50 protein-coding genes (1 of these 50 running past the window's edge) are annotated in these 57,671 nt (G+C 52.2%); 13 read left to right on the top strand and 37 right to left on the bottom strand.

All coding sequences use genetic code 11. The features are described from left to right. The 11 genes from AAFJ72_RS05190 to AAFJ72_RS05140 form a co-directional block, all read right to left on the bottom strand. Positions 1–250, bottom strand: the 5' portion of a protein-coding gene (locus AAFJ72_RS05190) for an MDR family MFS transporter (RefSeq protein ID WP_432776306.1). Its footprint begins 1,274 nt before the window's first position; the window shows 250 of its 1,524 coding nt (coding positions 1–250); it begins with the start codon at positions 248–250; the stop codon falls past the left edge of the window. A gap of 148 nt (positions 251–398) precedes the next feature. After that, positions 399–968, bottom strand: a complete 570-nt coding sequence (locus AAFJ72_RS05185; RefSeq protein ID WP_122904362.1) for an FAD-dependent oxidoreductase — start codon at positions 966–968, stop codon at positions 399–401. A gap of 156 nt (positions 969–1,124) precedes the next feature. Then, on the bottom strand, positions 1,125–1,439 hold the full coding sequence (cyoD, locus tag AAFJ72_RS05180) for a cytochrome o ubiquinol oxidase subunit IV (RefSeq protein WP_432776305.1): 315 nt from the start codon (positions 1,437–1,439) through the stop codon (positions 1,125–1,127). 1 nt (position 1,440) lies between these two features. Further along, positions 1,441–2,043: a cytochrome o ubiquinol oxidase subunit III gene (gene cyoC, locus AAFJ72_RS05175; protein WP_122904364.1), complete on the bottom strand. Its 603-nt coding sequence runs from the start codon at positions 2,041–2,043 to the stop codon at positions 1,441–1,443. 2 nt (positions 2,044–2,045) lie between these two features. Further along, on the bottom strand, positions 2,046–4,016 hold the full coding sequence (locus AAFJ72_RS05170) for a cbb3-type cytochrome c oxidase subunit I (protein ID WP_122904365.1): 1,971 nt from the start codon (positions 4,014–4,016) through the stop codon (positions 2,046–2,048). Positions 4,017–4,039: 23 nt separating this feature from the next. Next, positions 4,040–5,023, bottom strand: a complete 984-nt coding sequence (locus AAFJ72_RS05165; protein ID WP_432776304.1) for a ubiquinol oxidase subunit II — start codon at positions 5,021–5,023, stop codon at positions 4,040–4,042. A 502-nt stretch (positions 5,024–5,525) separates the two neighbouring features. Continuing rightward, entirely contained in the window at positions 5,526–5,738 is a 213-nt protein-coding gene (locus tag AAFJ72_RS05160; protein WP_122904367.1) for a hypothetical protein, read from the bottom strand. A 327-nt stretch (positions 5,739–6,065) separates the two neighbouring features. Further along, positions 6,066–7,151: an AbrB family transcriptional regulator gene (locus tag AAFJ72_RS05155; protein ID WP_122904368.1), complete on the bottom strand. Its 1,086-nt coding sequence runs from the start codon at positions 7,149–7,151 to the stop codon at positions 6,066–6,068. A 213-nt stretch (positions 7,152–7,364) separates the two neighbouring features. Next, positions 7,365–8,237 (bottom strand): LysR family transcriptional regulator, encoded by an 873-nt coding sequence (locus tag AAFJ72_RS05150; RefSeq protein ID WP_432776303.1) that lies wholly within the window; start codon positions 8,235–8,237, stop codon positions 7,365–7,367. 2 nt (positions 8,238–8,239) lie between these two features. After that, on the bottom strand, positions 8,240–8,941 hold the full coding sequence (locus AAFJ72_RS05145; RefSeq protein ID WP_122904370.1) for a TerC family protein: 702 nt from the start codon (positions 8,939–8,941) through the stop codon (positions 8,240–8,242). A gap of 176 nt (positions 8,942–9,117) precedes the next feature. Further along, complete coding sequence (locus tag AAFJ72_RS05140) at positions 9,118–9,444, bottom strand: hypothetical protein (RefSeq protein ID WP_432776302.1); 327 nt, start codon at positions 9,442–9,444, stop codon at positions 9,118–9,120. Positions 9,445–9,601: 157 nt separating this feature from the next. On the opposite strand from AAFJ72_RS05140, the gene AAFJ72_RS05135 reads away from it, so the two are divergent. Further along, the gene (locus AAFJ72_RS05135; protein ID WP_122904372.1) at positions 9,602–9,862 is read left to right on the top strand and encodes a hypothetical protein; all 261 of its coding nucleotides are present in this window, start codon (positions 9,602–9,604) and stop codon (positions 9,860–9,862) included. A 79-nt stretch (positions 9,863–9,941) separates the two neighbouring features. Here AAFJ72_RS05135 and AAFJ72_RS05130 read toward each other — a convergent pair whose 3' ends face one another. The 3 genes from AAFJ72_RS05130 to AAFJ72_RS05120 all read right to left on the bottom strand — a co-directional run bounded on the left by AAFJ72_RS05130 (position 9,942) and on the right by AAFJ72_RS05120 (position 14,594). Continuing rightward, positions 9,942–11,924 carry a methyl-accepting chemotaxis protein gene (locus AAFJ72_RS05130; protein WP_432776301.1) on the bottom strand — a complete coding sequence of 661 codons (1,983 nt, stop codon included), beginning with the start codon at positions 11,922–11,924 and terminating at the stop codon, positions 9,942–9,944. Between the two features lie 169 nt (positions 11,925–12,093). Continuing rightward, entirely contained in the window at positions 12,094–13,035 is a 942-nt protein-coding gene (locus AAFJ72_RS05125) for a 3-hydroxyacyl-CoA dehydrogenase family protein (RefSeq protein WP_432776300.1), read from the bottom strand. A 137-nt stretch (positions 13,036–13,172) separates the two neighbouring features. After that, positions 13,173–14,594, bottom strand: coding sequence for a SpoVR family protein (locus AAFJ72_RS05120; protein WP_432776299.1), 1,422 nt, complete (start codon positions 14,592–14,594; stop codon positions 13,173–13,175). A 218-nt stretch (positions 14,595–14,812) separates the two neighbouring features. Here AAFJ72_RS05120 and AAFJ72_RS05115 point away from each other — a divergent pair, with 218 nt between their 5' ends. The 3 genes from AAFJ72_RS05115 (at position 14,813) to helD (ending at position 18,651) form a co-directional block, all read left to right on the top strand. Then, positions 14,813–15,187 (top strand): DUF423 domain-containing protein, encoded by a 375-nt coding sequence (locus AAFJ72_RS05115; protein WP_122904378.1) that lies wholly within the window; start codon positions 14,813–14,815, stop codon positions 15,185–15,187. 172 nt (positions 15,188–15,359) lie between these two features. After that, positions 15,360–15,977 (top strand): DUF6143 family protein, encoded by a 618-nt coding sequence (locus tag AAFJ72_RS05110; RefSeq protein WP_432776298.1) that lies wholly within the window; start codon positions 15,360–15,362, stop codon positions 15,975–15,977. A 307-nt stretch (positions 15,978–16,284) separates the two neighbouring features. Further along, a complete protein-coding gene (gene helD / locus AAFJ72_RS05105; RefSeq protein ID WP_432776297.1) occupies positions 16,285–18,651 on the top strand; it encodes an RNA polymerase recycling motor HelD in 2,367 nt (788 codons plus the stop codon). Between the two features lie 30 nt (positions 18,652–18,681). Here helD and AAFJ72_RS05100 read toward each other — a convergent pair whose 3' ends face one another. From AAFJ72_RS05100 to AAFJ72_RS05075, 6 genes are all read right to left on the bottom strand, one after another. Further along, positions 18,682–19,038 carry a DoxX family protein gene (locus AAFJ72_RS05100; protein WP_122904381.1) on the bottom strand — a complete coding sequence of 119 codons (357 nt, stop codon included), beginning with the start codon at positions 19,036–19,038 and terminating at the stop codon, positions 18,682–18,684. A gap of 46 nt (positions 19,039–19,084) precedes the next feature. Beyond that, a complete protein-coding gene (locus AAFJ72_RS05095) occupies positions 19,085–20,260 on the bottom strand; it encodes a bis-aminopropyl spermidine synthase family protein (RefSeq protein ID WP_432776296.1) in 1,176 nt (391 codons plus the stop codon). A 369-nt stretch (positions 20,261–20,629) separates the two neighbouring features. Continuing rightward, positions 20,630–21,868 (bottom strand): MDR family MFS transporter, encoded by a 1,239-nt coding sequence (locus AAFJ72_RS05090; protein ID WP_432776295.1) that lies wholly within the window; start codon positions 21,866–21,868, stop codon positions 20,630–20,632. Positions 21,869–21,922: 54 nt separating this feature from the next. Beyond that, positions 21,923–22,843 carry an ArsR/SmtB family transcription factor gene (locus tag AAFJ72_RS05085; protein ID WP_432776294.1) on the bottom strand — a complete coding sequence of 307 codons (921 nt, stop codon included), beginning with the start codon at positions 22,841–22,843 and terminating at the stop codon, positions 21,923–21,925. A 171-nt stretch (positions 22,844–23,014) separates the two neighbouring features. Continuing rightward, positions 23,015–24,796 (bottom strand): M3 family oligoendopeptidase, encoded by a 1,782-nt coding sequence (locus AAFJ72_RS05080; RefSeq protein ID WP_432776292.1) that lies wholly within the window; start codon positions 24,794–24,796, stop codon positions 23,015–23,017. 86 nt (positions 24,797–24,882) lie between these two features. Then, a complete protein-coding gene (locus AAFJ72_RS05075; RefSeq protein WP_432776291.1) occupies positions 24,883–25,824 on the bottom strand; it encodes an MBL fold metallo-hydrolase in 942 nt (313 codons plus the stop codon). Positions 25,825–26,047: 223 nt separating this feature from the next. Here AAFJ72_RS05075 and AAFJ72_RS05070 point away from each other — a divergent pair, with 223 nt between their 5' ends. Continuing rightward, entirely contained in the window at positions 26,048–26,557 is a 510-nt protein-coding gene (locus AAFJ72_RS05070) for a Crp/Fnr family transcriptional regulator (RefSeq protein WP_122904387.1), read from the top strand. A 24-nt stretch (positions 26,558–26,581) separates the two neighbouring features. On the opposite strand, the gene hmpA is transcribed toward AAFJ72_RS05070, so the two are convergent. The 6 genes from hmpA to AAFJ72_RS05040 form a co-directional block, all read right to left on the bottom strand. After that, the gene (hmpA, locus tag AAFJ72_RS05065; RefSeq protein ID WP_122904388.1) at positions 26,582–27,799 is read right to left on the bottom strand and encodes an NO-inducible flavohemoprotein; all 1,218 of its coding nucleotides are present in this window, start codon (positions 27,797–27,799) and stop codon (positions 26,582–26,584) included. Positions 27,800–27,956: 157 nt separating this feature from the next. After that, positions 27,957–28,490 carry a molybdopterin-guanine dinucleotide biosynthesis protein B gene (gene mobB / locus AAFJ72_RS05060; RefSeq protein WP_432776290.1) on the bottom strand — a complete coding sequence of 178 codons (534 nt, stop codon included), beginning with the start codon at positions 28,488–28,490 and terminating at the stop codon, positions 27,957–27,959. 3 nt (positions 28,491–28,493) lie between these two features. After that, the gene (locus AAFJ72_RS05055; protein WP_432776289.1) at positions 28,494–29,753 is read right to left on the bottom strand and encodes a molybdopterin molybdotransferase MoeA; all 1,260 of its coding nucleotides are present in this window, start codon (positions 29,751–29,753) and stop codon (positions 28,494–28,496) included. 44 nt (positions 29,754–29,797) lie between these two features. Then, positions 29,798–32,146, bottom strand: a complete 2,349-nt coding sequence (locus AAFJ72_RS05050; protein WP_432776288.1) for an FdhF/YdeP family oxidoreductase — start codon at positions 32,144–32,146, stop codon at positions 29,798–29,800. A 194-nt stretch (positions 32,147–32,340) separates the two neighbouring features. After that, the gene (locus AAFJ72_RS05045; protein WP_122904392.1) at positions 32,341–32,706 is read right to left on the bottom strand and encodes a DUF2294 domain-containing protein; all 366 of its coding nucleotides are present in this window, start codon (positions 32,704–32,706) and stop codon (positions 32,341–32,343) included. A 52-nt stretch (positions 32,707–32,758) separates the two neighbouring features. Continuing rightward, positions 32,759–34,033, bottom strand: coding sequence for an L-lactate MFS transporter (locus tag AAFJ72_RS05040; protein ID WP_122904401.1), 1,275 nt, complete (start codon positions 34,031–34,033; stop codon positions 32,759–32,761). A 440-nt stretch (positions 34,034–34,473) separates the two neighbouring features. Between AAFJ72_RS05040 and fdhD the strand changes: the two genes are divergently transcribed. Then, entirely contained in the window at positions 34,474–35,271 is a 798-nt protein-coding gene (fdhD, locus tag AAFJ72_RS05035) for a formate dehydrogenase accessory sulfurtransferase FdhD (RefSeq protein WP_122904393.1), read from the top strand. A gap of 28 nt (positions 35,272–35,299) precedes the next feature. Here fdhD and mobA read toward each other — a convergent pair whose 3' ends face one another. Continuing rightward, positions 35,300–35,920, bottom strand: coding sequence for a molybdenum cofactor guanylyltransferase (gene mobA / locus AAFJ72_RS05030; RefSeq protein WP_122904394.1), 621 nt, complete (start codon positions 35,918–35,920; stop codon positions 35,300–35,302). Between the two features lie 111 nt (positions 35,921–36,031). Between mobA and AAFJ72_RS05025 the strand changes: the two genes are divergently transcribed. Then, on the top strand, positions 36,032–36,469 hold the full coding sequence (locus AAFJ72_RS05025) for a Dps family protein (protein ID WP_432777149.1): 438 nt from the start codon (positions 36,032–36,034) through the stop codon (positions 36,467–36,469). A gap of 102 nt (positions 36,470–36,571) precedes the next feature. On the opposite strand, the gene AAFJ72_RS05020 is transcribed toward AAFJ72_RS05025, so the two are convergent. Further along, entirely contained in the window at positions 36,572–37,036 is a 465-nt protein-coding gene (locus tag AAFJ72_RS05020) for a hypothetical protein (RefSeq protein WP_432776287.1), read from the bottom strand. 172 nt (positions 37,037–37,208) lie between these two features. Here AAFJ72_RS05020 and AAFJ72_RS05015 point away from each other — a divergent pair, with 172 nt between their 5' ends. The 3 genes from AAFJ72_RS05015 (at position 37,209) to AAFJ72_RS05005 (ending at position 42,439) form a co-directional block, all read left to right on the top strand. After that, on the top strand, positions 37,209–37,976 hold the full coding sequence (locus AAFJ72_RS05015; RefSeq protein WP_432776286.1) for a sulfite exporter TauE/SafE family protein: 768 nt from the start codon (positions 37,209–37,211) through the stop codon (positions 37,974–37,976). A 443-nt stretch (positions 37,977–38,419) separates the two neighbouring features. After that, positions 38,420–40,099 (top strand): methyl-accepting chemotaxis protein, encoded by a 1,680-nt coding sequence (locus tag AAFJ72_RS05010; RefSeq protein WP_432776285.1) that lies wholly within the window; start codon positions 38,420–38,422, stop codon positions 40,097–40,099. A gap of 1,215 nt (positions 40,100–41,314) precedes the next feature. Next, on the top strand, positions 41,315–42,439 hold the full coding sequence (locus AAFJ72_RS05005; RefSeq protein ID WP_432774378.1) for an IS4 family transposase: 1,125 nt from the start codon (positions 41,315–41,317) through the stop codon (positions 42,437–42,439). Positions 42,440–43,063: 624 nt separating this feature from the next. Here AAFJ72_RS05005 and AAFJ72_RS05000 read toward each other — a convergent pair. From AAFJ72_RS05000 to AAFJ72_RS04970, 7 genes are all read right to left on the bottom strand, one after another. Next, complete coding sequence (locus AAFJ72_RS05000) at positions 43,064–43,411, bottom strand: hypothetical protein (protein ID WP_432776284.1); 348 nt, start codon at positions 43,409–43,411, stop codon at positions 43,064–43,066. Positions 43,412–43,577: 166 nt separating this feature from the next. Beyond that, the gene (locus AAFJ72_RS04995) at positions 43,578–43,994 is read right to left on the bottom strand and encodes a hypothetical protein (protein ID WP_432776283.1); all 417 of its coding nucleotides are present in this window, start codon (positions 43,992–43,994) and stop codon (positions 43,578–43,580) included. A 45-nt stretch (positions 43,995–44,039) separates the two neighbouring features. Beyond that, a complete protein-coding gene (locus tag AAFJ72_RS04990) occupies positions 44,040–45,164 on the bottom strand; it encodes an IS4 family transposase (protein ID WP_432774378.1) in 1,125 nt (374 codons plus the stop codon). Between the two features lie 131 nt (positions 45,165–45,295). Next, positions 45,296–45,883, bottom strand: coding sequence for an RHS repeat-associated core domain-containing protein (locus AAFJ72_RS04985; RefSeq protein WP_432776282.1), 588 nt, complete (start codon positions 45,881–45,883; stop codon positions 45,296–45,298). 694 nt (positions 45,884–46,577) lie between these two features. Continuing rightward, positions 46,578–46,949, bottom strand: a complete 372-nt coding sequence (locus tag AAFJ72_RS04980) for a hypothetical protein (RefSeq protein ID WP_432776281.1) — start codon at positions 46,947–46,949, stop codon at positions 46,578–46,580. A 19-nt stretch (positions 46,950–46,968) separates the two neighbouring features. Then, on the bottom strand, positions 46,969–52,467 hold the full coding sequence (locus tag AAFJ72_RS04975; protein WP_432776280.1) for an RHS repeat domain-containing protein: 5,499 nt from the start codon (positions 52,465–52,467) through the stop codon (positions 46,969–46,971). A 13-nt stretch (positions 52,468–52,480) separates the two neighbouring features. Beyond that, positions 52,481–54,403 (bottom strand): hypothetical protein, encoded by a 1,923-nt coding sequence (locus AAFJ72_RS04970; RefSeq protein ID WP_432776279.1) that lies wholly within the window; start codon positions 54,401–54,403, stop codon positions 52,481–52,483. A 301-nt stretch (positions 54,404–54,704) separates the two neighbouring features. Between AAFJ72_RS04970 and AAFJ72_RS04965 the strand changes: the two genes are divergently transcribed. The 3 genes from AAFJ72_RS04965 to AAFJ72_RS04955 all read left to right on the top strand — a co-directional run bounded on the left by AAFJ72_RS04965 (position 54,705) and on the right by AAFJ72_RS04955 (position 56,202). Beyond that, positions 54,705–55,151, top strand: coding sequence for a helix-turn-helix domain-containing protein (locus tag AAFJ72_RS04965; RefSeq protein WP_122906902.1), 447 nt, complete (start codon positions 54,705–54,707; stop codon positions 55,149–55,151). Positions 55,152–55,220: 69 nt separating this feature from the next. Further along, the gene (locus AAFJ72_RS04960; RefSeq protein ID WP_122906903.1) at positions 55,221–55,745 is read left to right on the top strand and encodes an ImmA/IrrE family metallo-endopeptidase; all 525 of its coding nucleotides are present in this window, start codon (positions 55,221–55,223) and stop codon (positions 55,743–55,745) included. A 46-nt stretch (positions 55,746–55,791) separates the two neighbouring features. Next, positions 55,792–56,202 carry a hypothetical protein gene (locus AAFJ72_RS04955; RefSeq protein WP_122906904.1) on the top strand — a complete coding sequence of 137 codons (411 nt, stop codon included), beginning with the start codon at positions 55,792–55,794 and terminating at the stop codon, positions 56,200–56,202. On the opposite strand, the gene AAFJ72_RS04950 is transcribed toward AAFJ72_RS04955, so the two are convergent. Together AAFJ72_RS04950 and AAFJ72_RS04945 are read right to left on the bottom strand one after the other, a co-directional pair. Beyond that, positions 56,176–56,919: an alpha/beta fold hydrolase gene (locus tag AAFJ72_RS04950; RefSeq protein ID WP_432776278.1), complete on the bottom strand. Its 744-nt coding sequence runs from the start codon at positions 56,917–56,919 to the stop codon at positions 56,176–56,178. The genes AAFJ72_RS04955 and AAFJ72_RS04950 overlap by 27 nt on opposite strands. A 176-nt stretch (positions 56,920–57,095) precedes the next feature. Continuing rightward, positions 57,096–57,653 carry a CGNR zinc finger domain-containing protein gene (locus tag AAFJ72_RS04945; protein ID WP_432776277.1) on the bottom strand — a complete coding sequence of 186 codons (558 nt, stop codon included), beginning with the start codon at positions 57,651–57,653 and terminating at the stop codon, positions 57,096–57,098. Positions 57,654–57,671: the final 18 nt, after the last annotated feature.

The raw sequence follows: 57,671 nt of genomic DNA, 5'->3' as shown, positions 1-57,671 counted from the left end.
AAACGATCAGACCAAAAATGTAAAACCGCTTGCGCCCGTACATGTCGGACAGCTTGCCGAAAATCGGCATCCCGGCCATCGTCGCGACCATGTAGGCAGACGTCACCCAGACAAACTTGTCCATGCCGCCCAGCTCGCCCACAATCGTTCCCATCGCGGTCGCCACGATTGTGTTGTCCATGGACGCCATCAAAAGACCAAGCATGAGCGCTGCGACGACAAAGTTCACGTTGCTTTCCCTGGCAATCATTGCCGGTCCCCTCCCTTATCCGTCAAATCAAACGAACCTCGTTTATTATGTGCAATTTTGACCATATGTCTATGTAGTTCCTCCCCTCTCTTTTCCCTGCTCAAAAAAGCACCTTCTCCGGGAAAAGAGAAGGTGCAGCAACATCGACTCAGTTTGTTTTCAACACATCGTGATCGACATAACGCTCGCCATTCAGCTCACTGATGACGTTGATCGCGACTTTGGCCCCGTCACCAGCAGTAATGATCGTATGTACGCTCACGCCTGCACACGTGCCTGCCGCCCAAATGCCTTCTATGTTCGTTTTTCCTTGTGCGTCAACATCTACCACCGTCTTGATGCGCGGCTCCGTTCCGTCCTTCGTTTTGACGCCAATCTCTTCCGCAAGCGCCACTACCGCGCCTGTCGCCAGGATGACGTGCTTCGCTTCAAACGAGCCTTTTTCCGCTGTCTCGACAACCAGTCCCTGCTCGGTTTTTTTCACGTTGATTACCTGGTCTTCCACCAGCTCTGCCCCGAATTTGGCAGCCTGCTTTTTCCCTGTCTCGATCAGGTCAGGGCCTGAGATTTCCATGATGCCATAGTGGTTTTCCATCCACGCGCGTTTGGTCATGCTCTTGTCATTGTCAATCAGCAATGTCTTTTTCCCTGCCTTCGCGGCAAACAGTGCTGCACTTCCACCCGCTGGACCTGCTCCAACAATCACAATATCAAACAAAGAAATCTCCCCTTTCCAAAATACGTTACACAACTTTATTATATACTTTGTTTTAAAAAAGAAAAGGGTCTGACTGCAAGTAAACATATAAAAAAGCGCGAGACAAGCAACCAATTGCTTGACTCACGCCTTTTTGCTTTCTTCCATAGGCAGTGCCTAGTATTTGTTAAACATCATGATCCAGATGGAACCTGCGACGATCGTAAACACGATCACGAGGCCAAGGATCAATGTCTGTACGTTGTAGCGCGGTTTTTCCCCTTCACGAATGTGCATGAAGAAGAACAACTGAACAACGAATTGCAAGATGGCCATCACCAGAATCGTAATGACGAGAGCCGTTTTCTCCATCATCTGGTTCATAACCAGCACCAGCGGGATAATGGTCAGCACAATCGAGAGGATGAAGCCGATTACGTACGACTTCAGCGACCCGTGATTGTGATCGCCATGGTTTTGATGTTGTGTCATCTTACATCACCCCCATCAGATAGACGACTGTGAAGAGGAAGATCCACACAACGTCAAGGAAGTGCCAGTACAAGCTCAGATTGGTGATTTTGCGGCGAGTCACCGCAGTAATGCCGCGGCGCTTCAACTGCATCATCAGCCCGACCATCCAGAACAGACCGATGGATACGTGCAATCCGTGCGTACCAACCAGGGTGAAGAAGGATGACCAGTAGCCGCTGGTGGCCATGGTTGCTCCTTCATGCACCAAATGCGTAAACTCGTTTACCTCCAGCACGACGAAGGCAAGACCCAGCGCAGCCGTTACAGCGAGCCACGCGATCAGCTCATTAACTTTCCCCTTGTTCATCGCCAGCACAGCAAGTCCGCTGGTAAAGCTGCTGGTCAGCAGGATGAAGGTCGAAGCGATGATCCCGGGCATTTCAAACAATTCTTTTCCAGTCGGTCCGCCAGCAAAGCTGTTCATCATTACCGCATAAGTGGCAAACAGCGTACCGAACAAAATGCAGTCCGTCACAACGAAAATCCAGAAGCCAAGAACCTTTAGCTGCTCATGCTCTTCATGATGGTCGTGGCCATGACTATGGTCGTGATGATTAGCCATCCTTACAACACCCTCCCCAGTGAAGCCTCCGTGCGACGCACTTCATCCACCGGTACGTAATAATCCGTATCATATTGGAAGGAGCGTACCCACATGCACACGGCAACTCCGATGAATCCAATTACGGCCATCCATACCCATCCAAAGGTCAATCCAAATCCGATCAAGAACCAGAAGGTCGACATGACGATCGGGATACCCGAGTTCTTCGGCATATGAATCGGTTCCAAATGCACCGGCTCTGGTTTATACGTGCCATTAGCTTTTGCTTGTTTTGTTGCCCACCAGTCATCCGCTTCCTTCACTTGCGGAACGGTAGCAAAGTTGTAGAACGGCGCTGGAGATGGAATCGACCACTCCAGGGTACGTGCATCCCATGGGTCCCCTGTCGTATCCCGTTCTCCGTGCTTGATGCTGTAAGTGATTTGCCATACTTGGAAAATGAAGCCGATCCCCATCATGAACGCACCGACAGTCGATACGAGGTTGAGGTCTTCCCAACCGCGATCCCAGCCGTATGTGTAGTAACGGCGAGTCATCCCCATGAAACCAAGCGCGTATTGCGGCATAAAGCAAATATAGAAACCGATGTTCCAGAACCAGAAGCCCCAACGTCCCAGCTTCTCATCCAGCTTGAAGCCGAACAGTTTTGGCCACCAGTAGTAAATACCTGCGAGGTACCCGAACACAACCCCACCGATCAGTACCTGGTGGAAGTGGGCGATCAGGAAGTAGCTATTATGGTACTGATAGTCTGCCGGAGCTACCGCCAGCATAACCCCTGTCGCTCCCCCTACGAGGAAGCACGGAATGAAGGCAATCGTCCACAGCATCGGCTGTTTAAAGGATATCCGACCACGGAACATCGTAAACAGCCAGTTAAACACCTTCACACCGGTCGGGATCGCAATGACCATCGTCGATATCGCAAAGAAGGCGATAACGCTGGCGCTTGTACCCATTGTGAAGAAGTGGTGAGCCCATGTGAAGAACGATGCAATCGCGATAACCATCATCGCCCACACCATGGATTTGTATCCGAAAATGCGTTTGCGCGAGAAGGTCGCCACTACTTCAGAGAAGATACCGAACGCTGGTACAACTACGATGTATACCTCTGGGTGCCCCCACATCCAGATGAGGTTCAGGTACATCATCGGATTACCGCCGCCGTCCATTGTGAAGAAGTGTGCACCTGCAAAGCGGTCAAGGAACAAGAGCGCAATCGTAACAGTCAGGATTGGGAAAGCAAAAATAATCATGATGCTGGACGACAGAACAGACCAGCTAAACAGCGGCATCTTGGAAAGAGTCATACCAGGTGCACGCATTTTGAGAATCGTTACGATAAAGTTGATACCGGTTGCCAAACTACCGATACCGGAGATCTGAATACCCCAGATCCAGAAGTTTTGCCCTGGTCCCGGGCTGAAATCGTTTTGCGACAATGGCGGATAAGACAGCCAACCTGCGTCCGGGGAACCCCCGATCACAAAAGACAGGTTGAACAGCATCGCACCAAGGAAGAACAGCCAGAAGCTGAGTGCGTTCAAAAACGGAAACGCAACGTCGCGCGCCCCGATTTGCAACGGAACGACCATGTTGAACAAACCGAACATCATCGGCATCGCCATGAACAAAATCATGATCGTACCGTGAGTGGTAAAGATCGCGTTATAGTGGTCGGCATGCAGGAATTCCAGATTCGGGAATGCCAGCTGCAGACGCATCAGCAGGGCGTCCACCCCACCGCGGAACAGCATGAGAAGCGATGAAATCAGGTACATGATCCCGATCCGTTTATGGTCAACGGTAGTCAGCCATTCACGCCAGAGCCAACCCCATTTTTTGTATTTGGTCAGGACAAACACGATCGCGAGTATTGTGAGCACAATCGATACGTCCGCACCGTAAATCAACGGGTCACCAGTTACGAAGAACGTGGATGCAAATTCTTTAATGTCCTCCCACACGTGGTTTTCCTCCTCCCTTTCTCCTAATGTTTCATGCTGGAATGATCCATTCCATGCATGTTGCTCATATCAGTTGACTGCTGAGTCTCTTGCGAGGTTTCGTTTGGCTTGTCACCTGTCGGAGCTGGCTGCTTTTGCATGACATGCTCCATATCGTGACCATGGCTGTATCGTTCCACAATCTCTTCAAACAAGCCTTCCGGGAAGGCAGAGTACAGCTTTGTCTCGGACAATCCTTGTTTTTTCAGCTCGTTGTAATCTTCTTTGGTCATGGCCGGGCTGGTGCCTTTTACTTGTTTGACCCACTGATCGAACTCTTCTTTCGGCTTCGCTACCACCTTGAACTGCATGTGAGCGAACTTTTCACCGGAGAAGTTGGAGCTGAACCCGGCGTATTCGCCTGGCTCGTCTGCCTGCAAGTACAGCTCGGTCGCCATTCCTGCCATCGCATAGACCTGACCGCCCAGAGAAGGAACCCAGAAGGAGTTCATCGGCGCTTCCGCAGAAATCTGGAAGTGAACAGGTACGCCAACCGGAATTTCCAGATGGTTGACTGTCGCAATGTTTTGCTCAGGGTAAGTAAACATCCATTTCCAATCCAATGCAGTAACCTGTACCGTCATTGGAGCCACTTCTTTGTTCGGAGACTCTTTCAACACATACGTATCGCGAACGGTAAAGTACCCCAGGATCGCGATGATAACCACCGGAATTCCCCACCAGATTGCTTCGAGGGCCGTGTTGTGTGCCCACTCCGGCTTGTATGCTGCCTTGTTACCCGGTTTATCCCGATATCGAAATACGATAAAAGCGGTAAGCGCAAGAACCGGAACGATGATGACGGCGCACAATATCGTAGAAATAATAATGAGATTGTACTGCGTCTCTGCTACAGGCCCCTTAGGATTCAAGACAAGATACTCACTACCACAGCCTGAAAGCAGGACGGTAGTTACCACTGCCAAGATCCAAAAGTGGATTTGCCTTAGCATTTTTCCTCCACTCATTCTCCTAATCCCTCCTCTTTCACAAAACAACAAGCATCTAGCTGATGATGCGTCCGCTATTTCGCGTTCGCCTTCCCTCTGAGTCTATTGCGGCAGAGGATGGAATCCATCTTCGAGCAGGACTCAGCAGAGATTTTTTTAATGACAGTGAACACACTGCTAACCGCATATTCATACTAGCAGAGACCAAGAACTTTTGTACTTCATTTTGCGGACGTTCAATATTTCGTAGCTTTTCTGTGACAAAGTGTTCACGAAGCGGACACTAGTTGCTCAAATTCTTGTTAGGATTCCCCTTGTATACACATACAAACCCATATTTGGGTATAATATCCAAATGTTGCGATGGCGCTTTTCTCTTTTCACTTTCAATAAAAAAGCCTCCCTTTGGAACGGCTCCAAAAGAAGGCTGCTGGTGTGCACCTGCTGCGGAAAAACAAAAACCTCTCATCATGATTTAGAAAAAATGAGAGGTTTCATGTATAAAGTTGACTTTATCCGGTTACGCTTCTTGTTTGCGCAGATGCAGCAAGCGGAACACCGTGCTCATGATGAAGATGTTCATGCCTGCAATCAAAAATCCGATAGACACCATCAACGGGAAGTTATCCGCCCTGAAATCGCTTGCAGTAAACGCCATCAGCAATCCGCCGATCACAATGGCAGTCCAGGCAATCCATTTCAGTACATCAGCAGCTTTTTTATCTGTATTCATGGTTCAAAACCCCTGTCATTTAGAATTTTCCCTTGCACCATTTTCTTCGTTGAACTTATTGTAACATAAAATTCACTTTTTGTTCATGTTTTGTTCAATTTTTTATTAAAAATTTGTCAAAAGTTTTTTCGCAAACCTATTGGACAAGGGGTTGTTATATTCTTCCTTTGTGTCTTACTTGTGAAGCGGCGTTTTTTGTTGATCCGTAGACGATTTTTGCCTGTCCCGATAAAAAAAGCCTGCAGCTTCGCTCTCGCAAACAGGCTGCAGGCTTTCGTATTCGGTTGGTGCTGCCGGATTTTATAACTGCCCTCCGGTGTGCTTGCGTCAGGCGGTTCTGTCCAAAGTCGCTGCCGCCTCGGCCCGATGCCGTTTTCCCCAGCTACGCCCGCCGAAGGAAAACAGTGTGAGCACAAACAGGACGCGGAACAACTGAAAGGCTGTCACAAGCAGCGGATCTGCCCCGATCGACATCGCGGTCAAGCTCATTTCGGCAATCCCGCCAGGTGCCGTCGCCAAAATGCTCGTCGCCACTTCCATGTTGGCGAAAAAAGCCAAACCTCCAGCCATCGCCGCCACCATGCAAAACAAAAGCAGCGCATGCATGGAGCCGAGCAGGAAAAAACGCTTTTGCTTGCGGATGTCTTCTTTGCGAAAACCAAGCCCGATGCTGACCCCGATCCACACTTGCGCGGCTTTGACCAGCTCTCCGGCAAGTGCCGGATTCTCGCCCGTCCACGGTGTATTTAGGGAAACGATTGCGGCAATCAGCAACGGTCCAAGCAAATACGGCGCGGGAATCGAGCAGCGGGCAGCCACCAGCGCACCGATCAGACTGGCTGTGACAAGCAAAATGGTCGGAAGCCACTCCAGCACGTTACTGCCAGTCGACAACGCCGCCGCAGACGAAGCGTGCCCGTCAAACAGCCAGGAGATGAAAAAAGGCGTGCACAAAACGATTGTCACCGCACGCAGCGAGTGAAATATCGAGATCACCTGTTGATTGCCGCCGACAGACTGACCGATCGTCACCATTTCCGACAGGCCGCCGGGTATATTGCTGAAAATCGCCGTAACCCGATCGACCTTGCCCATTTTGTAAAAAATCCACGCGTTGAGCAGGCTGATGAGCACAGTCAGCAGCGTGGCGATCAGCATCAAACCGATATGATCTGTCATGGTCTGCCAAATATCCGGCGTCATGCGCAGGCCAAGCGATATGCCGATCACAATCAGTCCTGCCTGGCGGAACCAGCCCGGTATCCACAGCTTTTGCACCCCGAGCATGGTCGCCGCGACAGTCGCAAGCAGGGAACCGAGCAACCACGGCAGCGGGCTGTGCAGCACGTTGGCAAACAGCCAGCCGCCTGCGGAACCGAGCAGCAGCGTGAGCAATATGCGAAGCATAAGCATGCGGACCCCTCTTTTCTTGTCTGACGTTGCTTTTGTTGCTCCTTGCTGTACCTCCAGTGTACGCCAGAAAAAGCCATCTGAAAAATAGCGATTCGTTATCGCGGACGATTCCTTGCGCGAATGGCAGAAAAAGAAAAACGCTGCCTTCGAGACGCGTCAGCCCGTTCCCGAAGCAGCGGTCTGCGGCGGATCGCCCGCTCGCTCTGGCTGTGTTTAATACGAATGCGGATAGTCCATGCGCTGCATGAAGTTCACGAAGGCCCTCACATTTTGCAGTTCGAGGGAAGCCTCGTGGTAAAACATCCAGGTGCTGCGCTTGACAGGCTTGTTCGCGGCATCCTTGATTTCGATCAGGTGCAAGTCTTCTTTGCCTTCTGCAACCAGGCGAGGGAGGATGGCGTAGCCGAGCCCGTTTGCGACCATTTCGCCGCACGTATCCGCCTTGTCCACTTCCATGCCGATCCGGGGCGGCGAAGAGTAGTTTTCAGCCCACCAACTGTCCACCAGCGCCTGCAAAAGCGGGTCTGTCTTGTAGTCGATGCGCGGCAGGTTCGGCAGATCGGCTATATCGACGGGCTCTTTGGAGACGATGCACACGCTCTCTTCAAACAACAATAGCTTGCCATCCGGCCAGTTGTAATTGCCGCGCACAAAACCGACGTGCACATCCTGGTTGTACACGGATTGGTAGACGTCTTTGCTCCAGCCCGTGAAGACCTTGAACTCTACCAGCGGATACTCCTGCTTGAACAGCCGCAACAGCCCCGGCAGCTTGTAGTGGGCAAAATAGTTGGAGACGCCCAGCCTCAGCGTGCCGCTCACCTGCTTGCCCATATTGGCGACGTGCTCCTTGATTTTTCGCAGACGCAAAAGCATTTCATCTGCGCAACTCGCCAAATACTCCCCTTCTGGCGTAAAGTGGACGCCCCGCCTGCCGCGCTGGACGATTTGCACGCCGAACTCTTTTTCAATCTGCCGCAGCCGTTTGGTCAGGGCAGGCTGGGACAAGTAGAGGCTTTTGGCCGTCCTGGTGATGTTTTGTTCCCGATACAACGTCTGAAGAATGGACCAGTCCCGATATTCCATGGCTACAGTATTTCCGCGTGGTCTTGTGCGACGCGGTCCTCCTCTGCTTTTTCATGCTTGCGCTTTAGGTACGTGCCAACAGCAATGACCACCAGTGCCAAAGCGACCGGCAAAATGATGTGCAGCGCTGGCAACACCCCTTCCAGAAACGCTCCGACTACTTTGTCGCCGACGATCATCTCGCCTGCTGTGTACCCAAGCAAAGCCGCCCCCAACAGCACGATGACCGGAAAACGGTTCATCAAGTGCATCAACAACTGGCTGCCCCAAATAATCAACGGGATGCTGACGGAAAGTCCGATGATGACGAGCAGCATGTTTCCGTTCGCAGCCCCTGCCACCGCAATGACGTTGTCCAGACTCATGATGAGGTCGGCAAAAATAATCGTTTTCAACGCCTCCAGCATGTTCGTGCCGCCGCCAATGTGGCTTTCCTCTTCCTCGCCCTTCAACAGCTTGACGGCAATCCAGATGAGCAAAAATCCCCCGATTACCTGAACAAACGGAATCTGGAGCAGCCAAATGGCAATAAAGGTCAGGATGACCCGCAACCCGATCGCTCCGAAGCCACCCCAGAAAACAGCTTTCTTTTGCAGCTCAGGTCGCAAGTTGCGGCAAGCCAGCGCGATCACGACGGCGTTGTCCCCACTCAAGACCAGATTGACGATAATAATCTGTAGTAAGCTAAGTAAGAATTCTGTCATGATGGCTCCCCCCAAATATGATGATAGTGACAATAATAGACCTTTTCATTTTCCCGTGCAGTATTTTTTTCGGATTTGTCCGCGCTTTTTTGCCGTAAATGTTACCAAAAACAAAAAAGGTCTGCCACTTGACAGACTTTTCCTCTCTTGCCATTTGGGGCGTGCCAGCAGCTCGCCTACCGTTGCCCCTTGTACCCGTACACCGAGTAATCCGCCTTCACTTTGCGGATTGCGTGCCAGACAGGCAGTCCTCTCGCCACCCAGCGCAGTGCGGACATGATGTTTTGTTCGTTTTCAAACTGCTCGACGATCACTACCGTCTTTTCATTTATATACGATTGCAGTTCCTCCCAGCCCATGGACGAATAGCGATCATTCCCGTATGTGCGAAGCGCCAGATAGTCTGCACGCTTTGGTTTTCGCATCTGCAAAAGCTGGCGGATCGCCCTCGCACACTCGGGATGGACGCCTGGACTGGACGTGCTGGTAACACGCTCATTCATTGGCGCATACCTCATTTCTGCTTGTTGCTTTCCATGCTGCTATCATAGTACGTCGGCCAGTCCGCTGCAACCAAAATAGGGGCTTATCTACGCACACTTGTCCACACCGTTATCATGCTGCTGCATACAGTGAAGGGACAGGAGGTGTTGATCGCAGATGAAAAAAACAGTGACACGCGCAGAAAATCAAGTGTACTCCAACCGGGTTCTGCGTTCGGAATTTGACCGAAACTGGCGTACTGTCGTATCGAGAAGCGGATATGTCATCTATATCGCAACCGCGAACCGGGCGAAAATCACCGTGCTTTTGTCAGATGGCTCAAGAAAATTGCTCATCTTCGGCAAAGGCGGCAGAATCCTGGTTGGCGGCGGAGGCACAAGTCATTACAGCAAGCCGCATATTGCTCGCGATCTGTAGCTGTTCGAGTCAAAAACACCCCCTGCTCGCTTCAAACGGGCAAGGGGTGTTTCGTTTTGCAGGAGGCACAGCTCCCTGTCTATTTGTACGTGAACTTGTTGATTAGCCCTCTCAGTTCCTCGGACAATGAGGACAGCGCCTGTGCCGACGAAGAGATTTCCTGCATGGAGGCGAGTTGCTCCTCGGACGAAGCAGCTACTTCCTCCGCGGTTTCGGCATTGCCTCTGGCGATTACAGCCAGCTCGTTTGCCCCTGCCGTCACTTCCTGGACAGCAGCCGCGATCTGCCCGGCGATGCTCGACACTTCCTGGATGAGCGGATTCGTTTGATCCGTACTCATGATGATGTCGGCGAACTTCTGGATCGTCTCCTCGGAGAGCGTCATGCCTTTTTCCACATCCTGTTTGACCTTTTCCATATTGTCTACAGACTGTCGCGTTTCTTTCTGGATTTCTGCGATCAACTCGGAGATTTGCTTCGCCGACTCCTGGGATTGCTCGGCCAGCAGGCGCACTTCGGTCGCGACGACAGCGAAGCCTTTTCCGTGCTCGCCTGCGCGTGCGGCCTCGATCGCGGCATTGAGCGCCAGCAAATTGGTCTGTTGGGCAATCCCGCTGATGACGTCCGAGATGGAGCTGATTTCCTTGGAGCGATCATACAGGGATCGAATCATCTGGTCGGACTTTTCTACCGAGTGATTTATCGAGTTGATTTGCCCCATAACCTGCTCCACCGAGATGCCGCCTTCGTTCGCCTGCTCTGTCGTTTTCGCGGCAATATCGGAGAGCGCCTGAACGCTTTGCGTAATCTGGCCGACTCCCTCCACTACCTCTTGAAGGGAATGCACATTGCCCTCAATCAAACCATTTTGCTTCTCCGCGCTCCCCGCCACTTCCTGAACGGCGGTCGTCACCATCTCTGTTGCAATGCTCGTCTGCTGGGCGCTCGCCGTCAACTGCTCGGAGGAAGCCGCCACCAGCTCGGCTCTCGCCTCCACATCGGAAATGAGCGCACGCAGTTGCTCCTGCATCATGTTAAACGCACGGCCAAGCTCGCCGATCTCATCGCTTGCCCGCACTTCGATTGCCTCCGTCAAAACCCCCTGGCTGACCCGCACTGCATGCTCCTTGATCCGTTCGATTCTCACAATAATCGACCGCAAAATCGCAAAGACGAGCCCCCCGCCCACCAGCAGACAGACAGCAATGGTCCAGATCGTTTGGGAAAAGATCGGACTGGCGGCATCGTCCACCTCCTTGCTATACATCGTGCCAGCTACTTTCCAGCCCGTAATCTCGTTCGTCAGGTAGTGAATCACTTTGGGCTGGTTTTTCAGCAGGTAGGAGAATTGACCAGTCTGTTGCTGGTACAAGTTTTCGTAAAAGCTATCCTCCGCTTTTTCCCCAACCTTCTCTTCCGGATGCACCACGAACTTTTTCGACCCGTCGAGCACAATCACATAGCCGTCGGTGCCGATTTTGACGCTGCCGGCGACCTCATTGATCTGATCGATGCCCATCGTGATCCCGACGACTCCCGAGCCGTCATCCGTCACTTTTGCAATCGCCACGAGAACTTCTCCCGTGATCGCCGAAATGTACGGCTCGGTAATAATGGCTTTCCCTTTGTTGGCCATCGCCATTTTGTACCAGTCTCGCGTCCTTGGATCAAAGTCTGCGCTCACTTCCTGCTTGGGCAAACAGTAGTATTGGCCGTCTGTCGTTCCCAGCATGACGCTGGCCGATTCCGGATTCAATCCCATGTAAAGATCGAGGTACTTCATCACTTCCGGGCTGTCGGTGCCCGTGTACATGTCCTTGCTGATGATTTTTGCCAAATAGTCAGCATCCTTCATTTTCGGCTCGAAAGTGTTGCTGATAATGGTGTTGACGAGCGTGACATTCTCGCTTGCACTCTTCATGATTTGCTTGTCAATTTCCTGCCTGGCTTGCTGGAATGAGAAACCTCCAACGATGAGGGAGGGGACAATCAAAATCAAAAGAAACGTCACGATCAGCTTTGTTTTAAAGCTTTTGAGCCATTCTAGCGACCATTTTTTCAATCGTTGCTCATCCTCTTTCTTCGTTAAATTTGGCTAAAGCAGGTCTTTCGCTATAAGCCTTAATGACTAATATCGGTAACTCGATCAAGATTTTTTAGGAGCAATCTGTAAACCGCCCGTGCAAACGCCAAAAAGGCCGGGATCAACCCCGACCTTGATGTGCCCTGCTCTAGTTCCCGCCGCTTTTTTTCAGCTTGGCCAGGCGAATGAACTGCTCGTCTCGGGCATGCAGCTTTTCTGCGACGGAGATATGCTCGTATGAGTAGATGCCCGTCCCTGTTTTGGTTCCCAACTCGCCTTTTTCCACGCGCTCGGCGATGATCGCCGGAGCCGTTGTCGACTGGTCCAACTCTGGCGCCAAATTGTCCATGACCCGCTTCCACGTATCCAGTCCACCGAAGTCGGCCGTCTCGATCGGACCGACAAACGCCCAGCGAAACCCGATGCCTTCTTTCATGACCGTGTCGATTTCCTCTGCATCGGCCACGCCTTCCGCGAGCAAATGAAACGCCTCTCTCATCAAGGCCGCCTGCAGCCTGTTGGCGATAAAGCCCGGCATGTCCTTTTTCAGCAGCACAGGCGCCTTGCCAATCCGCTTCATCAGCCCGACCGTAGCCGCGACGACTTCCTCCGCTGTCTTTTCGTGGCGCACAATCTCGACCAGCGGAACCAACTGCGCCGGATTGAAAAAGTGGGTGATGATAAAACGGTGCGGCGACTGCGCTTTTTCAATCAGCCGCGCAATCGAAAACGTGGAAGTGTTGGAAGCGATGATCGCCTCCGGCTTCGCGTACTGTTCCAGCTCTGCAAACAGCTGCCACTTCAGCTCAATCACTTCCGGCACCGCTTCGGTAATCACATCTGCATCGGCTACCGCCTGTGGCAAATCGGTAGTCAGCACGATCCGCTCCAGCGCGGCAGACTTGTCCTGTTCGGTAATGACCCCCTCGTGTTTTAGCAAGGACAGACTTTTCTCGATGCTCGCACTGGCTTTTTGCAGCAATTCTTCCTGCAAGTCATACAGAGAAACAGAGAAGCCTGCCAACGCATAAACCTGGGCGATTCCGTGCCCCATAACTCCTGATCCGATTACTGCTACGTGCTTTGTCATGTGAAAACCTCCCGGGAAGTAGGTAAACCGCACTTTCTTCGGAAAATTTCCACAACCAGCAGCCAAATCCTGCCCGGCGCAGCAGAAAAGCCGCACAGCCGGCTGCTGTCTCAACCGGACGTACGGCTTTTTCTTCTTCACAAAAAGCGGCGGTGCACCTTTTTGCCATCGTACGTGAACATCACTTGCCGATCTTCCACTGTCGTCTCCAGGTGGACATTTTTCCCCCACAGCGTGTAAATGTAGGGCAGTGTCTTCTCCACGTACTTTACATCCAGCTCCAGTCCTTCATAGTGATGCTTGAGCAGCAGTTCGCCTGCGCGCAAATAATCTCCGTCATGCACAAGCACATACGGGAAGCCGCCGTTGACCCGCGCGCCCGCAAGACCGTCCCGCACCTGCTCCCACTGTGTATCGGTCACGACCCAGTCGTTGCCCTGCTTGCCGAACATGTACAAGTCCAGATCGCTCACCAAGTCTTTTGTCAGGAAGTTGCGGATAAAGCTGATGTCTGACTCCAGTTCGCGGACTTCAAAAATTTTGGCACGGCCCTCTCCCGGCTTGCGGCCGTAACGCTCCTGCTCTTCCTTCGTCGGATTGTCCCAGCGTCGTTCAATGTCTTCGAAAATTTTCAAACCCAGATGATATGGATTAATGCTCGTCGGCGACGGCTGGATGACCGAGGAATGCAGCTTGGCAAATTCAATCGTCTCCGACTCCGTCAGTTCCATTTCCCGCAGAATGCGCATGTGCCAGTAGGTCGCCCAGCCTTCGTTCATGATCTTCGTCTCCAACTGCGGCCAGAAATAAAGCATCTCGTCGCGAATAATCGTCAGCACGTCCCGCTGCCAATCTTCCAGTACATCGCTGTGCTCCATGATGAACAACAGCAAATCTTTTTCCGGTTCGGGCGGGAATTTGCGCACCTGCTTGGCGGGATCAGGCTCGACTTTTTCCTCGCGGTCCAGGCGCCACAGATCATCGTATGGCGAAGTGCGCTCGCCCTTGCTTTTTTTGGCTGGCTCCTCGGTCTCCCGCTTCCATCTTAGTTTGGGACGAAGCAGGCTCGGATCGATGTGCTCCTGAATCGCAAGACACGCATCCAGAAAGCTTTCGACCGCTTCCTTGCCGTACTCGATTTCGTACTGGCGAATCCGCTCGCTGCTGGCCGCCATGCTCTCAACCATATCGCGATTTGTATTCGAGAAGCGCACGTTGTTTTTGAAAAAATCGCAGTGAGCCAGCACGTGGGCTACGATCAACTTGTTTTGGATCAGCGAGTTGCCGTCGAGCAAAAACGCGTAGCACGGGTTCGAGTTGATGACCAGCTCGTAAATTTTGCTCAGGTTCAGGTCGTATTGCAGCTTCATTCTGTAAAAGCTCTTCCCAAAGCTCCAGTGCGAAAATCTGGTCGGCATTCCGTAAGCGCCGAACGTGTAAATAATATCCGCCGGGCATATCTCGTATCGCATCGGAAAAAAATCAAGGTTGAACCCCTTGGCTATCTCCGTGATCTCATCAATGGCTCGCTCCAGTTCTTTGCGTTCATCGCCTGTCATTGCATTTCTCCCTCCATTCGCCAAAAGCCTACTTTATGTATATGGGGCTGATGGGGAAAAGACGCCATGGTTCTTGTGAAAAACGGCATCTGCTGCAATTGGTCTGTCCGTCCGGCATCCTGTTCATTAAATTGCAATTGGGCACGGCGCAGCGTTGTGCGGTACAATGACAGTGGACATACGTGCACAGTTGAGATCGCAGAAGGAGTGAATTACGCATGAAGCTGTTTTTGCTTTTGGGCAGTGTGAGCGGCTTTCTTTCTGTCGCGCTTGGCGCATTTGGCGCCCACGCCCTGAAAGGGAAGCTGGACGAATATTCAATCGGCATTTTCCATACCGGAGTGACTTACCAGACCACTCACGCTTTGGCACTTGTGCTTGTCGCCCTGTTGCTCAAATGGTACCCGGACTCTTCGGGCCTTACCTGGGCTGGATGGTGCTTTGCCGCCGGAACGCTCATTTTCTCCGGCAGTCTCTACACGCTGGCGATGACCGGGATCAAGGTTCTTGGGGCCATTACACCAATAGGCGGCGTACTCTTCCTCATCGGCTGGGCGCTGCTTGCCATCCATGCCTGGAAAGTTGTCTCGTAAAAGATCCCTGGCTTCGCGCTGACGCCCAACTCTTGCTGGTTTGGGCGTTTTTCTTTTTTTCGGTAGAAAGTGCTGGCACGCGCTCTGCCTTGCCAACTCGGCGACACCCTCGCTGGACGTATGCCATATGCTGTAGGGCTGGCACTAACTGAACCGCGAAGGAGAGGAAATCATGACGAAATCCCCTTATGCGCGTCCCTCCTACTATTACAGCCTGCCTGACATGTACATGCAGATGGGATACTTTCCTTTCCCCACGCCGCCTCCCCCGGCGCATTTGAACCGGAACAGCCCTTACGCCCACCCGCTGGCCGATCCGTGCAAATCGTACATGGGGCAGACGGAAAAAATGGACGTTTCGGACGGCAAGCTCAGCTTTGCTTCGCTGGTTAACCCGCTGCGCTCCAGCGTTCTTTTATACGTAAACCAGTGGTTCCTCACCAATTTCTCTCCCGCGCCTCTGGAAGCCTACACCTGGTTTGGCAAAGCCGCCAGCATCAGCGGGGCGAAGACGTCGAGCCAGGTGACATCCGGCTACATCCAGCTCGCAGCCTGTCCTGCTGCCCAGGGGCAAATCATGTTTGGAGCAGAGGACGCTCACGACGAGCGGGATGGCGTTTTTGCGTCCACGCGGATCATTCTCCCTCTGACCTCGGCAGGAGCTGAGCCGCATGGACAGTGGGTAATCGCTCCGGGCATGGCTATGGTGCTGCGCGTCCCGAATGCAGGTGAAAAAACTTCCTTTTCTTTTGGCGTAAGCTGGTGGGAACAGCCCCTGTATGAAGGATGACCGTATTAAGGAAAAAGCCCGCTGCTTTTTCCCGTTACATACGCTCTGACAAGCAAGCAACGGTCCTTTTTGCCCAAACCAAAACAAAAAAGCGAAGGCGTATGCATTCTGCACCGTCTTCGCAATCGACTCCATTATTTTCACGCACGCAAGTTGAAAATCCAATTCCCGTCTGCTACAATGGAAATTGGTCTTTAGGTCGACTTTATTAATCCGTACATTATATCTCCAATATAATAGTACCACATTGGATTTCATTTGTCAAACCTTCAGATCAAAAAATGGGGAATGAAAAAGGAGCGGTACCATGAGCGCTACTGAACAAGACAGGCAAAACGAACAACAACGGGTTGAGGCAGTCGTCGCAGAAATCAGCAGGCGGATTGCGGAACTTACAGAACAGGCAAAAGTCGTAAGTGAAGATATTGTCGGAATCCGCAAGCATTTTTGGGACGATGTGACCGTCAACTTCGAGGATGCCACCGAGGCGATTGAAACTTACGTCAGCATCAAGCAGCAGGCTGAAGTATTGTCGGAGCGGGAGCGCAGCCACCGTCATGCCCAGCGTCAGTTGCGCACCATGCAGCGTTTGTTGCGCTCTCCCTATTTTGGCCGGATTGATTTTCGGGAAGAAACGGAGCCTCACTCCGAACGCATTTATTTAGGTATCGCCTCGCTGCTGGACAAAAGCGACGAGCAATTTCTCATCTACGACTGGCGCGCCCCGATTTCCAGCCTGTACTACGACTATTCGCCGGGCCCTGCCCAGTACGATACGCCGAGCGGAGTCGTCTTTGGCGAGATTACGTGCAAGCGGCAATACATCATCCGCGACGGAAAGCTGCTGCACATGTTCGATACGGGGGTGACAATTGGCGACGAGCTGCTACAGGAAGTGCTGGGCAAGCAAGCCGACTCGCAAATGCGCAGCATCGTCGCAACGATCCAGCGTGACCAGAACCGGATCATCCGCAACGAAAAAAGCCGCCTGCTGATCGTCTCCGGTGCGGCCGGCAGCGGCAAAACGTCTGCGGCGCTGCAGCGCGTCGCCTATTTGCTCTATCGCTACCGCAAGACGCTGACTGCGGAGCAGATCGTCCTGTTCTCCCCCAACTCGCTGTTCAACAGCTACATCTCGACGGTTTTGCCGGAGCTTGGCGAGGAAAACATGCAGCAGACGACTTTTCAGGAGTACGCCGAGCATCGGCTTGGCGACGTCTTTCGCCTGGAAAACCCGCTGGAGCAGATGGAGTACGTGCTGACAGCAAAAGACCAGCCTGAATACGAAGCACGTCTGGCTGCCATCCGCTTCAAATCGTCCGCGCTGTTTTTGCGGGCCATGGATCAGTACGCGAACCGGCTGATGCAGGCAGGAATTGTGTTTCGCCCGATTATGTTCCGCAACCGGACGCTCATTTCCGCTGCGCACATCCACGAGCTGTTTTATGCACTGGACACCTCCCTGCCGATCCCGAACCGGATGAGTCTGGTGGCGCGCACGTTGCTTGCAGAAGTAAAGCAACTGGAACAGCGTGAACGGACACAGCCGTGGGTTGAGGACGAAATGGAGTTGCTGGATAAAGACGAATATGCGGCCGCGTACCAGCAGTTGCGCCGCCAAAAGCAGTTTCGCGAAGATACGTTCGACGACTTTGGCCGCGAGCAGGAGCTGTTGGCAAAACGGATCGTCAAGCAGCATTTTCAGCCGATTCGCGACTTTATTGCCGCGCTGCAATTTATTGATGGAAAGGCTACTTATCTAAAGCTGTACGCCCAGCCCCAACTGCTCAGCCAGTTGCTGCCAGGCAAGCAGCACCTGATTCCGCAAGCGTGGCCCGCGATCTGCTCCATGACGCTGGCGCAAGTCGAACAGGCACAGCTTGCCCAGGAAGACATTCCGCCCTACCTGTACTTGCAGGAACGATTGGAAGGCAAGCAGACGAACAATCTCGTCCGCCACGTTTTCCTCGATGAAGCCCAGGACTACTCTGCCTTCCAGTTTGCCCTCATCAAAAACCTGTTTCCGCGCGCCAAAATGACCGTGCTCGGCGACTGGAACCAGGCGATCTACGCGCATGCGTCCCACAACGAAAGCTTTGCCACTGTCGCAACGCTGTTTGACCCGCAGGAGACGGAGACATTTGTCCTGACCAAAAGCTACCGCTCAACCTTGCCCATCGTGCAGTTTACACGGCAGCTGGTGGAAGGCGGCGAGCAAATCGAGCCTTTCAACCGTGCTGGACGGCTGCCTACTGTGACGAAGGTTCACAGCCACGACGATCTTGCCGACCGGATTGTGGAGCGCATCCAAAAGCTTTTGGCAAACGAACACAAGACGATTGCCGTCATTACGAAAACAGCCGCGGAAGCCGCCAAAGCCCATGAACGGCTGAACAGCCGCATGCCGCTCCAGTTGATTACGACCTCGACCCTCTCCTACGATACTGGCTGTCTCGTCATCCCGGCATACCTGGCAAAAGGAGTCGAGTTCGACGCGGTTATCATTTACGACGCGTCATTTGCAAGCTACCGCGAGGAAAGCGAGCGCAAGCTGTTTTACACAGCCTGCACACGGGCCATGCACGAGCTGCACCTGTACTACCTCCAGGAAAAAACACCTTTTCTCGCCGCTGTACCCGCCGATCGCTACGAGCATCTGGAGACGGAGCAGTAAATGCAAAAGACCTGGCAGCGACTGTTTCGCTTAGCCGGGTCTTGCTTTTGTCTGCTTGAGACCGACACAGATCGTAACCGCGAGCAAAATCAGGTCCAGCTCGTATCCACCGATAAACCCTTGCTTCCACTTCACTGTCACAATCGCTCCTGCCATGACCCCCGCAAGCCCCCAGGCTGCGTATTTCGCCCCGATGCCGAGCAAAAAGGCAAGTCCGCCGATCAGCTCAATCGCAAGCACCAGATAGGCGAGCCACCACGGCAGGCCGAGATCGCCAAACATTTGTGTGACCGCCCCCATCCCTTTTTGCAGCTTTGCCAGTCCGTGCAGCAAAAACAGCAAACCGGTAGCCATTCGCAGGACCGTGAACGCTTTTTCGTAGGCCATCGTCGTGTCCCCCCTCTCTTTTAACCATATGCCATCCGCCGGACAATCAGTCGCGGATGGCAGTACGGCGAGCGAGCAACTCGAAGCGGGTATGACGGCAGCGCGGGCAGCCTTTTCTTTTCAATCCTTCAATCGTCGCGATCTTTTCCGTAGCCCCGACCTTGCTGACTTGGGCGCATTTTTTGCAACGATACAAACGCTGCGAACGAACCTCTTCTCCGGTGTAAAGCGGTTTTGTGAAGGCGTGCTCCACGATTGGCGTCGTCTGTTCGGTGGTGGCAAGCACAATCATTTGCCCTTTTCCGCCCAGCATTTGCGCCCCTTCGTACTCGTTAAAATGGCTGATAACCTCGCGGACGGTCACACCCGCTTGCACGAACTGCTGTTGCATGCGCAGCGTAAAATCAGGAGACTTGTGCGCAAAGGACAGGAAAATCGGCAGTCCCTTGCGCTTTTTCAAGCCGCTGATCCCTCGCGACAAAAACAGCGACATCCCTTGCAGCGTATACGGCGGGTCAGTGAAAAAGCAATCGTATTGCTGATGCAGCTCCTTTGGCAGCGGCTTGCGCAAATCGGCACGATGGCAGCGGATCGGCAAGGCGTACTGCTTGGCGACGTCCGTAATGACTTGCAAAAAGCGCTCGTCAATGTCGACGACCTCGATTCGCCCGGAGACTGCTTTCTTCCCCGGAAACAGCCGTTTGAGCAGCAAGGCAAGCGAGACGCTGACCAAATCGTCGTCGCCCACACACAGTATGTTTTTGCCGATGAGCGCATGGCTGCGCAGGCAAAGAATCGCCCGGCGCAGACTCGTCTCTGCCGTACACTTCGCCTGGTCAAGCTGCACGTTGACTTGCGGGCGCCGCGACATAATTTGTTGCAGCTCCTGGTACAGCCCGGACAGCTCGATTTTCCAGGCGGCTTTATCTTGCATCAGTCTGTCGAACAGCTTCCGGTCCAGCCCACCGAAGCCCAGTACGTTTTCCGTGTAAGCCCGGCCGTCTTCGGTGCAAGTCAGGCCGTTTGTCGCTTGCAGCGCCCCGGCCCGGATCAGCTCTTTTTTGATCGCCGTCGCAACCGGAACGGGCAGCATGAGTTTTCTCGCCACTTCTTTGGTCGGCATTCCCGGCTGGAAATAACAATGGATAAGAAACTGTTCGATTACGCTTGGTCCTTCTTGCAGTTGTACGTTTTGATAAGTTTCGTCGATATAGTTATGCATGAGTAAACCTCTTCTCATAAGGGATGATTCCTCCCCTCTCCCACGCAAAAAAAGCAGAGAAGAACACAATGGTTCCCCTCTGCCTTGGCCTTTCCTGTACAAAAAAACCGCGCCAAAGAGCACGGTTCCGGCAGTCGATGAGATTGGGTAGGTGGATGACCGATGTTCTTAACCAATGGCGTTCTCCCTTTTTTTGGCAGCACAAAGAAAACCAGCAAATTCGTGGCTTTTTTGCTGCAAAAACAGAGGAGAACCTTATCCAATTCGCCTAGTTAAGAACACGCACCAACATCAACATTTCCCCTTTTGAAAAGAGTTATCTATTATGTTATCGCATGAAATGAAAAATGGCAATCCTAAGCCTTGTCCCTAACTGACGGCCTTCCTCCCCACACCGTCCTGCGCACACCGCTGTTCGTGCAGCCTGCGGCCCAGCCAGTAAAACACGACGCTAAACATGGCAATCGCGGCCATCAGCATGAACATCGGCGGCCCGCCGTAAGCCTGAAGCACTATCCCTCCTGCCCACGGCCCGAGAAAGCTGCCCAGCGTGCTGACGCTTTGTGCGCCGTAGTAGGTGCCTCGCATATGCGCCGGGCTGATCTGGTCGATCTGCGCGTACTCGGCAGGCACAATCAAGATTTCGCCCACCGTAAACACGATCATCGCTGCCACGAACCAGCCCCAGGTGGCAGAAAAAGCGAAGCCCAGCTCGCCGACTGCCATCAGCGCAGCTCCCCCGGCAATCCGCGAAAACAGGGAGTAGCGCTCGACCAGCCTTGTCAACGGCACCTGCAACAGCAGCACGGTAAAGCCGTTGGCGCTCATCATTACCCCGAACAACGCCACGCCTTCTGCTATATTTTCACGCAAATACTGGGACAGTGTAACAGACATTTGCCCGTGTACCGTAACCAGCAAAATTCCCCCCACGACAAACGCGAGCAGAACGACATCCCGTTTCAGCACGTTCCAGATTTGCGGCAAGCTCGCTTTTTCTGCGCTCTGATCGGCAGCTGCATAAGCGGACACCTGATACTTTTTGCAGGCGATCCAAAGCACGAGCGCAAACAACACCGTAGAACATGCCGCCAGCATAAATGCAAGTCCGCTGCCGGAAATCCCCAAAATCGCCCCCAGCATCGGGCCTATGGCTACCCCCAGGTTAATCGCCAAATAGCGATTGGAAAACACGCGAAACCGTTTTTCTTCCGGTGTCAAATCTGCCATCATCGCCTTCGACACAGTGCCGTAAAACGACGCAGCCAACCCAAGCAACAGGCTGACAAGCAGGAGCAAAAGCGGATGCACCAAAAAGACAAACCCCGCAAACGCTGCCGCCATCAACAGCATGGAGAGCACCATAAGCTTCTGCCGCCCGAACAAATCTGATAAAATCCCGCCCAGAAAACCGCCAAATGTCCCGGCCAATGGCCCGGCCCCAATAATCAGCCCGATGTAGGCAGGCGTGAGCGTCGTCGTTTCGCTGAGATAAATCGCTAAAAATGGAATGCTCATCATTTGCATCAGGTTGACAAATACCGTTTCCGCCATAAGCAAATGCACAATCGGATGATACGCCGCAAAAGCCTTTTTCCACTTGCCCATCTTTTGTTCTCCCTGCCTTCTTTTGCCCCACCCTAAGCGGATGAGTCTGGTTCCTTACTCACGATTGTGCAAAAACGAGCGCAACAAAACAGGCAGACGCTCGATAAACGATTCGCGCAAACTGTAGGAAGAGACGTTCGTGCTGCCTGCATAGTGCGCGCGGATCAGTCCTGCCCGGCGAAGCGCCGTCACGTGGTGATGGACGGTGCTCTTGGCAAGCGACACTTGCTGCTGCAACTCTCCCAGCGTGCAGTTTTTTTCAGCGAGACAGCGCAGAATGTGAAGCCGCTTTTCATCCGCCAGACACTGGGTGAGCGGCAACAGCTCCGCCAGCGGATGCGGCCGCGTCTGTCCGGCATCTCCCACCGGATACAAGCAAGTGGCCAGTCCACGGTAAAAGTCCAGCACCGCCGCAGGAGCGCAATGGTACTGCGGAATGAGCACCACCTCCCGCAAATCCGGCACCGGCTCGATCCACAGCCCGTTTGACGCATGGTCGACCAGCTCGACGGGAGACATGCTCTGCGCAAGCTCTGTCATGTCGGCGGCGCTCCGCTCCAGGCTATCCAGTATGGCTGGGGCAATCCTGGAAAAGTAATGCTCGTTCCACCGCGCCAAAAGCGACACGCTATGGTCGCGAAGCTCGCCGAGATTGAGCGGTATCGTATCCACCCACGGAGCCAGGCGCTCGTAGATTTCTCCCGGCGAAATGCTTTCCAGCCACCCGAGAAAGGCTTCTACCGAATGTTTCTGCGGGCTTTGCGCGACCAGAAGCACCAGCCTGTGCAGCACCTCCCAGCGCTCGTCGGCCAGTTCATCGGCAAAAGAGTCCGGAAGCATCTGCTTCGTTTCTTCCTTCCAGGCGTTGCCGAGCTGGAAATGCTTTCGTTCCTTCTCGTGAATGTATGCATACAGGCTGATGATGCATTCATAGACGACATTCCATTCGATTCTAATTGAATATGCATTTTTCATTCGATCACCTTCGAACACTTTTGTTTTTTTCCAGTGTACCACTTCCATTCCCTTTTGAAAAGAGCATGTTCGCGGATGCCAGTTTACGAACGGGGCTATTGAGAGCATGAAAAAACAGCCCGTCACCGAAGCGACAGGCTGCTTTTCTCATGCTTGATCTGTCATGCCTTTTTACGTCAGGCGCAGGAACTCGTCGATGTCTGCCACAGCCAGGTCGACTGCTTTTTGCCAAAACTCGACGGTCGTCATGTCTTCGCCCAGATGCTTTTTCGCCAAATCCTCGACCATCAGGCGGCCGGTGTCCTGCAAGAGCGCGTCGTATTTTGCCGCGAAGCTCTCGCCTTCTTCCAGTGCACGCGCGTACACGCTCAGGCTGAACAAATAGCCGAAAGTGTACGGGAAGTTGTAGAACGGATAGCTCGTAATGTAAAAATGCAGCTTGGACGCCCAGAAGTGCGGCTCGTACTCGGCGAGGGCGTCTTTGAAGGCCGTCTTTTGCGCCTCTTCCATGATGCGGTCGAGCTCGGCTGCGCTCACCAGACCTTTTTTGCGCTGCTCGTAGAAGTTTTTCTCGAACAAAAAGCGCGCGTGAATGTTCATGAAAAACGCAACGACGGATTGCAGCTTGTCTTCGAGCAGCACGAGACGCTCTTCGTCATTGGCCGCGTTCTTCACCGCAGCGTCGGCGAGAATCATCTCGGCAAACGTCGAGGCGGTTTCCGCTACGTTCATCGCGTAGTTTTGGGCGAGCGGCGGCAGATCCCACATCACCTGCTGGTGGTACGCGTGCCCCAGCTCGTGCGCGAGCGTGGAGACGTTGCTTGCGCTGCCCGCATACGTCATGAAGATGCGGGACTGCTTGCTCACAGGGAAGCTTGTGCAGAAGCCGCCCGGACGCTTTCCAGGGCGATCCTCTGCCTCGATCCAGCCTTCCGCAAACGCCTTTTGGGCAAACTGCGCCATGCGCGGATTGAAGCGGTTGAAATGCTCGACGATCATCGCAGCTGCCTCATCGTACGACACTTTTTTGTGCACGCTTCCAAGCGGAGCGGACACGTCAGACCAGCTCAGCTTGTCGATGCCGAGCAGCTTCGCCTTGCGCTCCAGGTAGGCGACGATCCGGTCTTTGCGATTGTCGATGGCCTGCCACATCGCTTCCAGCGTTTTTTCCTGCATCCGCCCGATGTCGAGCGGCTCGCGCAGCACGGAATCCCAGCCGCGGTGGCGGTACAGGGCGAGACGGAAGCCGCCCAGGTGGTTGAGCGCCTGTGCGCACAGCTCCGTTTCCTTGCCCCACGCTTCTTTCCATTTGGCAAAAACCTGGCTTCGAACGGCGCGATCCGGATGGCTCAGCAGGTTGGAAGCTTGCCCGACGGACAACTGCTTCGTCTCCCCGTCCAGCTCCACTTCGATTGTCATGCGGCCTACCACGGCGTTGTACAAATCTTGCCAGGCGTGGTACCCGTCTACAGCCAGGTCGCTCGCCAGCACTTCCTGCTCCGGCGGCAGCTTTTCCTGGGCGCGGCGGCGGCGTTCGTTCAGCACAAACGCGAGCGGCTGCAGCTCCCCGTCCTCAAGCAAGCTGTTCCATGCTGCTTCGTCGATGCGCAGCAGCTGTTCATCCCAGCGTGTCAGCACGGCGCCGAATGCAGCAGAGATCGTCTTCACCCGGCCGCCGAGCAGCTTGGCTTGTTCGTCCTTCACATTTTGCGCGGTCAGGCACGAAATGAACGCGCCCGCCTGTTTCATCCGCACCGCGATGCTTTGCACCTGAGAGACAACCTCCAAAAATGTGCCCTTTTCCTGCAAGGCGAGTGCGGCATCTTCCACGCGGGCTTTCAGTTGCGCAATATCCTTTTCCAGCTGCTCCAGAAAGGTCAAAAAGGCAGCCGATTCGCTTCCACCGGGGAAGAGTACATCCAAATCCCAACGCTGCGGCAATGCTTTCGTCATATGTATGCCTCCTCACAAACTACTGATAAAATAAATTCTATAGGATGCGAGTGATTCCTTCTAGTTTATGCAGTTCGTCCGCGTTGCTATTTATGAAAGGCAAACGTCTCTCCCTGCCGCTCGACAATGATCCGGTTTTTTTCCTCGCCCGCGGCTGCAAGCAAGCGCTGCAGCGGTTCATCCACCGGCTCGCGCGAGAGGACGAACGTGTTCCAGTGAATCGGCACCAGCCATTTGCCCCCGCTCTCCTTGAACATCTGCCACGCCTGCTCGGGCGTACAATGCGCAGCCTGGTAGGAATCGGGCTTGTAGGCTCCGATCGGCATGAACACCAGGTCAAATTGTCCAAACTTCTGCGGCAAGTGCTCCATCGACATGTAGGCGGTGTCGCCAGGGTACAAAATGCGCACGCCGTTTTTCTCGATGACGTAGCCGTTGTAGCCGTAGTCATGGTTCCACGGAAAACGGTTGCCCCAGTGTCTGACGGAAATTGCCGTGACCGTCACACCGTCTTCTGTGGTGATGGCTTGCCCCGGAGCAAGCTCCTTGCAGGAGGCAAACGGCATGCGGCGAAGCAGCTTTCCGGTATTGCTGGCAGTGATGACGTGCGTGGACGGATGAGCCAGCCGACGCAGTGTCGGCAGGTCGACGTGATCCATGTGGGCATGAGACAATAAAATCAGATCCACGCTGCCGATCTCGTCAGCATCAAGAGCGGGAGGCGTGAAGCGTCTCGGGCCAACATGCACGATTCCTGCGATGCGAAGTCCCAATTTTTCGCCCAATACCGGGTCAGTCAAGATTTTGGTTCCGTAAACATTCAACAGAATCGTAGAGTGGCCTATCCATGTAAACGTCACCTCATCATCCGACCAGTTCTCGGGCGCAGGCTTCGCCTCCAGCTCTTGAAACGGCGGCTTCGGAAGCCGTCCCATATGGTACCAGAAGCGGTACGCCACGTAGCCAATCAAACCTGTAATGAGCACTCCGAGCAGGGAGCCAAGCCAGATGAGGATCGTATTTTGCATCAGAGAACCCCTTTTTCCATAACGTGATTGTCTCATTATAGCAAAAAGTTCCAACAGCAACGCAAGGGAAAAACATGTCGAAAACGGTTGCTTTCCACAAGAAAGCCGCATCTTGCCATTACGCAAAACAGCACCTGCCTCCCGTCGTGGAAAGCAGGTGCTGGCAAAGCATATTGTGGTATACTGCTACTGCCGAATGGATCGTTGGAAAGGAGTGAACCCCATGATTTTGCACAAAGGCGAAACGCTGTTCCGACAAGGCGAGACAGGGCCGCTCTACCATCTGAAAAGCGGCATGCTCAAAATCAACCGGGTACACGCTGACGGGACGCTCACGCTGGTCAATGTCATCGTGCCAGGCGAGACGATCCCGCATCACTCGCTGCTCAGCCCGAATCCTTACTACGGAACAGCCGTTGCGCTCGTCACCTGTGAAGTCGAGGTGCTGTCGGCTGCCGACTGGTACCGGGAGCTGGAAGAAAACCACGAGAAATGCCGGGAGATCGCCCTGCAACTGCAAGGCAAGCTGCGCATGATGCAGCAGCGCATCGACCAGCTGTCCGAAGTCTCTCCGGCAGAAAGACTGCGCAAGCTGCAGCTCTGGTTCCAGTCGTTCGTTCCCGTCGCTTCCCTGTCCGAAGTGCTGACCCAGGATGAAATCGGCCAGTTCATCGGGCTGCGCCGGGAAACGGTCAACCGCTTGCTGCGCGCCCAGTCCGCCGCCCGCAAGTAAGCGCTCAGGGCTTTTTTCCCTGGCCTACTCCAATGTTCCGGCAGGGCCGAAAAACTCAAAGTGAATGTCCTGTGCAGGCACTCCCCATTCTTTCAGCGCACGGTTGATCGTTTTCATGAAAGGAACAGGGCCACAGAAATAGAAGCTGGCGTTTTTGTCGGCAATGAGGCTTTGCAGCCAAGGCAAATCGATGTAGCCCTCTTTGTGAAAGGCTTGCGCTGCCCGATCCTGCTCGGTTGGCTTTTCATAGCACCAGAACGCTTTTACTTGCGGATGCAGGGCAGCGAGTTCCTCCACACTGTCTCTCATCGCATGCACATTGCCGTTTCGTGCCGCGTGAATGAAAGTAACCGGACGATTTGGCGCTGTTTTCACCAGCGTTTTCAGCATGCTCATCATCGGTGTCAGGCCTACGCCGCCACTGATGAGCACGACAGGTCTGTCATCCTGCTGGTCCAGCGTGAAGTCGCCTGCTGGCGCGGACAGAAGCAACGTATCTCCTTCGTTGACATGCTCCCACAAGTAGACGGAGACTTTTCCGGCAGGCTTGTCGTCAATCGCATCCTCCCGTTTGACGGAAATGCGGTAGTACGGATTGCCCGGCGCGTCAGAGAGGCTGTATTGGCGAATGTGCGTATATTCTTCCCCCGGAATATCCATCTTGACGCTGATATACTGCCCCGGCTCGTAGCTTGCAATCTCTTTTCCATCCTTTGGCACCAGGTAAAAGGATGTGATGACGTCGCTTTCTTTCACTTTACGCTGCACGACAAACTCCCGGAAGTCTGCCCAACCGCCTGGCTGCCCCTCTGCCTTGTCGTACATTTCGGCTTCCACGCTGATAAACGCGTCTGCGATCACGCCATATGCTTCTGCCCAAGCCTGGATGATTTCGTCTGTCGCGGCATCCCCCAGCACTTCCTTGATCGCACCGAGCAAGTTTTCCCCGACAATCGGATAATGCTCCGGCTTGATCCCCAGGCTGCGGTGCTTGTGCCCGATCTGTTTTACAACCGGCAAAATATTTTCCAGATGGTCAATGTGCAGCGCAGCCGCATACACCGCATTGGCCAGCGCCGTTTGCTGCCTGCCTTGTTTTTGGTTAGCATGGTTGAAAACGTTCAACAACTCTGGATGGTTGGCGAACATCCGTTGATAAAAACGTTTTGTTATCGCTGTCCCGTGCACTTCCAGTACAGGCACGGTGGATTTGATAATGTCGATCGTTTTTTGGTTCAACATAGTGGCCCTCCTCGAAAATTCAACGTGTGATTTATGTCACTAGTGTACCGGAGCAAAGCTTTGACCCCCTGTGATTGTAATCACAGGAAAAAGAAACGATTTGTGACAACAAAAAAGACCATCCCTCGTCTTGGCCGGGATGATCTTTTTGCGGTTTCTATGAAAATGTTTGCGGCGCTTCCTCTATCCGTTTTTTCACGAACAGGGCGATGCCGTCTATGTCGTCTATGTGAAAGCAGGGCAGCTCCGCTTGCTTCTGCTCGCCCCAGCTCACCACTCCGACCAGGTTGGACACGGACTGGAGCAAGGCAGCGTCTTCCGGTCGCCGCAGCAGCACGAGCTTGGGATAACCCTCCCGCTTGAAACCTTCCACGAGAACGAGTTCCGCTCCGGCGGCTGCCAGACGATGTACGAGCACAGAGAGCTCTTGCGGACGCTGCTCGACAATCGCCGTCTTCGTCTGGGAGGTGATCGCCACGAGCGAAGCCCCTGCCTCGCGATAGCGCCACGTATCTTTTCCAGGCTGGTCCCATTCGAAATCGTGGCCGCCATCGTGCTTGATGACGCCCACCCGCACGCCTGCGCCCTCCAGCAGAGGGATGAGCTTCGTCAACAGCGTCGTCTTGCCGCTGTTGGCGTAACCGACGATTTGCAGTACACAAGGCTTTTTGCAAAGCTTCCATGGCTCCATTCGCTACCCTTCCTTCCTCCAGGTCGGGGCCGCATGCGTCAAAACCTCGACCAGCTCTCCTGCCTGCTTGCCGCTTCCGCCCGGCGGAATGACGATGAAGCATTCACTGTCCTTGAGCGTTCCGAGATTGCCCGCCTTTTCATTGAAATCGGGCATTGCCAAAAGCACGCCGTCTTGTTCCAAGAGCCTGCCGCGCAAATAGCGCGGGTACGGACACGGCTTTTCATAGGAGACAGCCAGTCTCGCCCGGATCATGCGCGGGACTGCCTCTGCCGCACCGGAAAGGCGCCGGATCGCCGTGCGGGCGAACAGCTCAAAGCCAAGGAAACAGGCTCCCGGATTTCCCGAAAGCGCCAAATAAGGCTTTCCTCCCACGAGCATGCTGGTCGTCGGACTGCCCGGTCGCATTGCTACCCGGTTGAACAAAAGCTCCACATCCGGCTCGTTCGTCAGGAGCGCGATCACATCGAAATCGCCCACGGACACGCCGCCGCTGGAGATGAGGAGATCGACCTGCTGCATGTATTCGCTGATTTTTTGCTTCGCCACGGCGAGTTCATCAGGCAGGCCGGAAAAGCAAACAGAGATGCCCCCCGCCTCGGCAATGAGCGCGGTCAGCATCACCGTATTGCTGTTGCGGATTTTTCCCGGAACGAGCGGCTCGTCAATGCCCAACAGCTCGCTGCCCGTCGCCAAAAGACCCACCCGCGGCCTGCGAAAAACATCGACCTGTGCATAGCCGAACGCGGCCAGACTGGCAATCGTCCCCGCGTTGATCCGCTCGCCAGCCTTGGCAATCACCGTTCCTTTGGCCATCTCCTCGCCGCGGCGGGAGACATTTTCCCCCGGACGCAGCGCCCGCTTGATCCAGACGGTTTCGGCGTGCTCGCCAGGGTTTTGCGTTTGCTCAAACATAATCACGGCATCGGCACCTTCCGGCAGCATCGCTCCGGTCATAATCCGCGCAGCGCAGCCTTCCGTTACTGCCCGGCTCGGCACCTGCCCCGCTGCTACTGTCTCGATTACCCGCAAGGCGAGCGGACTGGCAACAGAGGCTCCGACTGTATCTGCCGCCCTTAAGGCAAAGCCGTCCAGCGGCGAGCGATCAAAGTGCGGCAGATCATGCGTTGCGTACAAATCGCAAGCCAAAATTCGCCCGTACGCCTCCCCGATGTGCACCTGTTCTGTTTCCAGCGAAGGCAAAACTGACAGCCACTTGCCCAATGCTTCCTCTACCGAGACTGTTTGTCGCGCAAAACGCATGGTTTGTTCCTCCTCATCCTGACCGCCCGTCACGCCGCTTTTGGTCAGCCGACGCTTACTTCCAGATCTTCAATCGGTTTTTCCTTGTATTTCAAATCTTTATTGGCAGTGAAGGAATCCGCTTTTTCAATCTTGACGGCCGTATTGTATTCCGGGATACCCGCGAAGGTTTCGTACACGCCTTTTGGAATCAGCACGTTTCCTTCCGGCCAGTACACCTGGATGTTTCCTCTTTTCGTATCCGCAAACTTGGCGCGTCCCTGGAAAGTACCATAGCTATTATACACGACAATGCTCTCGCCTTCCGCAATGCGCAACTCCCGCGCGTCCTGCGGATTGATTAAAATATCGTAGCGATCTGCATTGTTGAACGGGTCCTTGTTGCTGTAGATCATCGAGTTGAACTGTTTGCCCCGGCGGGTTGTCACGTAAAAATGCCCTTCCGGCTTGTCAAGCTCCGGAATCTCAATCGGCAGCAGATTCGCCCGGCCGTCCGGCGTAGGACAGACCCCGTCCTCGCACAGCCAGGCCCCTCCCCATTGAAACACATCGCCGCGCTTTTTCAAATGCTGGATGCCGTCGTAGTTCGGATTCGCCTTGGCGATTTCCGCGCGAATTTCCTCGGCACTGGAAAAATGCATGAGATGCTTTTTCTCCGGATTCACGCGTGCAGCCAGGTCCACGTAAATCTGCCACTCGGCCCGCGCCTCAGCAATCCGTGGCCCCTCGATCTCGGCGCTAAAGTACACCATCCGCTCCGTACTGGTCGACGTGCCGCCGCCCGGCTGCTCGTAGCGCGTCATCGCCGGCAGGACGATGACCTCTTCCTTGGCATCGACGAGGGTAGACGTGTTGAAAATGATGTCCTGATGGACGCGCAGCTCGACATTCTCCAAACATTTTTCCATGAAGTCAGGATCAGGCATCGTCTCCAGGAAGTTGCCGCCGCTCGTGTAAAACAGCCGCGTCTTGCGCTCGTGTCCATCTGGCAGCAGGGCGTTTTCCAGCGAGATGCCGACAATATCGCCCTGCCATTTCGGGATCGGGAACTTCCACAGCTGTTCGATTCTCGTCCAGTTCTTTTCGTCAAAATCGCCGCCAGGCAAGCTGAACGGGTCCGCTCCCATCTCCCCGGAGCCTTGCACGCCGGAGTGGCCGCGAATCGGCATCACGCCGCAGTTCTTCCGGCCCAAAAAGCCGCGCAGGATCGCCAGGTTGGCTACAGAGGAAATGTTGTCCGTGCCAAAGCGGTGCTGGGTCAGCCCCATGCTCCAGACAAAGACACCCGACCTGGCATTGGCGAGCAAAAGCGCAAATTCCTTTAGCCGTTCCCTGCTCAAGCCGGACGATTGCTCGATTTTCTCCCACGGCAGAGCCATGACATGCCCGCGCAGCTCGTCAAAGCCGTTCGCATGCTCCCTGACAAACTCGTGATTGATCGCCGAGCCCGGATTGGCCTCTTCCATCTCAAACCAGTGCTTCATCACACCGTTCATGAAGGCGATGTCGCCGCCGATGTTGACCTGGTAAAAATCGTCCGCGAGCTTCGTACCGAACAAGGCGCTCTCCGGCACCGACGGAATCCAGTATTTTTCCATCGCCGGTTCCTTGTACGGGTTTATCAGGATGATCTTCGTTCCCGCTTTTTTGGCCGCGTACATGTACTTCGTGGAGACAGGCTGGTTGTTGGCCGGAACCGAGCCGAAGAAAACGAGCACATCCGTGCCGATCCAGTCCTTGTAGTTGCAGCTCGACGCCCCGATGCCAAGCGACCGCTTCAAGGCTGTCTTGCTCGGCGAGTGGCAAATGCGGGAGGCGTTGTCGATGTTGTTCGTCCCCAAAAAGCGGGCCATTTTTGCCGCCGTATAGTACACCTCGTTCGTAATTCCCCGCGCCGTCAGGAAAAAGGCGAGCTGCTTCGGACTGATCCCCTTGATTTTGTTCGCAATCCGGTCCAGCGCGTCATTCCAGCTGATTCGCGTAAATTTGTTCTCACCCGGCTTGCGCGACAGCGGGTATGGGATTCTGCCCAGCTTGCGCAGCTGTACGCTGGACATCTTTTTCAGAGCGCTTACATCTTCGAGCCATTTGTCTTCCATCGCCGGCATTGTATTGAGACGCAGCACGTTCAGGCGGGTCGTGCACAAATGCGGGCCTGTCAATGTCTGGTCGTACAAGCCGGATACACCGAGTGCGCAGCCGTCGCAAACACCCTGGGTCAAAATCCGATACGCATAGCCCAGATTGTCCCGGTTGTCATACACGACCTTCATCGTGTCGATGATGTGATGCGGCTTGATTTTGCCGAGTCCCATAGGCATCATGGAAGCCCACAAGGAAGGCTTCAGCGACGTATCCAATTTTACTGGTCCGCTATGTTTTGTCTTGCCCATCTGCTTTTTCGCTCCTCTCTTGTCATCCGTCCGCTAGACTAAAAAACCACCATGAAACCGTCCCTGATCCCCAAAGGAAGAGAGCGCGTTCACGGTGGTTGTCTCCGGCAGGTTCGCTACCTAGTCTCAACGTCGTGTTTGCTTGCGAGGTCCGCTTGTCTAACCGGTGAACAGGAACGCTGCTTCGCTTAGACTTACGGTTCGTTTTTCCACTTTTTCTCGATGTCCTGATCGAACACAAAGATGGACATCCCAAAATCACGTTCGATGTCAATGTCGACGAACAAGTCGACGAGTTTCGCCCCCAGAAACGCCTCCATCTCAACGGGCCGGTGTTTCCGGTACATCTCCTTGACCATTTCGGTTCTGGCAGCTCGCAGTGTCTGTCTTCCATCTTCCGAAGTGGCGATAAACTTTTCCACTGGCGAAAGATTGCCTTCCATTTCGCAGATCGCCCAGTTTTTGCAAAAGGTGGTGCTGATCTTGCTCGGTCCCTTTCCCATATGGCGCTTTCGGAAAGCTCTGACCAGGTTACTGAACTCTGCTTCGAACTTATTCATCGGCGTTACTCACCTTTACTCCACTCATTCTCTACTAAAACTTTACCATTGATTAACTAGCCAATTCAACAGACTTTTCTCTTTGTTTCGCTTCTTCCTTCAATTTTCTAATATCCACCCGGATTAAGAGGGAAATGATGAAGGCGACAATAAACATCGCGGCGAACACGCTCATCGTTCCTGTGTAGCTTTGCGTCGCCTCGCGTACCCACGCGGCAAAGATCGGCCCGGCCAGCCCTGCCGCCGCCCATGCGGTCAGGATGTAGCCGTGAATCGCCCCAAGCTGCCTTGTGCCAAACAGGTCGCCAATGTAGGCCGGAATCGACGCGAAGCCGCCCCCGTAGCAGGTCATGATAATGAACATCGCAATCATGAACAGCACCGGACTATTTATGTTCGGCAACAGGAAAAACAGCACCATCTGGATCGCGAAAAACGCCGTATACGTATTCGCCCGTCCGATGTAGTCAGACAGCGACGCCCAGCCGATCCGTCCCCCGCCGTTGAACAGGCCGTTTAGCCCCACCATCAAGGCAGCGGTCTGCACAGACATGCCGACCATTTCCTGCGCCATCGGGGAGGCGACAGAAATGACAGCGATCCCGCATGTCACGTTGATGAACAGCATCAGCCACAGCCAGTAAAAACGGCGCGTCTTGATCGCTTCGTTGGCAGTAAGCTGGCACAAGTCTTTTTTGATTTGCTTGTCGCCTGCTCCCTCGGCAGTCGAAAATCCTGCGGGAACCCAGTCTTTTGGCGGCGGAGACAAATATTGCGCAGATGCAAACATGACACCGAAATAAATGATGCCTAAAATGTAAAAGGTATTCGCGATTCCGACACTCTCAATCAGCGCGTTCATGATCGGGCTGGCAATCATCGAAGCGAAGCCAAAGCCCATGATCGCAAGTCCGGTCGCCAATCCGCGGCGATCCGGAAACCATTTCACAAGCGTGGACACCGGAGTAATATACCCGACACCAAGCCCGATTCCGCCCAGCACGCCGTAGCATATGTACAGCAGCGGCAGACTGGCAAGCTGGATGGCCAGCCCGGAACCGACGATCCCGACGCCGAAAAAGAGCGAGGCCAGCGTTCCGGCTTTTCGCGGCCCATGCTTCTCCACGTAATGTCCGAGAAAGGCGGCAGACAGCCCGAGAAACAAAATGGCGATACTGAAGGTGAACTGCACATCCGGCAGATCCCAGCCGAACTGCTGGGTAATCGGCTTCGTAAATACGCTCCACGCGTACACCGATCCAATCGAGATATGAATCCCGACCGCAGCCAGCGCAATCAGCCAACGGTTCTTCACTTGTTGCTCCATCATGTTCATCTCCTTTAAAATGGTTTTGTTCGGAATGCCGCCCAATCACTGGTGCGCCACTCCCAAAGCAAAAGAAAAACTGCCGATTTCATCGACACCCCCTGCTTGTTTCCGTCTGTCTATACGGAAACAAAGCAAAGGCATCAATGAAACACAGCAGTTAATCATCAGCAGGAACGCTACATCAGCATCAACAAGCACGTGCCCATCGTATTTAATTGGCGTTTTTCGAAAGCGAGAGATTCGGTGACAGGTTCGCTGTTCCGTGTCTTTTCGCTCTGTACGCACAATAAATTACTGAAAGTCGAAAATTTTATGACACTTTTTTCCTTACATAGTATACTACCATGTAAGCGCTCTCTCGACAACATTTTCTCTGTCAAAATCTGTTCACAACTGCTTGTCTATTCTCAAAGCACTACATAAGACAGGAGGTTCACATGTCAGAACTGAGCAAAACAACCCGTCGGCGCGTCTTGAAGGTTGCAGCAGACCAGCACAACTGGGAAGACGATGAGATCGTCACAGAGTACCCGCTCACGATTTTTCTCAATGACGAAGAGTTCGCGACCGTCGTCTGCACCCCGGCCGATCTGGATGAGATGGTGATCGGATTTCTCGCGGCGGAGGGAGCGATCCAGGGCTACGAAGAGATCAAGCAAATCACGATTGATGAAGCAAAAGGACTGGCCTATGTAGACCTGCACAAGCAGACAATCCTGTCCCAAAGCTTTTACTCCAAGCGCAGAATTACGTCCTGCTGCGGCAAAAGCAGGCAGTCTTTCTACTTTTTCAGCGATGCCCGCACAGCAAAACCAGCCAGCGGCACCATCTCCGCCACCTTTGCCCAATGCATCAAGCTCATGGACGAGCTGCAAGCCTCCTCCGTCATCCATCGGCAGACAGGCGGCGTTCACAACGCGGCTCTGTGCACCCCCGACCAGGTCCTCTTGCAATACTCGGATATTGGACGCCACAATGCACTGGACAAAATTTACGGGAAGTGCCTGCGGGATCACATTTCGACCACGGACAAAATTCTCGTATTCAGCGGACGCCTCTCGTCTGAGGTTTTGTTGAAAGCCGCCAAAATCGGCGCAGGCATTATCCTGTCCAAATCGGCTCCAACGGACCTTGCCCTGCAGCTGGCAGAGGAGCTGCAAATCACCGCTGTCGGATTCATCCGCGAAAACAAAATGAATGTATACACGCATCCGGAGCGGATTATTTTGCCCTAGATGCGCTTCAGCAAAAAACAGGACATGCCTACTGCTGTCCTGTTTTTCTTCGCTTTTCCTCGCGAATGGCCATATCGTACTCTTCCGGTGTGTTCACATTGAACAGCGCCCACGGGTCGAGCCAGCCGTCCGGCACCTCCAGGACGAACAGCTGGCGAATCGTATTCATCAGCCGCAGGTCGCCTTGTTCCAGCGCGTTTTCCCAGCGGGGTTGTGTACTTTTGCGATACAAGGCGCACAGCGGATGAATCCGCCCCTGTGCAGTAGGAATAACCGCGTCCCAGCCGTCTTTTCCGGCGGCGTAGGCAAGCAGGCTTGCCATCTGCGTCCGGTCCATAAACGGCAGGTCGCAGGAGAGCACGAGCAGCACGTCCTCCGCACATAGACGAAAAGCCGTTACGAGGCCGCTCACAGGTCCCGCAGACGGCACCAGGTCTGGCGTCACGCTCACACCGTCTTGTTCGGCAAGCTCAGCAGGAATGCGTTCAGGCTCGTTGGACACGATCAGGCAAGGCAGCCCCATAGCCAAAATTTCTTTTCCCATCTCCGTCAAAAAAGTGCCTTCGCGCCATGGTAGCTGGTCTTTCGGGACGCCCATCCGGCTGCTTTTTCCTCCAGCCAAAATGACCGCGTGTACGCTTGGCTGCATAAACATCTCCTGCCGTCCCTTCAATATTTTCATGCGAGAGTTGACAATAGTAATTATTAGTTTATAATAATTATAAACAAGAAATCATTTTAAAAAGGAGCGGTTATCATGATGGAAAACAACGTGTTTCAAGTATTGAATAAACAAGTGGCAAACTGGACGGTTCTGTACACAAAGCTGCACAACTTCCACTGGAATGTAAAAGGCCCGCACTTTTTCACCCTGCACGCAAAGTTCGAGGAGCTTTACAACGAAGCCGCGGCGCATATGGATGCTTTGGCCGAGCGCGTGCTGGCCATCGGCGGCAAGCCGACAGGTACGCTCAGCGCAGTTTTGCGCACAGCAAGCATCACGGAAGCAACCGGTAACGAAACAGCCGAACAAATGGTGGAAGCTATCGTCCGTGACTTCACGATTCTCGTCGACGAACTGAAGCTCGGGATCGAAGCTGCCGAGCAGGCAGGCGATGAAGCTACCGCAGACATGCTCCTGGAAATTCGCAGCGGTCTGGAAAAACACATTTGGATGCTCAACGCGTTCCTGCAATAACAGTCTGTCCGGCTCAATCAAATACAAAGGGGCGATCGTGCTTGCACGTCGCCTTTTTGTTGTGGAATCATGTGTCCTCCCCGGACGGGCAAGCCGTACTTTCTATGCCAGTGAAAAAACAAGTTTCCGTCCATCTTTTTCTACTTTTACCTGCGGCAAAAACTTCAATGATTTTTGTACGCCAATGTAAGGGCTGGCAAACTCGATGTCGTGCCTTTCCTTCAACACCAGGCAGAGATCGGCCAGGGTCATTGGAGACATGCTTTCTCGCAGGATGTTCTCAATGTAATTGGCCACTTCCTGATAATTGTGACGAATGTGGGTCTTCCTTACCTTGATCCGCTTGACCATGTCTTCCGGAAGCTCCTCCGTTGCCACCGCTACTTCTTCCGACTGCTGAATTACGTCCACGCCTACCTGGTCATCCATTTCCCGAATCCTGTTCAGAAGCTGCTTGATTTCTGCTCCGAGCTGCTTGTCCTGATCTACGTATTGTCGGCGCAGAGCCATTCGCTGCTCCAACGTGGCCTGCAGAGTCATCTGCAACGCTTTTCGCTCATTAAACATTTCGCTATGTATTCCCCTTTTCACAAAAAGTTAAATTTTGTGTAATTATAAATTCCATGATAATATAATTCGTCCCCCATGAAAACGGGAAATTTAGGCTCACAAACGATGGGCAGCCGCTTATCTTAGTGTTAGATGTTCAATCTCAAGCAACAAGGAAAGGATGCACGGGATGGACTATCATCTAACGATTGTTGGTCTTTTGGTAGGCTTTCTTGTCGGCCTCACCGGAGTAGGTGGCGCTGCCCTGCTGACCCCGATCCTGATCTTTTTGGGCATCCAGCCAACCGTTGCCGTAGGCACTGATCTGGCGTACAACGCCATCACGAAAATTTTCGGCACATGGCAGCATTGGCGGCAAAAAACCGTTCACTTTCCTATCGTGCTGTACTTTGCGCTGGGCAGCATTCCAAGCGCCATCGCAGCCGTCCATGTCATGAACTGGATTCAGCTTTACGTCGCTTCCGCCGATCAGATTTTCAAAAAGATACTTGGCTTCGCCTTGATCCTCATACCGCTCGCCATGCTGGTCAAAAGCTTGCTGAACCGCCGCAATCCCCAGCTCAATTCCTGGCAGCAAAAAACCGTCTCCCAAAAGCGCTTTGTGCTGATTGGCATCGGTGCCTTTCTCGGCTTTCTCGTCGGTCTGACCTCAATTGGCAGCGGCTCGCTGTTCGCAATCGCCCTGATGCACCTTTTTGCCATCTCGGGAAAAGAAGTAGTCGGTACCGACATCGCGCACGCCTTTTTCCTGACCACCGCCGCCGGACTCGCTCACATGAGCTTCGGTACAGTTGATTTGTCCATCGTCGTACAGCTACTGCTCGGCTCGATCCCCGGCGTGCTCATCGGCAGCAGGCTCTCCTGCAAAGTGCCGACCGTCTTTTTGCGCTGGGTAATTTCGATTGTGATTATGATTAGCGGGATGAAAATAATATGATGCTTCTTGCAGCTTGAAAAACGCTGTTGTATCGACGCAACAGCGTTTTTTATTTTTCCAAAAAGCGGAATATCATCCCGGATTCAGATAAACCAGTGGATACATCTCGTTGTTTTTCTTTAGATGTGACCAGACTTCATCGTTCTTCCAGCGTGTGCCCTGTTGCCAGCGGTGTGTTTGGCAATCGAAAGGTGCCGTATTTTACAGCAATCTTTTTTCATCAATATTCAATAAAAAGTAATTTTATTCATACATAGGTTTCACCGGGGGCATCTCTGGGTATGAATTGTTACGAGGGCCTGCCAATGGCTTCGTGACGGCTGACAAGTCCCCTCCATGTCTAACCCAGTAAAAGCTTGTGCTACTATTTTTCCATGCATCCATGATGTATACCAGCAAAAATGATTCTCAAAACTTATTTTCTATTAATTGGGGGGTACTACATGAAATGGACAATTAGAAAGAAAATTATCGGGGGATTTTTAACTGTCGCTCTCCTTCTGGTGATTGTGAGTGGATTTTCTTTTTACTCTCTCGATAGCGTAGACAACTCGTACACGGATCTGTTGGACAGAAGGGCGCAAATCGTCATCAACGTCAAGAGTATTCAGGTACATGCTACGCAGATGAACAGCAGTTTGAGAGACTACCTCCTTACACAAAGTGCAGAAGCCACGCAAAAAATGAACGATGCCAGCAAGCAATTATCTGAATTGGCATCCGCCACTCTAGCAATCTCCCTGACCCAGGAAACACAGGGGGCATTGAACAATATTCTGTCCTTAAACAAGCAACACGACGAGGTAAGAAATCGAATTTCCTCGATGAGCAAAGAGCAGGCCCTGGCGATTGCCAACACCACGTTGATTCCCCTTTCCAGGGACATTCTAGCAGTAGCGGACGAAATTAATGAGCGAGAGCAAAAACGATTGACGCAAGACTCGCAAGACATCACCATTCTGGTACAGGATGTAGTCAATACAGGGGTCATTATCAATGCTTTTGCCGTCATCCTGGCGCTTTTCATTGGCTATTTTGTTTCAAGGCTGATTGCGAGACCAATCGCATTACTCTCGGCCAACGCAGAAAAAATTGCTGCGCTAGACCTGACAGTTGAAGATATTCATGTAAAGAACAAAGATGAGATCGGGGAACTGGCCCTTTCCTTTAATGCGATGAAAACCAATTTGCGCAACCTGATCCATCATGTGGGAACCAATGCCGAACAGGTTGCCGCATCGGCAGAAGAGCTAACAGCAAGTGCTGAACAAACAAGCAGAGCCACAGAGCAAGTTGCTTCCATCATGCAGCAAGTAGCCTCAGGCTCCGAGCAACAAGCCTCCAGCGTCGACCAGAGTGCCCAGACTGTTAACGCGATGGCACAAGAAGTGGAAAACATTGCGTCCAACGCTCAGAAAGTATCCGATTCCGCTGTACAAGCATCTCAAATGGCGGCGGATGGAAGACAGTCGATCCAAAGCGCTAACCATCAGATGGGATCTATTCACACCAAAGTGAATGACCTGGCCGATGTCATCATAGAACTGGGCAATCGTTCCGATGAAATCGGGCAAATTGTTCAAGTGATTACCGACATTGCTTCGCAAACGAATTTGTTGGCGTTGAACGCAGCCATTGAAGCGGCACGGGCAGGTGAGCATGGCAGAGGATTTGCCGTCGTTGCAGAGGAAGTACGCAAACTGGCGGAACAATCGGCTGGGTCCGCCAATAAAATCAACGACTTGATTTCGCTGATCCGTGAACAGATGGAAAAAGCGCTCGTGTCCATGGATCAGGTGAAAGACGAAGTGAGCGAAGGTATGGTAGTAGGTGCCCAGGCAGGAACGTCCTTCGAGCACATCCAGCGTTCCGTGGATGACGTCGCTGTTCAGATTCAGGAGGTATCAGCCGGTGCGCAGCGAGTCGCAGCGTCTATGGAAGAAATCGTGCAATCTGTCACAGCCATACGGGAAGTCGCGAGAGAAACAGCCGCAGGAACCCAAAATGTTTCTGCAGCTACAGAAGAGCAATTGGCCTCTATGGAAGAAATCTCTTCGTCAGCCTTGGCGTTGTCTAAGATGTCTGAGGAACTTCAGAAGATCATTTCGAATTTTAAGGTTTAATCAAAGAGTCATGTATTCTTGCTGGGTTGATGGATAAATAGGATGGTATGAGGGGAGAAAGGTTCGACGGGGCTGTCTCGAAAGTCGCTATTTCGACTTCGAGACGCCCCTTTTGTCTGTCAGAAACGTTGATGTAATCAAGCTTTTACTTTTGAAACACGAATGGAACTGCGCTTTTTGGACATCCCCGTCGTTTTTTGCTGCTTCGAGGGCGGGCATGATGTGTTGGAAGAGTTGTTACGTGATGCCAGACGGCAAGTTTAACCACAATTCTAATCTTAGATTCTCCTTGAATCTCTATCTTTCTACCCATATCAACAATATACACTCCCTCCGAAATTCAAATTGTCCGTTCATACCGAAGGGGATATATTCGCTAAGGGTGGATCATTTTCATTCCGGCGACCCGGGTCAATTATATCTCGGCGGTGACACTACCCTCTAATTTTGGGGCTGACCCCATAATGTAAAACTAATTAAAACATCTTCTTTCGAGCAATACTATTCTGAGAAAATCCGATTTTCTTTGCGCCTGGTTCCCGTATGGGATTGTTTGGCTACTCTGCGCCGTCCGGGGTAAACTCGTTTTCCACCAGCGGACGTTTGCCTTCTCTCGTCCCTCGCTGCTCCTAGTAGACGATGTCTCCGTATGGTGTGTAGTAAGTGATGATCGGAGACGAATCGGGCAAGATTCTCTCGACATCCCCGGCCCCCTCATAGCGGGTCGCGCCCTAGTGGCGATAGGTTTCCGTTATTACTCATCCTAGCGTGTCTTATTTCATCTCCACCTGTACAACAAGCGGAAAATATAAAAATAACTACAGACGAGCGTTTACTCGTTAGGAGTTAAATTTAGCTATTTTCCGTCAATAATCAAATTTTCATCTCAGAAAACTTTCATGCAATCCCTCTTTTTCTATAAATATCATGATTATTTAACATGATTTTCTTCAAAAACCCCAATATTATTCAATATGCGTAAAAATATAATTGAAATAGGGACCGCTAGCACTCCATTGATAATATGGCTAAAAAAAATATTATTAACTAATGGGTAGACACAAAATGCATTTATTAACACTAGCGTTGCATTAATATAACCAGAACAAACACAATATTCAGTATTTTTATATTGAATATGGAAGACACAAAAAAATCCTTTACAATGGAATGGTCAGGTAGTTTCTGTCCAAATCCACTGAAAGGATTACATGTATGGACAAGAATACCTTATTTTCGTCATTTGGTAAATGGGTTTCGCCTATTTTTTCGAAACGTTTTTTTGAAGATTTGGCTTCTAGTGATCACGACAAGTACGTCAAAAAGCTGACGACCTCCGCCTATCTCCTGTTGTTTCTGCATGCTCACCTTCAGCAGCGAGAAGGATTACGGGCGATTGCAGATGACGCGTTAGGAAGGAAATTTCAACAAGAACTTGGCTTTACCTCGATCAGTCCTTCCCAACTTTCACGCAAGCATCAGCAGTCTCATTCCAACCTGTTACAACGTGTGTTCAGGGACTTGGTTCAACGGATTCGGCTATGCTCTCTTCCCCCAGCGATGAAACGTGATTTTCGCATCGTAGATGCGACCACGATCCCTTTGTGCCTCCATACATACAAGTGGGCGACCTTTCGTGAGACAAAAGCGGGAGTAAAACTTCACTTCCGGGTCGCATTTGCTTCTTCAGAAGACGTTTATCCGGAAAGGGTACAACTGACGCCAGCACGTGTTCATGACCGGACTCAACTCGATACGCTCGTAGACCATCCGGGTACAACGTATGTGTTTGATCGAGGATTTGTAGACTACGCCAAGTTTGACGCGTTCTGCGAACGCCGGATCTTCTTCGTTACGCGAGTAAAGAAGAAGGCAGCTATCCGGTATCTGTTTGATCGTCCGGTTTCCGAAGGGAGTTCCATCAAAAGAGATGGTTATGTACAAATGGGGACACAGCAAAAGCGAATGAAACATGTCCTTCGCCTCATAGAGACAACCGATTCACAGGGAAATCCCCTCCTGCTGATCACGAATCGATGGGAGTTATCTGCCGAAGAAATCAGCGAGATGTATCGGAGTCGCTGGGCCATTGAAATCTTCTTTAAATGGTTGAAGCAACACGTGAAAATCACTTCGTTTTACGGAAAAAGCCAAGAAGCGGTTCTGAACCAAGTGTTCATTGCCCTGATCGCCTTTTGCTTACTTCTCTTGGCCAAAATCTTCTCTGCTTGCCAAGAAAGCTTGTTGCAAATCTATCGGTGGTTACGTGTGATGCTCTGGGAGGATAGCCGAATCTGGTGGGAGCGATTAACCTCGAAACGAAGAAAGCCTGATCCATAAGCAGGAAGGAAACAGTTGTGTAGCATCTGGTTTAAGTGTATATAAATGCCAAATGGACGGAACTACCTTTGTGGGTCACTCCGTTCTTTAGCCATTTGGAAGTGGAATTTAGTTCAGAAAAATCAGTTTATTAATCCTGGCGAATTTTATGCAACGCTAGTGATTTATTAAAAGTGATACAATTGCATCAATAAAAAATGCAACAATTATAGTTATTTTTTGAGATTGCTTTTTAGGAGATAAATTGTGATTCCAATAAAACATTGCCCAAAATACTGTAATCAATTCTATTACATGTGGAAACAATATATTGATTGGGACAAGTCGCATTAATCTATAGTACAATACTTTTCACCCCTTAAGGAAAATGGAGAACTCTATGGCTCTCCATTTTCAATATACTACCAACCATTTCCATTTAACATATTCATCCGTTCGCTTACATTTGGTGCGGCATAATATCTGGGTATTAAACCTCTTTTTAGCAATTAAATACAAAGTGGTTGCTACGCCAACAACACTTCTTTTCCTTTCTCCCCCTAATACCGCGCCCGCCTAGACCTTAAGAGAATTGTCCAATTCAGTGCAGCCGATTTATCATCACTTGTCTTAGGTCCATAATTGCTATTTTTCAAAAATCCATTTTTCACCCAAAGTTCCTGACGCTGGTTGATGAATATCTACTGGGTTGTTAATTGCTCTGTACCACGCAATCATTTGTTTACCTTCTTTTACATAGGTAATCTTATATATGGTATTAGCTCCCCGACTATTACTATCAAAGGGACTTTCTTTTACATTTATTTTCTGATAGTCAACTAGATTACCTCCAATAGAAGTAATTTTATTTTTAATTTCGTCTGAGTGCTTGGAATTTACGATAACGGAAAAGGCTCCAAAAAGGATAAGAAAAACGACAACAAATATCGCTCCTAAAATTATTGTAATTTTGAGCCTTCTATTCTTAACCAAATTAATCAACACCTTTCTAACAAGCCTACTTTTTCCAAAAACCCAGCAAACCAGCCGCAATTAGTGCACCTGATTAATCCCTTTATCAGGTGACCAACATATAGTCATAAATATACTCACTCTCCCAAAAAATAGTGGGAAACATTATTTCCCCACCATAAGTTTATTACCATCCATTTCCACGGAACATATTCATCCATTCACTGTAGCTTGGCGAACCGTTATATTTTGGAATCAAACCACCTCTTTGACCTAAATTGAATGGCAAAGCAATTTCATATTTTCCTTCGATTTCAATGTTAGCATCAATCGGAATCAAAGTTACCTCTGCTGCTGCTCCGACCCCACCACCATACGATAATTCAATGTATTTGCCATCTGTTTTGAAGCCCCCTTCAGCAATAATACTTTTACCAAATCCTACACCAATGTTTCCTGTTATATTACTCATGTCATTGTTCAAATCCACTAGCGTTGCATAAAAATCGCCAGGATTAATAAACTGATTTTTCTGAACTGAATTCCACTTCCAAATGGCTAAAGAACGGAGTGACCCACAAAGGTAGTTCCGTCCATTTGGCATTTATATACACTTAAACCAGATGCTACACAACCGTTTCCTTCCTGCTTATGGATCAGGCTTTCTTCGTTTCGAGGTTAATCGCTCCCACCAGATTCGGCTATCCTCCCAGAGCATCACACGTAACCACCGATAGATTTGCAACAAGCTTTCTTGGCAAGCAGAGAAGATTTTGGCCAAGAGAAGTAAGCAAAAGGCGATCAGGGCAATGAACACTTGGTTCAGAACCGCTTCTTGGCTTTTTCCGTAAAACGAAGTGATTTTCACGTGTTGCTTCAACCATTTAAAGAAGATTTCAATGGCCCAGCGACTCCGATACATCTCGCTGATTTCTTCGGCAGATAACTCCCATCGATTCGTGATCAGCAGGAGGGGATTTCCCTGTGAATCGGTTGTCTCTATGAGGCGAAGGACATGTTTCATTCGCTTTTGCTGTGTCCCCATTTGTACATAACCATCTCTTTTGATGGAACTCCCTTCGGAAACCGGACGATCAAACAGATACCGGATAGCTGCCTTCTTCTTTACTCGCGTAACGAAGAAGATCCGGCGTTCGCAGAACGCGTCAAACTTGGCGTAGTCTACAAATCCTCGATCAAACACATACGTTGTACCCGGATGGTCTACGAGCGTATCGAGTTGAGTCCGGTCATGAACACGTGCTGGCGTCAGTTGTACCCTTTCCGGATAAACGTCTTCTGAAGAAGCAAATGCGACCCGGAAGTGAAGTTTTACTCCCGCTTTTGTCTCACGAAAGGTCGCCCACTTGTATGTATGGAGGCACAAAGGGATCGTGGTCGCATCTACGATGCGAAAATCACGTTTCATCGCTGGGGGAAGAGAGCATAGCCGAATCCGTTGAACCAAGTCCCTGAACACACGTTGTAACAGGTTGGAATGAGACTGCTGATGCTTGCGTGAAAGTTGGGAAGGACTGATCGAGGTAAAGCCAAGTTCTTGTTGAAATTTCCTTCCTAACGCGTCATCTGCAATCGCCCGTAATCCTTCTCGCTGCTGAAGGTGAGCATGCAGAAACAACAGGAGATAGGCGGAGGTCGTCAGCTTTTTGACGTACTTGTCGTGATCACTAGAAGCCAAATCTTCAAAAAAACGTTTCGAAAAAATAGGCGAAACCCATTTACCAAATGACGAAAATAAGGTATTCTTGTCCATACATGTAATCCTTTCAGTGGATTTGGACAGAAACTACCTGACCATTCCATTGTAAAGGATTTTTTTGTGTCTTCCATATTCAACATAAAAATACTGAATATTATGTTTGTTCTGGTTATATTAATGCAACGCTAGTGGTTCAAATCATTCGTCATCTTCACACCAGTAGTTACACCAACTGAAGTACCTATTTTTCCAGGAACATTACTCTTCGCCATAAACTGTAATTTGTTTCCGCTTAATTCAATTTCTAATCCTCCACCTGCAAAAAGTGACGCAGATGCCCCACCTTTTAAGTATAATGTGGCTGCTACACCAACAACGCTTCTTTGTCTTTCAGCCCAAGCATGCATGCTATCTTGATATTTTTTCCATTTTTGTTTTTCTGCTGCTGTTTTAGCTTTATCAATATTTCCCTGAGCCCACTTCCACTTCTGCTGTGCCTCTTTGATATTAGCCGCTGCTCCACCCGGATCGGTAGCTATATTTAGTTCTTTACCAAAACTATCTTTGATGTGGCCTGTTGGATCTACATATCTCAATGGATTATTCTCCACATACGTATACCGATTCAAACTCAACGGATTCTCCACCCGCCCCTTATACGTATCCTCCGAAACAAACCGCCCTACCTTCGGATCATAATACCGCGCCCGCAGATAGTAAAAGCCTGTCTGCTCCTCGTACATCTCGCCGCTGTACTGGTACGGGTTGGACATTGCCTCTGTCTTTGAAATGACGTTGCCCCAGGTGTCGTAGTCGTAGCGGTTCAGTTCCTGGCCGTTTGCGTCTGAGAGGGTGACCACATCGCCGTGGCTGTTGTAGTGGTAATATCCCTTTTTGCCAGCCGAAGCGTCCTGGCGGAACAGCAGCTCGTTGCCCCAGATGTTGCGTGCCTTCAGTTGGTTTGTCGCGTCCAGCTCTTCAATAACCTTGCCGCTTAAATAGACGTACTTGGTTTGCGCACCGTTTTCCGTTTTCGTTGCACGCAGACCGTCTCCGTAAAATACGTATACGTCGATGTCTCGCCTGTTGTTTCATTCAAAACGCCACGCAAGCGGTTGCGTTCGTCGAAGGGGTAGGCAACCATGTCAGTGTCTATTGGCAAGACGCTCTCAAAGGATATCCTGTTCCCACGGTGTCTTACTCATAATGATTCGTATCACTCGGCAGTGTTTCTTTTGTCAGACAGTCAATCTTGTCATAACTCAATGGCAAATATAGATCATTGCGGGTGATGGAGACCATTGTTTGTTTCTTTTCATTAGAAAAGCTAGTTTCGTTACGATCCGGAAAATAACCAACTGGTCTTGTGTTTGACACTCAGCCACCCCTTCCCTTGCAGACGAAGACATCCCGAATACACAAGAAAACCCCAGACGAGCGTTGATTACTCGTTTTGGGGTAAATAATTCATTTAAAGATATCTTTATTTTTTCTTTTAATCCTATTTATTATTTTGTCCATTTCTGTCACATCAAAAACCCCGTCATTTGTTCCTGCTAAAAAGTACAGCTTTAACCAATACGCATCATCCTCTATATAAGTCTTAATTACTTTCTCTATTACTTCTTTTGTGAGTTTTTTTACAATGATCTCTGGAGGTGCAGCAGGAATAAAGTCCATATTTTCCTTATCCATATACGAAATTAAATACTTGGGAGTCGTTACAGCTAAGGAAAAAGTAAATCCGTCTTTTGTTTCAATAAAAACATCAATATTATCGTTTTCAATATCCTCAATTTCATCAAAATATGGAGGATACTTTATCACATAATTCTCCAAATAACTATTCCCCTCCCGATTATTTACCATAAAGTTCTCTTAATACTTTAATAACATCATCTTGGTTTGCTTTATTTGATTTACCAACGATTTCGATTCCACTCTCCACGTTCTTAAAGTATACCCTTGCTCCATTTGCACCACGCATTTCATAAATTCCTCCAAATCCAAGCGATTTTGAGCCTTTACCTGGATTTGTATTCCCCCTCAGAAAACTCTTAACTAAATTGTCTGCCTCAGCTTGGACTCTTGGATCTTTCCCCATTTCCATAGCTGCCCTCACAAGCCGCTTATCATTTTTTATTACTGATGTCGCTGTCCTAACAATTTTAAGACTTCCTGCAAAAGCACCACCGAGAGGAGCGTATTGAACAGCATTTGCTGAATGAACGAATAAACCGAAGCCGTACGGGTCACTTTCAATTTTTTGAATTGTGATATCCCAAGCAAGCTGATTCACTATTTCTTCTGGTATCATGTAATCCGAGCTTTGCATAATGTCAGATTCGGAATAACCTGCTGCTCTCATTTTATCACGAAGTGCGTCCGCCTGATTAGCCCAATATTGTCTATGTTCTTCAGTAGTTGCTTTCTGGTATTGCCACTTCATTTCATTAATTGTCCAGTTAGCAGTAACATCCGTACTCCAATGCCCAGTCGGATCCCAATACCTCAACGGATTATTATGCACATACGTATATCTATTCAACGACAGCGGATTATCCACCGCACCCTTATACGTATCCTCCGAAGCAAACCGCCCTACCTTCGGATCATAATACCGCGCCCGCAGATAGTAAAAGCCTGTCTGCTCCTCGTACATCTCGCCGCTGTACTGGTACGGGTTGGACATCCCCTCTGTCTTTGAAATGACATTGCCCCAGGTGTCGTAGTCGTAACGGTTCAGTTCCTGGCCGTTTGCGTCTGAGATGGTGACCACATCACCGTGGCTGTTGTAGTGGTAATATCCCTTTTTGCCAGCCGAAGCGTCCTGGCGGAACAGCAGCTCGTTGCCCCAGATGTTGCGCGCCTTCAGTTGGTTTGTCGCGTCCAGCTCTTCAATAACCTTGCCGCTTAAATAGACATACTTGGTTTGCGCACCGTTTTCCGTTTTCGTTGCACGCAGACCGTCTCCGTAATACGTATACGTCGATGTCTCGCCTGTTGTTTCATTCAAAACGCCTCGCAAGCGGTTGCGTTTGTCGAAGGTGTAGGTAAAGCTGTCCGCGTCGGTTGGCAGGGTGCCGGTGAAAGCCGAGCGGTTGCCGCGGCCGTCATACGAATATTGATTCGTCGTGCCTGGAACAACTTCCTTGGTCAAACGGTCGATTTTGTCGTATTCGAACTTGCGGCTGACACCATTGCGCTGGATGGAAACCACATTGCCAAAAGAATACTGGTTGGCTTCTTGCCAGATGGCGGCTTGGTTCTTCTCGTGCACCACTGTCTCGACTTGTCCGAAGGAATCGGCTTTGCGCTTGTTTACGCGGCCGTTCGGATATGTCGTTTGCGTTTGCTCCCCGGTGTTGTCCATTGTGTACGCGTACTCGATTTTTCCCGTCAGTCCGCTATTGACTTCCACCATACGCCCGGCGGCATCATACCGATAGCTCACTGTGGTACCGTCCGGATACGTGAGCGAATCCAGGAGCTCGTCGCGATCCGTGTAGCCCAACTGGTACGTGCGGCCAAACACGGTCTGGCTTTTCAGGCGCTTGTGCGCATCGTAGCTGTACGTGATCTCACGGTAGTTGCTGGCTGTCGGGAGGATGTCCGCGCCGTTGCTGTTCGTTTCCTTTTGCACCAGCGAGGTGTTCGGGAAATATTCTTTGGTCTCCAGGTTCGTCACCGTGCCTGCTGCGTTGCGGGTCGTGATGCTCGCCAGTTCCCAAAACGGCGTATAGCGATACTCGTGGCGGTTGCCTGCCTTGTCGGTAAAGGTGTTCAACGTTCCGTTTGGATTGTAGGAAGACGACTCGGTCGCGCCGGAAGGGACGTCCTGCTCGCTCAGCTTCCAGGACAGGGCGTTGTAATGGTTTTTCGTCGTCAGCACCTGGTTTTCCGTGACCGTCACGAGATTGCCGAGTGTGTCGTATTCGTAGTGGTAGCGGTTTTGTTCGGGATCGCGCAGATCGGTGAGGTTGCCGTCGTTGGTGTAGCGATATTCCCAGGTGCGGCTTTTTCCGGTCTGGTCGGTCTCCGTTTTTTGAATTACCTGGTCAAAAGCGTTGCGAACGAACCTGGTGGTCAAGCTTTGGGCACCGATTCCGGTTCGTTGAACTTCTTTTTCCACCTGGCCGTAGCGGTCGTGGTATTGTACGGTTTGCAAGCCGTTCGGTCCCAATGTCAAGCGGGTGAGCGCAGGCGCGTAGTTGATTCCGTCACTGACTGCGTTCGCGGTCAGGTACACGGTGGTGCCGACCGGGTCTTTTTTCTGCCAGACGCTGCCGTCTGCATTATAGACGTACGTAGTCGCCCGATTGTTGTCCGCATACGGAGCGCTGGACAACAGGTGGTTGCCGTCCAGGGAATACGTGTTGTACAAAAGCGGGCGGACACTGCCGTCTGTGCCAATTTGCGCCTCGTACTCGACCTCCCCGTATGGCGTAAACTGAGTGACCTGTTTGCTGCCGTCCGGGAGGGTCATTGTGACTTTGCGCGCGGAGTCGTCGAAGGCGTACGTCGTCGTCCGTGTCTGTTGCTTGCTCGTCACGCTTTCTTTGGTCCGGCGGCCGAGCAGGTCGTACTCGTACAAGACGACGGTGTTGTCCGGATAGGCGCGCGCTGTCAGGCGGCCGAGTCCGTCGTAGACAAAGACGTGGTACAAGGTTTGCTTCTGCCCGGTCGCCACTTCGACCTGCAGGCTGATGTCAGACGGATACAGGCCGAGCGGATCGTAGCTCGTAATGTTTTGCGTTACGGTCTTGGCGTCGGGTCCGGTGCTCGTTTCCGTAACAGAAGTTAGCTGCTTTTTGTCGTTGTAGGTGTACGTGCGGTCGACCTGCACTACTTTGGTCCCTGTGCCGTCCGGGTACGAGTCGACGATTTTTTCTGTCGCCACCAGGCGGTTGCTTCCGTACGTGTACGTCTCGTGATGAAAATGGTTCGGGTTGTCCACGGCCGTTTTCTTCACGCTCGACGGGACACGCATCCCGGACAGATTGAGATATTCGAGCAGCGTGACGTTGCCTTTTGGATCGATTTCCTTCGTCACATCGCCGTACGCGTTGTAGCCGTATTGGGTGATTTGCGCGTAGCGGCCGAGCCTTGCGCGCACCTTGTCCAGTCGGTCTGAAGTCGGGGCAAGCAGAAACGCGTAAATGTCCGCGTCGGCGGTCAGGGACGCCGGACGGCCGAGGAAGTGGTACACGTAGGCTGGTTTGGTCGCCCGCTCTTCGTACAAATAGCTCGTGTAACTCGCTGGCGCGTACCGATACGTCTTGCCGTCTTCCGTCAAGGAAAGCGCGCCCTGGATCGTGTCTTGGTCGGCTCCGCTGCCGACATACGTTTTCACCGATTGCAGCACGAAGTTGCGGTCCTCGTTGGCACGGTACGTCTTGTCTTCACTTGGCAAGCCTTCCTGCACCATCCGCGATACGACGACCGAGCCATCCCTGGCCAGCGACTGATTCGCCAGGCGTCCCGATTTCGTCTTCGGCGACTTCCAGATTTCTTTCGTGATGTGCGGGTAGTATTTCGTGTACGAGTACCACTCGGTCGCAGGCTGGTCCGGATGCGGCGTTTTCGCAAAGCGGAAGTTGACAGCCGTGACCGGCAAATAGCTGGTGTACGTCAAGGCTTCCTTGTCGTGATAAATCCGGGTCACGCCCCGGTCGAGAAAGCCCGGTGCATCCGGCTGGTACAAGCTGTACGTATAGGTCATGGCCAAGCCTTCTACCGGATAGGTGACTTGTTTCAGCAGGTTGTAACGGACGGTCGCTTTTCGCGATTGGTCCAGGCTCGTGTACGCTGTTGATTCCAGCCCGCCGTCGTCAAAGTCGATGACGCCGTCAGGAGCCGGAAAGCTGTAGCCGGGATGCAGGTTGAACTCGGTTGTACCGTATGTCTGCGGATCGAGGTAAGTGTACTCGGCGATGACCTTGCTCTCTCCGCCCGTGACGCTATGTTCGATGACCCGGTCTTTGCTTCCCGTAACTCCTTTATCGTATTGCAGATGCTTGAGCAGCTTCGTCTTGCTGCTGTCCTGATATACCTTGAGATCAATGTCCCAGTTGCGTTCCAGGACAACCAGGCGGCCGACGCTGTCGGTAATCTCGATTGGCTGCCGATAATCTTCGGGAATGCGGTAGTGGATCGTATCGCCGTAAACGTTCGTCTTTTTGACCAGATAGGTCACGTACGCTTCGTCGTTGCGATAGTGGGTCTCCTCGCCGAAATCATACGTGTTGCCATCCACGGACAGGGTGACGATATGGTTGTCGCCAAACTCCCCGGAGCGACTGCGATACGAGGTCATGCCACCGTTTGGCTTATACGGCGTGTTCACCCATTCCCCTGTTATGGACGACGACTCCAGAATCGTCCCGTCTTCCAGCGTAAAAATGTACCGTTTGCCTTCACTGGTCGACCCGCACGTATATCTGGACCCATCTACGCGGAAACCGCACTTCGCGTCTTCCTTCCAGACTTCCCTGAAGCTGGGAAAATTGTAGCTCCAGCCCGTCGGCAACGGATTGAAGTCCCCTTGCAGCGGATACGTCTTGTTTTTGCCCGATGAAGAAAAGTAAATGTTTTCCGTCATCGCATCGAGCGACGAATAGCGGCGCTCGATCGTCAAATCCATGCCGTGCTTGCCTTCCAGGTGGACGTCGACTTCCCGCACGTTGGCCGACCGATACAGCTCGTCCACCGGATTGTCCGTGTCGGTGCGCTGGTATTTGTAGGTCAAGCCCTCCGTTTGGAACATGGCGTCGGGGATGCTTGTCGTCGCAGCCGCGGTTGGTGCCAGTCTGCCCGTCGCCTTTTCCTTGGCCGACAGAGCCTTATTGCTTGCCGCTGCCTGCTTGCCTTTTTCGTACAAGGCCACGACCTGCGGCACGTACGCTTCCAGTTGTTTTTTCTCGGCAGCGGACAGTCCGTCCATTTTCTGCTGGAACGTCTCGCCCTCCCACCGGTACTTGTCGACCTGCTCGTCATGAGACAAAAGCTGGTCGACCTGCGGATACACATACGCCGCAAGTTGCAGCAATTTTCTGTCACCTGTCTGGTACAACTGCCAGACGCTTTCTGCTGAAAGCGGCGTCCAGTCCAGCTTCATTACCTCTGCTTTGCTGTAGGTCGGTTTTTCATCCGGCCGCTGTTCCTTTTTACCCGCTCCCGCTTGCACGGCCGCCTGATAAGCGGAAAGCCATTTCTTGGTCGCGGCGCTTGCGTGCGAAGCGTCGGAAGCTTGCAGCTTCGCTGGCAGGCTCGCCTCTGCGAAAGCCATGTTCGGCATAAGCAGCGAGCCGCTCAGCACCACGCCTGCGATTTTCTTCATCCAGCGATTGTATCGCATCCTATCCCTCCTCTTATTGATGAATCAGCTTGCGCGTAAGATTTCCGTTGCCGTCATACGTAAACTCCGTCAATATTTTGCCGTTTTGCCTGATCTGCACAAGCTGGCCTTTTGTGTTGTAGACATATTCCACGCCCAAGTAACGGACAGCAAGCCGCGCATGCACCGCGCCGTTGTCTGCCGCTGACAAGGCGATGTAGTAATCCTCTCCCTTTTGCATGGAAAGACTCACCTTGGAAAAAGGCGGCTGATCGCCGTCGTCATTGACCGCCAAAAGCCGCGTGCCTGCGTAATCTTCATAGACGGCAAGCTGTGTATTGTTCGCCCCCTCCGCAGGATTGCCGCCGTAAAAGCTCGTAAAAATCTCGAAGCTGCCCGAAGAAGGCGGCGTAAACTTCACGATTTTTTTGCCGCCTGGCCCTAAATGGACATCTTGCGGCGCGTTCATGAACAAGCTTTCTGTGTCGGCAAATTCGATGGCAAAAGGACCCGCGATTACATCTGCATCCATCCCGGCCACCTTGGCTTTGGGAATCGTCACGAACACATTCTCCACGCTGTGCTTGTGCTCGTGAGCGAGCGCTTTTCCCGCGAATTGGATCGTCAGCCTGGAGTCGCTGTCCCTTGTTACCATCGGCGTCAGTCCGGGCGGCACGTTGCTGACAGATACTGCGCTTGCTGCATCCGCTGCAAGCATTCCGTTCGTGATCGTGATGGCCTGCTGCTCGGTGACGCTTCCGTCGTTGGCGGCGGATTCATGCAGGACAGACGCGGCAACGGCTGCCTTTGTATCCAGCGCTGCTGTCAGTCTGGCGTGAACGCCTTTTGTCTTGTCATAGGAGGTGACGTAGACAAAATACGTTACCCCTGCCTCAAGCGGAACGTTGATTTCGGAAAAGAGCGAGCCTGGCGTCGCTTCGTCGTTGAAATCCACGATTTGCTTCAACTGCTCATCGCGAGACAGGATCAGAAAGGTGTCGAACAGTGGCCCAAAACCGCCGTACGGACTTGTGTAAATCCGGTAGTTGCCTGTGATCGGAGCCGTGAAGCGATACGTTGGAATTTCTCCGGCAGGCAGGCTAATATCGACAGGCTGATTGAGTCCGAGCACCGTCGTCACTTCGCTGAGCGCGAGCGTGTATTCCGAAGTTTCGCTGTAGTGGCGATCCATGCTGAATACGGAAAAATAATACGTCTTGTGCGGCTCGACCTGGAACGTGATGATCTCGTCTTGCCCCAATGTCGACTTCATGCTCGTGCCAAGTACCTTGTTCGGTGCCTCGACGACAATCAGGTCGTAATTCACATCGTTGGGGACGGACAAAGTGACCGTGGCTTGTCCGGCTTGCGCTCCCGAATCGTAGCGATATACGTCGATGTCCTCTTTTCTGGAGAGCTTGGCGCTGTACAAATTTCCTCTCGTGATCGGATAAGCCGTATCGAAATCGTCATTCGGCTCGAACGGATCCAGAACGGCGCTCGCTGCGCGCAGACTCATTTGCTTCGCGCTGCTTTTGTCCGTTCTGGCGGCGGACAACTCTGGCAAAAGCTGCTCCCAGTAAGCGTCCGCCTTTTCGTTGTACGTGCGCAGCAAGTCAGCAAGCGGCGCTTTTTTCGCCAACAACTGCTGCTCCACTGCCGCTTGCTGCCTGGCCCGCTCTGCCGTGTTCGCTGCTGCCTCGATGTGATGCAGCTCCTTGGCCTGTCCGATCAGGGCGGACGCTTCCTCGCCCATTTGCTTTGCAAGCGTCACATGATTTTTGCGCGACGCGACCTCCTGGAAAAAGGCAAACGTCTGCGAAAGCTTCAACAACTCCTGGTCCATCTCGTAGATGTCAGCGAGCGGATCTTCTCCTGCTGTAACCGTCCGCCCAGGAAAGCAAGCAACGGCGAAAACGGCCAGCAGCAGCAGGAAAACAACCGTTTTTCCTCTCATGTACTCTCACCTCTTCCTTTTTTCGCTTCCATTCTTGTCTTCATGCATGGCCTGCTCTCGCAGCAAATCCAGATCGCTTCTGCGACAGCCCAGCGGCGCAAGGCACTTGTTCCAACAAAGCGTCCACCTCCTTTTGCACAAAACAGAACAAATGTTCCTGTTTTTGTTTGTATAAGCATCATAATGTACAACATTCTTGTATGTCAAACAAAAAATACAAAATTGACATACAAGCTTTCCTTTCTGCTTTTGATTTAGTACAATATAGTTGTACATCTGCAATGGAAGGACTGGCGCGCTCATGCTTTCTCAGCGGTTACGAACAGCTCGCAAGGCAAAAGGTCTGACCCAGGAAGAGCTGGCAGAACGTGTCCGCACGACCAAGGGAACGATCAGCAACTACGAAAACAATCACAGCACCCCTCCCAATGACATGCTGATGCAACTCGCTGACATTTTGGAGGTAACAACCGATTGGCTCCTGGGACGGACCGACGATGGGGCTGCCTATGTCGCTACCGCATCTGCGCAGGCTGACCACCGCTCGCTGGACGAGCTGTTGCAGGAGAAGATCGACGATCCGGATGACTACTACTTTTTGGATGGCTATCTGGAAGCTTCAGAGGAGGAAAAGAAAGAAATCCGCCGCTACTGGTACGACTTGAAAAGGCAGTGGAAAACGCGCCAGGTGCGCGAGACACGTCCACCTTCCTTGTTTGACATCACAGAAGAACTGAAAAAAAAATAACCCCTTCACGGGGGTATTCTTTTCGCGACAAAACAGAACGTATGTTCCAATGGTTTCCGGAGGTTCCTGATGCACTTCTCCCTTTTGCAAGAAATTGGCAAACCGCAAACATGGCTGGAGAGCCGCGTGTACCTCTTGCTTCGCCATCACGGCATAGAGTTGCCAGAGCAAATCAACCTGACGCAGCTTTGCGAAACGTACGGCATCGAGATCCGGTTCATCCACGGCAGAAGCCGCGCCCACGCACACCCTACCCAGCCGAACCGCTACATCATCGCCGTAGACGAGCGGCTGGACACCGCGACGCAGCGGGTAAAAATCGCCCATGAGCTGGGGCACCTGCTGCTGCACGAAGGGGTACAGCCACAATGCAGCGAATGGATGATCGACTGGCAGGAATCACAGGCGAACCACTTCGCCGAGCACCTCTTGATGCCGTACTACATGATGGGCTCCGTGCTGGCGGATTGCTCGCGCTACCAGGCACCCGCTCTGTTGGCGGCCCGCTTCCAGGTTCCGCTCGCGCTTGCCCGCACCCGTTTTGAACGGATTCTCAGCCGCCTGTACGCCAAAGGGTTTCCCGTCTACGATTAGCAGGACGCTCGATTTTTGACTGACCATCTTTTCGGAGGCGATTTTCTTGAAACGTATTTTCATAGCCGGCGACGCTTACAGCCGCGATTTTTTCGAGCTGCCCCTCGACCATGACGAGGAGCTGTCGCTCAGACCGTCGCTTGAGGTGGCAAGTTACCATGTGGCGCGCTTCGCCCTTATCATGCGTGACGACGGTTTGCGCGGCCTTGGGATCATGCCGGGCGATGCGCTGCTCATCTCCGACTTTTCCACAGAGCCGATTCACAACAGACCTGTTCTTATCAGGCAGGAAGGGCAGTTTCTCGTCCGGATCGCCGCGGACGTCAATCCGGTGGAATGCCTGTTTACGACGACGCGCGCAGAGGACGAGCCGCTGCTTTTGCCGTCCGAAAACATCCGCATCACCGGCGTCGTATCGGGCATCATCTCGCTAACGGGCCATGACATCGGTCAGTAGCCAGTCCTTGATCGCTGCCACGGTCTGCTGCCACTGCTCCTGCGGTGTGATGGCAGCAGGCTGGTCGCCCTCCTGCGGCCCGTAGCTGCCAAACTGCGCGTGATTGCCGCCTTCGATGGACATGTACACCGTCTTCGCAGGCAAAAATTGTTTGTTCTCTTCGTATTTTTTCCGGTCAATGACTCCATCGCGCGAGCCGAGCAGCGACAGTACGGGTACACCCGCTTCTTTCAAATTCCCGCGCTTGTCCGGATATGCTCCCAGCAAAATGACGCCTTCAATCCGGTCGGGCTGGCTGACCGCGTATCTGGCTGCCATCGTGCCGCCGAGAGAGTGCCCCCCGATGACAAACGACTGCTGCGGATACGCTTTTAACACCTGGTTGGCCCGCTCGACATCGGTGATCGCCAAATTCAGCGGCATCCGTGCAATAAATACCCGATAGCCGGAACCAGCCAGGGCGCGGGCAATTGGCGCATAGCTCTCCGCCTTGACCAGGGCACCCGGATACAAAATCAGACCGGGCTCACGCGTTTCCCCTCCTTCAAAAGCGATCCAGTCCCCCGTGTCGATCACCGTAATTCCTTCGCCTCCCTGCATCGCGTCTTTTGCCGCCTGACTGGGCTGATAAGGCCGCAAATACCAGATCGCTGTACAGGCTCCGACGAGCAAAAACAGCACCAGTACCCTCCACAATCGTTTCCGTTTCCGACTCATTTTGCCACCTCTCTTCCGTTCCCGCATTGCTTGCTTCTTATTATGTCTCAATCTTCCTTTCCATGTGCGTCCTTTGCCTTTTCCTGCTGAAAAACTCGTCCTCATGTACGAACGCCATTCGGTTTTCCAACCAAAACAAAAAGGCGCTGGTATCTTCCATAGCGCCTCGTATCCCCTCACTTTTTCTCCTTTTGCCGCTCCCGAAAACGGCGCACTTTCATCAGATTGCCGCACATTTTGTCATCGCACCAGCGGCGCACCCGGTTGCGGCTTTCATCGTAAAACACCCAACGGCAGTCCTCGTTGTCGCAAATCTTGACGCGTTGTACGTGCGCCGGAAGCAGCAGTTCGGCAAAGGAAGCCGCAATGCGGGCCATCACCAGCTCCCAGCCGCTTGCGGTGCTGACCATCTCCTGCTGATAGCCGCTCTCCTTGTCCGCAGTGATGACGCGAACGTAAAAAGGCGCCTTCGCGAGCGTCTGATTCAACTCCTCCAAATCCTCCTGGCGCAAAACTTCTCCACGCACAACCTGCTCCAGCAAGCCGCGCATATATTCGCGCATATGGAGCAGCGCCGCAGCACTCGCCTCATCAATCGGCAACGGAGCATGCAAATCGTACCTCCGCAAAAACCGCTCCAGCCATTCCTGCTTCGCCAGCCGATTTTCCCTGCGGCCAGAACCGCGCGAGTCACGCCAATCACTGTTTAAAAAATCAATGCACAGCCAGTCCACTTCACTCTTCCCCCATCT

The sequence above is a fragment of the Brevibacillus gelatini genome (genome assembly GCF_050920745.1).
GTDB lineage: Bacteria > Bacillota > Bacilli > Brevibacillales > Brevibacillaceae > Brevibacillus > Brevibacillus gelatini.
Note: the sequence above shows the minus strand (reverse complement) of the source record. Positions and strands in the feature narration are given on the sequence as shown.

Excerpts from the sequence above, each read along its gene's own strand:
- cyoD (WP_432776305.1), bottom strand. The coding sequence starts at position 1,439 with ATGACACAACATCAAAACCATGGCGATCACAATCACGGGTCGCTGAAG.
- cyoC (WP_122904364.1), bottom strand. The coding sequence starts at position 2,043 with ATGGCTAATCATCACGACCATAGTCATGGCCACGACCATCATGAAGAG.
- AAFJ72_RS05165 (WP_432776304.1), bottom strand. The coding sequence starts at position 5,023 with ATGAGTGGAGGAAAAATGCTAAGGCAAATCCACTTTTGGATCTTGGCA.
- AAFJ72_RS05160 (WP_122904367.1), bottom strand. The coding sequence starts at position 5,738 with ATGAATACAGATAAAAAAGCTGCTGATGTACTGAAATGGATTGCCTGG.
- AAFJ72_RS05155 (WP_122904368.1), bottom strand. The coding sequence starts at position 7,151 with ATGCTTATGCTTCGCATATTGCTCACGCTGCTGCTCGGTTCCGCAGGC.
- AAFJ72_RS05150 (WP_432776303.1), bottom strand. The coding sequence starts at position 8,237 with ATGGAATATCGGGACTGGTCCATTCTTCAGACGTTGTATCGGGAACAA.
- AAFJ72_RS05145 (WP_122904370.1), bottom strand. The coding sequence starts at position 8,941 with ATGACAGAATTCTTACTTAGCTTACTACAGATTATTATCGTCAATCTG.
- AAFJ72_RS05140 (WP_432776302.1), bottom strand. The coding sequence starts at position 9,444 with ATGAATGAGCGTGTTACCAGCACGTCCAGTCCAGGCGTCCATCCCGAG.
- AAFJ72_RS05135 (WP_122904372.1), top strand. The coding sequence starts at position 9,602 with ATGAAAAAAACAGTGACACGCGCAGAAAATCAAGTGTACTCCAACCGG.
- AAFJ72_RS05125 (WP_432776300.1), bottom strand. The coding sequence starts at position 13,035 with ATGACAAAGCACGTAGCAGTAATCGGATCAGGAGTTATGGGGCACGGA.
- AAFJ72_RS05120 (WP_432776299.1), bottom strand. The coding sequence starts at position 14,594 with ATGACAGGCGATGAACGCAAAGAACTGGAGCGAGCCATTGATGAGATC.
- AAFJ72_RS05115 (WP_122904378.1), top strand. The coding sequence starts at position 14,813 with ATGAAGCTGTTTTTGCTTTTGGGCAGTGTGAGCGGCTTTCTTTCTGTC.
- AAFJ72_RS05110 (WP_432776298.1), top strand. The coding sequence starts at position 15,360 with ATGACGAAATCCCCTTATGCGCGTCCCTCCTACTATTACAGCCTGCCT.
- helD (WP_432776297.1), top strand. The coding sequence starts at position 16,285 with ATGAGCGCTACTGAACAAGACAGGCAAAACGAACAACAACGGGTTGAG.
- AAFJ72_RS05100 (WP_122904381.1), bottom strand. The coding sequence starts at position 19,038 with ATGGCCTACGAAAAAGCGTTCACGGTCCTGCGAATGGCTACCGGTTTG.
- AAFJ72_RS05095 (WP_432776296.1), bottom strand. The coding sequence starts at position 20,260 with ATGCATAACTATATCGACGAAACTTATCAAAACGTACAACTGCAAGAA.
- AAFJ72_RS05090 (WP_432776295.1), bottom strand. The coding sequence starts at position 21,868 with ATGGGCAAGTGGAAAAAGGCTTTTGCGGCGTATCATCCGATTGTGCAT.
- AAFJ72_RS05085 (WP_432776294.1), bottom strand. The coding sequence starts at position 22,843 with ATGAAAAATGCATATTCAATTAGAATCGAATGGAATGTCGTCTATGAA.
- AAFJ72_RS05080 (WP_432776292.1), bottom strand. The coding sequence starts at position 24,796 with ATGACGAAAGCATTGCCGCAGCGTTGGGATTTGGATGTACTCTTCCCC.
- AAFJ72_RS05075 (WP_432776291.1), bottom strand. The coding sequence starts at position 25,824 with ATGCAAAATACGATCCTCATCTGGCTTGGCTCCCTGCTCGGAGTGCTC.
- AAFJ72_RS05070 (WP_122904387.1), top strand. The coding sequence starts at position 26,048 with ATGATTTTGCACAAAGGCGAAACGCTGTTCCGACAAGGCGAGACAGGG.
- hmpA (WP_122904388.1), bottom strand. The coding sequence starts at position 27,799 with ATGTTGAACCAAAAAACGATCGACATTATCAAATCCACCGTGCCTGTA.
- mobB (WP_432776290.1), bottom strand. The coding sequence starts at position 28,490 with ATGGAGCCATGGAAGCTTTGCAAAAAGCCTTGTGTACTGCAAATCGTC.
- AAFJ72_RS05055 (WP_432776289.1), bottom strand. The coding sequence starts at position 29,753 with ATGCGTTTTGCGCGACAAACAGTCTCGGTAGAGGAAGCATTGGGCAAG.
- AAFJ72_RS05050 (WP_432776288.1), bottom strand. The coding sequence starts at position 32,146 with ATGGGCAAGACAAAACATAGCGGACCAGTAAAATTGGATACGTCGCTG.
- AAFJ72_RS05045 (WP_122904392.1), bottom strand. The coding sequence starts at position 32,706 with ATGAATAAGTTCGAAGCAGAGTTCAGTAACCTGGTCAGAGCTTTCCGA.
- AAFJ72_RS05040 (WP_122904401.1), bottom strand. The coding sequence starts at position 34,033 with ATGGAGCAACAAGTGAAGAACCGTTGGCTGATTGCGCTGGCTGCGGTC.
- fdhD (WP_122904393.1), top strand. The coding sequence starts at position 34,474 with ATGTCAGAACTGAGCAAAACAACCCGTCGGCGCGTCTTGAAGGTTGCA.
- mobA (WP_122904394.1), bottom strand. The coding sequence starts at position 35,920 with ATGCAGCCAAGCGTACACGCGGTCATTTTGGCTGGAGGAAAAAGCAGC.
- AAFJ72_RS05025 (WP_432777149.1), top strand. The coding sequence starts at position 36,032 with ATGGAAAACAACGTGTTTCAAGTATTGAATAAACAAGTGGCAAACTGG.
- AAFJ72_RS05020 (WP_432776287.1), bottom strand. The coding sequence starts at position 37,036 with ATGTTTAATGAGCGAAAAGCGTTGCAGATGACTCTGCAGGCCACGTTG.
- AAFJ72_RS05015 (WP_432776286.1), top strand. The coding sequence starts at position 37,209 with ATGGACTATCATCTAACGATTGTTGGTCTTTTGGTAGGCTTTCTTGTC.
- AAFJ72_RS05010 (WP_432776285.1), top strand. The coding sequence starts at position 38,420 with ATGAAATGGACAATTAGAAAGAAAATTATCGGGGGATTTTTAACTGTC.
- AAFJ72_RS05005 (WP_432774378.1), top strand. The coding sequence starts at position 41,315 with ATGGACAAGAATACCTTATTTTCGTCATTTGGTAAATGGGTTTCGCCT.
- AAFJ72_RS04995 (WP_432776283.1), bottom strand. The coding sequence starts at position 43,994 with ATGCCAAATGGACGGAACTACCTTTGTGGGTCACTCCGTTCTTTAGCC.
- AAFJ72_RS04990 (WP_432774378.1), bottom strand. The coding sequence starts at position 45,164 with ATGGACAAGAATACCTTATTTTCGTCATTTGGTAAATGGGTTTCGCCT.
- AAFJ72_RS04985 (WP_432776282.1), bottom strand. The coding sequence starts at position 45,883 with ATGTCCAACCCGTACCAGTACAGCGGCGAGATGTACGAGGAGCAGACA.
- AAFJ72_RS04975 (WP_432776280.1), bottom strand. The coding sequence starts at position 52,467 with ATGCGATACAATCGCTGGATGAAGAAAATCGCAGGCGTGGTGCTGAGC.
- AAFJ72_RS04970 (WP_432776279.1), bottom strand. The coding sequence starts at position 54,403 with ATGAGAGGAAAAACGGTTGTTTTCCTGCTGCTGCTGGCCGTTTTCGCC.
- AAFJ72_RS04965 (WP_122906902.1), top strand. The coding sequence starts at position 54,705 with ATGCTTTCTCAGCGGTTACGAACAGCTCGCAAGGCAAAAGGTCTGACC.
- AAFJ72_RS04960 (WP_122906903.1), top strand. The coding sequence starts at position 55,221 with ATGCACTTCTCCCTTTTGCAAGAAATTGGCAAACCGCAAACATGGCTG.
- AAFJ72_RS04950 (WP_432776278.1), bottom strand. The coding sequence starts at position 56,919 with ATGAGTCGGAAACGGAAACGATTGTGGAGGGTACTGGTGCTGTTTTTG.